Source organism: Prosthecobacter fusiformis (assembly GCF_004364345.1).
Lineage (GTDB): Bacteria > Verrucomicrobiota > Verrucomicrobiia > Verrucomicrobiales > Verrucomicrobiaceae > Prosthecobacter > Prosthecobacter fusiformis.
In genome coordinates, this window is the sequence record NZ_SOCA01000001.1 from 115343 (window position 1) to 173013 (window position 57671).

General features: G+C 54.2%; 34 protein-coding genes and 1 tRNA gene (2 of these 35 running past the window's edge). 16 read left to right on the plus strand and 19 right to left on the minus strand.

Annotated elements, in window-relative coordinates; translation table 11 throughout:
* Positions 1-3772, minus strand: partial view of an RHS repeat-associated core domain-containing protein gene (locus tag EI77_RS00400; protein WP_133792782.1) — the 5' portion only. It extends 2078 nt beyond the left edge of the window; the window shows 3772 of its 5850 coding nt (coding positions 1-3772); it begins with the start codon at positions 3770-3772; its stop codon lies off the left edge, out of view.
* A 44-nt stretch (positions 3773-3816) separates the two neighbouring features.
* On the minus strand, positions 3817-10875 hold the full coding sequence (locus EI77_RS00405; protein WP_133792783.1) for a LamG-like jellyroll fold domain-containing protein: 7059 nt from the start codon (positions 10873-10875) through the stop codon (positions 3817-3819).
* A 756-nt stretch (positions 10876-11631) separates the two neighbouring features.
* On the opposite strand from EI77_RS00405, the gene EI77_RS00410 reads away from it, so the two are divergent.
* The 3 genes from EI77_RS00410 to EI77_RS00420 all read left to right on the plus strand — a co-directional run bounded on the left by EI77_RS00410 (position 11632) and on the right by EI77_RS00420 (position 15106).
* Complete coding sequence (locus EI77_RS00410; protein ID WP_133792784.1) at positions 11632-13017, plus strand: WD40 repeat domain-containing protein; 1386 nt, start codon at positions 11632-11634, stop codon at positions 13015-13017.
* Positions 12911-14248: a hypothetical protein gene (locus tag EI77_RS00415; protein ID WP_208300228.1), complete on the plus strand. Its 1338-nt coding sequence runs from the start codon at positions 12911-12913 to the stop codon at positions 14246-14248. The genes EI77_RS00410 and EI77_RS00415 overlap by 107 nt, the downstream gene beginning before the upstream one ends.
* 228 nt (positions 14249-14476) lie before the next feature.
* Positions 14477-15106: a DUF3800 domain-containing protein gene (locus EI77_RS00420; protein ID WP_133792786.1), complete on the plus strand. Its 630-nt coding sequence runs from the start codon at positions 14477-14479 to the stop codon at positions 15104-15106.
* A gap of 105 nt (positions 15107-15211) precedes the next feature.
* Here the strand turns inward: EI77_RS00420 and EI77_RS00425 are convergent, their stop codons facing one another.
* The 5 genes from EI77_RS00425 to EI77_RS00445 form a co-directional block, all read right to left on the minus strand.
* Positions 15212-15709, minus strand: a complete 498-nt coding sequence (locus EI77_RS00425) for a hypothetical protein (protein ID WP_133792787.1) — start codon at positions 15707-15709, stop codon at positions 15212-15214.
* A gap of 112 nt (positions 15710-15821) precedes the next feature.
* Positions 15822-16721: an ArdC family protein gene (locus EI77_RS00430; RefSeq protein ID WP_133792788.1), complete on the minus strand. Its 900-nt coding sequence runs from the start codon at positions 16719-16721 to the stop codon at positions 15822-15824.
* Between the two features lie 82 nt (positions 16722-16803).
* Positions 16804-17319 carry a hypothetical protein gene (locus tag EI77_RS00435; RefSeq protein ID WP_133792789.1) on the minus strand — a complete coding sequence of 172 codons (516 nt, stop codon included), beginning with the start codon at positions 17317-17319 and terminating at the stop codon, positions 16804-16806.
* A 571-nt stretch (positions 17320-17890) separates the two neighbouring features.
* The gene (locus EI77_RS00440) at positions 17891-18823 is read right to left on the minus strand and encodes a tyrosine-type recombinase/integrase (RefSeq protein ID WP_133792790.1); all 933 of its coding nucleotides are present in this window, start codon (positions 18821-18823) and stop codon (positions 17891-17893) included.
* A gap of 427 nt (positions 18824-19250) precedes the next feature.
* Positions 19251-19538, minus strand: coding sequence for a hypothetical protein (locus tag EI77_RS00445; RefSeq protein WP_133792791.1), 288 nt, complete (start codon positions 19536-19538; stop codon positions 19251-19253).
* Between the two features lie 190 nt (positions 19539-19728).
* On the opposite strand from EI77_RS00445, the gene EI77_RS00450 reads away from it, so the two are divergent.
* The 6 genes from EI77_RS00450 to EI77_RS00475 all read left to right on the plus strand — a co-directional run bounded on the left by EI77_RS00450 (position 19729) and on the right by EI77_RS00475 (position 25815).
* A complete protein-coding gene (locus EI77_RS00450) occupies positions 19729-21003 on the plus strand; it encodes a type IV secretory system conjugative DNA transfer family protein (RefSeq protein ID WP_133792792.1) in 1275 nt (424 codons plus the stop codon).
* Positions 21004-21044: 41 nt separating this feature from the next.
* Complete coding sequence (locus EI77_RS00455; protein WP_133792793.1) at positions 21045-21971, plus strand: replication-relaxation family protein; 927 nt, start codon at positions 21045-21047, stop codon at positions 21969-21971.
* 140 nt (positions 21972-22111) lie between these two features.
* Positions 22112-23173: a CHC2 zinc finger domain-containing protein gene (locus EI77_RS00460; protein WP_133792794.1), complete on the plus strand. Its 1062-nt coding sequence runs from the start codon at positions 22112-22114 to the stop codon at positions 23171-23173.
* Positions 23170-23445, plus strand: coding sequence for a hypothetical protein (locus EI77_RS00465; RefSeq protein WP_133792795.1), 276 nt, complete (start codon positions 23170-23172; stop codon positions 23443-23445). The genes EI77_RS00460 and EI77_RS00465 overlap by 4 nt, the downstream gene beginning before the upstream one ends.
* 51 nt (positions 23446-23496) lie before the next feature.
* Entirely contained in the window at positions 23497-24090 is a 594-nt protein-coding gene (locus EI77_RS00470; RefSeq protein WP_133792796.1) for a JAB domain-containing protein, read from the plus strand.
* A 423-nt stretch (positions 24091-24513) separates the two neighbouring features.
* Positions 24514-25815, plus strand: a complete 1302-nt coding sequence (locus EI77_RS00475; RefSeq protein WP_133792797.1) for a methyltransferase domain-containing protein — start codon at positions 24514-24516, stop codon at positions 25813-25815.
* 80 nt (positions 25816-25895) lie between these two features.
* Here the strand turns inward: EI77_RS00475 and EI77_RS00480 are convergent, their stop codons facing one another.
* A complete protein-coding gene (locus EI77_RS00480; protein WP_133792798.1) occupies positions 25896-26138 on the minus strand; it encodes a hypothetical protein in 243 nt (80 codons plus the stop codon).
* Between the two features lie 71 nt (positions 26139-26209).
* Between EI77_RS00480 and EI77_RS24150 the strand changes: the two genes are divergently transcribed.
* Genes EI77_RS24150 through EI77_RS00495 form a run of 3 tightly spaced genes read left to right on the plus strand, consistent with a single transcriptional unit; the run spans position 26210 to position 30309 of the window.
* Entirely contained in the window at positions 26210-26473 is a 264-nt protein-coding gene (locus EI77_RS24150; protein ID WP_425606501.1) for a helix-turn-helix domain-containing protein, read from the plus strand.
* Positions 26474-26493: 20 nt separating this feature from the next.
* Positions 26494-27198, plus strand: coding sequence for a DUF502 domain-containing protein (locus tag EI77_RS00490; protein WP_133792800.1), 705 nt, complete (start codon positions 26494-26496; stop codon positions 27196-27198).
* Positions 27199-27201: 3 nt separating this feature from the next.
* The gene (locus EI77_RS00495; RefSeq protein ID WP_133792801.1) at positions 27202-30309 is read left to right on the plus strand and encodes a type IV secretory system conjugative DNA transfer family protein; all 3108 of its coding nucleotides are present in this window, start codon (positions 27202-27204) and stop codon (positions 30307-30309) included.
* Positions 30310-30316: 7 nt separating this feature from the next.
* Here the strand turns inward: EI77_RS00495 and EI77_RS00500 are convergent, their stop codons facing one another.
* Positions 30317-36910 carry a lipase family protein gene (locus EI77_RS00500; RefSeq protein WP_133792802.1) on the minus strand — a complete coding sequence of 2198 codons (6594 nt, stop codon included), beginning with the start codon at positions 36908-36910 and terminating at the stop codon, positions 30317-30319.
* A 1005-nt stretch (positions 36911-37915) separates the two neighbouring features.
* Between EI77_RS00500 and EI77_RS00505 the strand changes: the two genes are divergently transcribed.
* Complete coding sequence (locus EI77_RS00505) at positions 37916-39484, plus strand: recombinase family protein (RefSeq protein ID WP_133792803.1); 1569 nt, start codon at positions 37916-37918, stop codon at positions 39482-39484.
* Between the two features lie 124 nt (positions 39485-39608).
* The gene (locus tag EI77_RS00510) at positions 39609-41351 is read left to right on the plus strand and encodes a cation:proton antiporter (RefSeq protein WP_133792804.1); all 1743 of its coding nucleotides are present in this window, start codon (positions 39609-39611) and stop codon (positions 41349-41351) included.
* Between the two features lie 83 nt (positions 41352-41434).
* On the opposite strand, the gene EI77_RS00515 is transcribed toward EI77_RS00510, so the two are convergent.
* Positions 41435-41508 (minus strand) — tRNA-Gln (locus EI77_RS00515).
* 95 nt (positions 41509-41603) lie between these two features.
* On the opposite strand from EI77_RS00515, the gene EI77_RS00520 reads away from it, so the two are divergent.
* Positions 41604-42878: a CHASE2 domain-containing protein gene (locus EI77_RS00520; RefSeq protein WP_133792805.1), complete on the plus strand. Its 1275-nt coding sequence runs from the start codon at positions 41604-41606 to the stop codon at positions 42876-42878.
* 114 nt (positions 42879-42992) lie between these two features.
* Positions 42993-44363 (plus strand): MBL fold metallo-hydrolase, encoded by a 1371-nt coding sequence (locus EI77_RS00525; protein ID WP_133792806.1) that lies wholly within the window; start codon positions 42993-42995, stop codon positions 44361-44363.
* Positions 44364-44562: 199 nt separating this feature from the next.
* Here EI77_RS00525 and EI77_RS00530 read toward each other — a convergent pair whose 3' ends face one another.
* The 9 genes from EI77_RS00530 to EI77_RS00570 all read right to left on the minus strand — a co-directional run.
* Positions 44563-45660: an aminopeptidase gene (locus EI77_RS00530; RefSeq protein WP_133792807.1), complete on the minus strand. Its 1098-nt coding sequence runs from the start codon at positions 45658-45660 to the stop codon at positions 44563-44565.
* A gap of 123 nt (positions 45661-45783) precedes the next feature.
* Entirely contained in the window at positions 45784-46662 is an 879-nt protein-coding gene (locus tag EI77_RS00535; RefSeq protein ID WP_133792808.1) for a CvfB family protein, read from the minus strand.
* 536 nt (positions 46663-47198) lie between these two features.
* Positions 47199-47711 (minus strand): transposase, encoded by a 513-nt coding sequence (locus EI77_RS00540; protein WP_208300229.1) that lies wholly within the window; start codon positions 47709-47711, stop codon positions 47199-47201.
* 771 nt (positions 47712-48482) lie between these two features.
* Positions 48483-49487: a hypothetical protein gene (locus EI77_RS00545; RefSeq protein ID WP_133792809.1), complete on the minus strand. Its 1005-nt coding sequence runs from the start codon at positions 49485-49487 to the stop codon at positions 48483-48485.
* 43 nt (positions 49488-49530) lie between these two features.
* Positions 49531-49941, minus strand: coding sequence for a type II toxin-antitoxin system VapC family toxin (locus EI77_RS00550; protein ID WP_133792810.1), 411 nt, complete (start codon positions 49939-49941; stop codon positions 49531-49533).
* Complete coding sequence (locus tag EI77_RS00555) at positions 49938-50168, minus strand: hypothetical protein (RefSeq protein ID WP_133792811.1); 231 nt, start codon at positions 50166-50168, stop codon at positions 49938-49940. Before EI77_RS00555 ends, EI77_RS00550 begins: the two co-directional genes overlap by 4 nt.
* Positions 50169-50202: 34 nt before the next feature.
* A complete protein-coding gene (locus EI77_RS00560) occupies positions 50203-54159 on the minus strand; it encodes a PVC-type heme-binding CxxCH protein (protein ID WP_166646932.1) in 3957 nt (1318 codons plus the stop codon).
* A gap of 160 nt (positions 54160-54319) precedes the next feature.
* The gene (locus EI77_RS00565; RefSeq protein ID WP_133792813.1) at positions 54320-54823 is read right to left on the minus strand and encodes a hypothetical protein; all 504 of its coding nucleotides are present in this window, start codon (positions 54821-54823) and stop codon (positions 54320-54322) included.
* Positions 54824-54846: 23 nt separating this feature from the next.
* Positions 54847-57671, minus strand: the 3' portion of a protein-coding gene (locus EI77_RS00570) for a c-type cytochrome domain-containing protein (protein WP_166646933.1). 727 nt of this gene lie beyond the right edge of the window; only the last 2825 of its 3552 coding nucleotides appear in the window; its start codon lies beyond the right edge, outside the window; it ends in the stop codon at positions 54847-54849.

Sequence of the window (57671 nt, forward strand, 5' to 3'; positions counted from 1 at the left end):
CATTGGGATAGTTCACCTTGGACAGACGAGACAAACCTTTGGATGACTGGTCGTACTCAAAACCAAAAGTGCCGAGAACATCGGTCATCTCGGTCATTCGTCCCATAGCATCATACTCCATGGCAACACGATGGTTGTCATCCACCAATTCATCATCCACCACCGACCAGATTGAACGTTCCTGCACCCGTCCTAGTTCATCATAGGTGTAAATAATAGCTGCATTCAGATCGTGCTCATTCACACGGCTGATTGATCCCGCGCCCAGTAATGGTGCAGCCTGAGGGCCTGTCCGAAATGGAAAATATTCGTAGCTGATGCTTGCCTCAGTTGAAGATTTTTTTATCGTTTTTAATCGCGGATGAACGGGATCGTAATCAAGCCACACAGGAGGTGTTTTTACATCAAGGACGAACTTCGGCAACCCGTTTTCGCTCACCGGATTACCGCTTACATCACGTTCACGGATGTAATATTTGATCTGCGAAATGGAATCGTCGTCGTTGTAGATAAACGCTTTTCTTGTATCGTCTGCAGTGGTGACATACTGGAGTCGGTTTTCATTGAGCATGTAGGTATATTCTTCCACCCGGCCGTTGGCCCGGATCTTTTTCACCTGCCGCCCAAGTTCATCATATTCCCAACGGGTGATATTGCCGTTGCCATCTATCAATTTTGCAAGAGATCCGCAGGTGCACCAGTCTAGTTCAATAGTGCGCCCTTCAGAATCCGTCTCAGAAACAAGCCACCCCATCTCATTATATTTGCGATGAGTGAGGCGTCCCTTCCTGTCGCGGATAAGGACCGGGTCAAGACGATCCCAGACGACCTCTTCATATTCCGCATTTGCGAGAGAGACGCCTTGCGGCTGATGGGTGGTTCTGATAATGCGATTCAGATCATCATACTCGTAACTTGTCCTATACCCCTCAGAGTCGGTCATCGACTCTATTCTCTGGCCATTATCATAAGTGAATGTAATAACGTCCTCATTACCAGGGAGCGGGCCATCTATCGTTTGTAGAAGGCTATCATGAGCGTCTGAGTTCGTACTGCCGACGGGTTTCACATACGTATAGGTTGTTATATGTCCTAGAGGGTCTTTGACCGTTAGCACCTGTCCATACTCGTTATAAGTGAACTCATTGGCCTGTCCTGCTGCATCAAAAATTTTCTTGGGGAGATGGTTTTTTTCATAAATGATCTTTGCCAACAAATCTTCATTGGAACCATTCACCTGACGTATTTCTAAAAGGTCAACGCCATTCCCGTCGTAGTAGTGTTTTGTGACTCGGTTAACGGGATCAGTAAACGAGGTCAAATTGCCTAATATATTGTAAGCCGCTGAAAATGTCTGATCATTTGAGATTGATTCGGTCGGTAGGTTACTGCCCCCCGCGTAATGATGGGTAACCTCTTCCGCGCTTCCCTCTTCGCCTATTGTGACCGTTTGAGAAGAGGAACCTTCATAATCAAAGTAAACAATCCCCAAAAGTGGTTTTTTTACAGATCGCAAAACTGAACTCATCTCATTGCTGCCAGAGCTGAGCCGCCATTCATAGATTTCGCAGTTCGAATATTTGGTTGGGTCCCCCAGCAATGGCTCATTGGGGTATTTATTCATTAATGTCTGGTTCCAATGAAAGCTGGATTGAGCGTGTCCGAGCCAGCTTTCAACTACTGAAGAACTGCCGTTGGGATAGGTGACTTTCAATCCGCGCATCATGTCAATGAGCGTCAGTTCAACCGGATTTTTCGGGTCGTTAAAATCCACCATTTCAAAGGTCCCTGCTTTGTTATAACGGTGAAAGAGGGTCTTTCCGTAGGGAGTATTCATCACTTCGATAAATCCGTCTGCGGCATAGCTAAAGGTGGAAACCATGCCGACAACGTCCTTGATACTGTTGATTTTGCCAGGCTGACTGACAGTTCCGTCATAGGTAAACTCTACAATCCGGCCATAAGGATCAATGATCTGCTTGATTTTTCGGAAACCTGTCGCGCTGGTCTTGTTGGAGAGGTACCTAATGAAGGTTACACCTCCCGCAGCATCGACAATTTCATTGATACGGCCCGACCATTTTGGATTTGAGATATTGGGATCAGTATGCTGGCCAGGCACGGGAGGCTCTGAATAGGTGATCGTGCTCAAGTTTCCAGGATAGACCTCATAGTTGATCGTCACCTTATTGCCTTGGGGATCGACGATATTTTTCAGGTAAAACCTTCCGGTTGTTCCTGGCTGTCCAGGCTGACTGTAGATTTCTGCGCTGCCATCCGCCATTTCACGTCGATAGCTGTCGCGGCCAGCCTCATCAGTGGTCCATTTTAAAACAGCCTGGGAATAAACATTTGGAGCATAAGCGCTGGTGACATTGTTGAATAGGCTAAAGTGATAGCGTTCCGTCCCCCCATCGCGCAAACGAACACTGACAGAATAAGAAGGATCAACCTCAAGATAACCAACCCAATTAAAATCCCAATTCGCCCCAAGGTGGCTATGGGTGTTAATTTCTGGGGTCCCTGTCTCGTTGTGATTGTAATTGGCAAGGAAAGTGATGGCTGGGCCTACAGGAGGCTGGTAATAAAGTGGTATGTCCTGAATATTTGATGTAGCTTGCATCAGATAGTAATTGGCAACGGGCATCCCTGCTTGTTTGCATGCAGGATTACCTTTTGGGCAAGTTTTGGTGTCTTCCTCTCTTGTCGATGCACCGCCCTTACCCCACACATGTTGGGCCTCTTCATCAGACACTGTGCGCCAGCCGGGAGGCAGTGGCTCGTTTGGGACCAGAAAATAGCCGTCAGTTTCGGCATCCAGGGCAGCTGCGGTAATCCACATTTCCGTTCCGCCAAAGGTTGCATCCTGAACCAGAAACCGGTTGTCTCTTTGCTCAAGAAGGGCGGCAAAGTGATCAAGTTTCCAATGCATCACTGCTGGATAGATGAACTGCCCCGAAGGCTCCCGCTTGGCGATCTGGTAATCCAGGCCCACTGAGGCAGCCCAATCCCTGACCATGACCAGATTTGTTCCTTGGGGAGTTGAGCGGGCGGCTTCCAATTCTGCTGTGCGGCGATGGGGGGTTTTGTCGCGAAAGTTCAATATGCTGTTGAGTGCAAATGGTCCGCATTTGAAAGCCACTCCAGGGTCCACTTTCATTCGGAGCATGCCTTCTTTGGCCGCGTCAACGTTTGCAGCCACCGATCCCTCGACTGGACGCTCACCGAGCTCCGCCAGATAATGTTCCATCATTGAGACTCGGCCCAATCGCGCATTCAGCAGCAGGGCTTCTCCTATCGCCCGATCGGCGATGGCGCGCCGTGTAAGGTCCGTTTCGTTTTTGGAGAGATTCCAGGCCCCTTCCCAATACTGAAGCGCTTGCGAGAGATGTCCTGTGTCATAGCACATCAGACCCAGGTTGAGAAGTAGCGACGCATTCCACCGGGATGAGGGATGCTGCTGGAGGAATGTTTCCAGCATGGTGAAGTCCTCGTAGCTAGTCCGTGCCGCAAACAGCTTGAGTGTAGCTCCAAGATCAGCATTTTCATTTTCAACTTCTGTTGTGCCCATGGGAACAAGACGATCCGGGAACATCGTGGCCAGTTGCAGTTCTGAGTCCTGAGGTGCCGCGCTGAAAATAATTTGAATAGGGAAAGCAGGCTGAGGCTTGCCAATGGTGGGCGGACGCAGGTCCTTTGCCAACGTCTGTTCTGCCAGAATAAGTGGCAACACAGAAACCAGTATCACCGGAAACAGAGGGAGGATTTTCATCGAGATTGTGTGATCAGAGAGGTTTTCAATTTCCTGCGCTACGGTTAGTCGGTGACATCAATTGCATTGGTAGGTTTCTCCAGAGTGATGACCGGAGGAGTTTCATCATCCTCATCGAAGTGCGGAGCTGGAAACTTGACCTCATCGAGCTCAAATGTCGCAGTGGTGGTGTCGCTGTTGACTGGTGCCAGCCCCTCTTTGCGGCTGAATGCCCAAATTGTCGTTGTGAATCCCACATGAATCGGCTGCGAATAAAGAGTCCAGGTAGTAGTGGAAGGCATACCGCCCAGCAGAGGATCCGTGGTGTAATAGATGGCGTTGTCCGAAGTGCCGATAATGGCCACTTCACCGGGGGCGGCCAACTCCAAGGTGCCTCCCGCAACGCCAGGGACAATTCGTGGTTTCTCGACAGTCAGTGCGGGAGCGTTGTAGATACCATACTCTGCACTCAAGTAACGTTCCATTTGTTGACGCTCCGCCTCAGAAAGACCCGTATTGTAGATCAGCATTTCGGCAATCTCACCTTGCAGGTTGTCGTTATTGTCAACGGTTCTGAATGAACCGATGTAGATTGGTTTGGTGTCCTGAGCAATCGCGGCTGTTCCTGTTGCTGATTTTAAGCTGTCTCCTGTGGATATCCTGCGCGTGATGCGGTCATAGGTACCTGCTATCGTTTCAAAAACATTCTGCCTGATTGGAACGGCAATCGCGGCGGGTGTTCCGATTTTCAAGGAGGCTGTAGGGGCGGTCGCACTTCCCGCAAGATTTAGTTGATAGCCGCCCTTCTTGACGACCACACCGATGTTAGTTCCAAGCTTCCGCATTACGGCGACAACGCTCATAGTTTCAAAGTGAGCTCTCTCGTCTGGAAATCTTAAGGGGTGGGGAACCTGTAAAGTCAGCGGGGCTTTCAGGCCTGCCTGATTAAAACGTATGACCGGGAGGCCAACGGCCTCAAGTGGATCTGTCACATAAAGAGGCCTCACTGTCTCGTTCGGTGCTGCGGCATCATTGCCCATGCCAGACTGATCGATCCAATGCGTGACTTTAAAGTTTGAGTCCGTGGCCACCCCACGATCTCCTTTGTACCATGCAACCAAACCACGACGGACAATAGATTTGTCAGGCTGGATACGGTAGACCCAGGTTTGTATTGCACTGTCAACTAACCCAGCCTTGCTGGCGACCACCTTTAAGACCCGGTAGGCCCCGTTTATTGATACTTGCCCCGTCAGGTCATCTTGGTCCAGTTCTGGCGAGGTTTCAGACGGGTCGTCCACCTCGGTTTCACCGTCATCGCCAAGCTCATAACGGATGGTAACATCATCCATTAAGCAGGACACCTTAACTTTCAGCCCTGTGGAATAAGTTCCACCTTCATAATCAGCCACAGGCGCTGGCACCTGCTTATTGGATTGCGTGCCATATCTCCTATGTGCGTAAATGCTCAGCAGGTTTATATCTTCTTGACTAAGTTCCCCGTCATATACCCAGAGTTCTGCGATTTCACCATCAAAGTTATTCACAGCCTTGCGACCGCCAACATAAAAAGGTGTTGTGGTTGAAGGAATAATCTTACTGTTACTACTAAAGACTTTGGAGCTCACGTTATTGCCCTGATAGCTGACATTCATGCCATAGTCTCCATGCGTGCCTCCCACCAGGACGACAGGATGCCCCGTATCACTGGATGTGTATGCAAGAGTGGTCTCTCTCGTTCTGAAATTGAATTTTGGCACAGCACCGTTTATCAGTTGAAGGCTGTAGCCTTTGTCCGTTGCAGTTCCAGTGACTGGCAAGTGTTTCTCTGCAATAACGGTTGTAGCGTTCTCAGTTTCGACGGTTCGCAAGATGGCAAACACACTTATGTTTTCTCCGTCAAGGCCTGGATAGTTGCCCTCAAGGCAATGGTGGTCTTCTTTAGTGAACTTTATAACAGGATGTCCATTGAACCCCGCTACCTCTGGGGTTGTCTTGACAGGACTATTAACGGCAACAGGAGCCGGTTTGGTGAGATGATGTCCATAACCTGAGAGATCAATCCATCGGGCAACGGTGTTGGACTCAGGCGAAGTTGTAGCCGCAGAATCACCTCGCACCCAGAGCTTGAGCTTGCTTCTCGGGACATAGTCCGCGTCAGGATCAATGATCACCATCGCATGGGCTTCCGTGCTGGGTGAATATCCGGTTTTGGAGCAAATGGCGGAAATCGAGATCACTTTTCTAGTTTCGCCGGTGCCCACTGTTAAGACCACCCTGCCAACTGCTGTCTGCGGATCTCCGCCGTCTACACGATATTCTATTGTCGAATTATTTTCAGACGTGATTGTGACCGTGCGGGATTCGGTAAACACCCCCCCTATTGAATTCGCTGAAGGAGTTACCTGAATAGTTGGCGCGGATAGCGCCGGTTTTACCTGGAAGTGATATTTGTCCATCAGGTAGGTGTGCACCGCCTTGGTTGCTTCCTCGTCGAGGTGGTTCGAATAAATAATTATTTCCGCAATCTCACCATTCATGTAGCTTGTGGCTATCAGCTGCTTATTGCCGCTGGATGAAGTATTGTTGTTGTTCACTCTTATCGAAGTTGTGCTCAGCTTTTCGCTGATCTTGTATCCCCCGACTGCATTTCCTGAAAGAGTCATTTCGACTCCAAGCCGTTGCATATATTGAGGAAGTATGTTCGTGACGATGGCTGAACCAATAGTCGTAGTCGCCGAGAAGTGAACGCCGAATGATCCCCCAATAATCAAGTCATCTCCCACATTCCCACCAGACCAGGAGGCAGTCTTGGTTTCGTTGGTGGTGCCAAGAAGCCGAAGTCCGGATCCCACGTGTCCTGTGATCAATTCGGCCGTTCCTGTCTTGGTGCCTGCTATCAGTGGTGGTGTTTCAAAGGGGGTTAAAGGTCCAAATCCAACTTTTCCCGCCCAATCTTGGTAAGATAGATTCCACCCTCCATTTACGCCTCCGGCAGCAGAATCAATTTTCTGCATGATGACACGGTCATATGGATCTTCAGGAGAGTTAGACCTCGCTACGACAAAGATCGTCCCATTGTCCGCCAGATCTTGAACATTATCTATTTTCATCCTTCGGTTAGCACCGGGAAATTTAAGTGCCGGAACCTTTTTACGAACTCCTGGTGAGATTGTCTGATTGTACTCTATAGAGTTAACGTTGAATTCCGTTTGAATATCTGGCCCGGAGCCTGAGGTTACGGGCACCGCGTCGTGACCATTTCCTGAAATATCTTTCCAGCGGGTGACACGCTCTACAGTGCCGACCGTCGTTTTCTCTACATCCTTGTCGGCCGCCAGCCATAGAACCATATTGTGGCGGGGAACGCCAGTAATCTGCGGATCGACTAAAATGCGGAACTGTTTGGTAGCGGATGCATATCCAGGTTTGGTGGCCTTCACTTCCACGACGCAAGGACCCACGCCTTGTAGAATGAAACCATCAACATATGAGATCCAAGCCGTTTCGCTAGGCATCGTTTCCCCCCAGGCAATCCGGTACGTCAAAGTCACCGCAGCCCCCTCGATATGAGTTGCTGTGATCGAGGTTCCTGAAGGCCACATGCCCCTGTCCGGCGTGGCCTCAGGCATTGTGAGTTCTGGCAGCGGAACGTGGGAATCGCTGTTCAGCAGATAGCGACTGATCAGATAAGCCTCAATTCGCGAAAGCTCTAGATCTGAGATGGCCGCATCAAGGACGATCAGTTCTGCAATCTCGCCCTTTAGACCATCTGCGGGCATTGAGAGCGGAACAGATGGATTTTGAACAGCGGCTCTGCGCCGTGCCCCCAATGAAAACAGTCTCGGCACATTATTAGAATCTATAGCGTAACCGCTCTGGCTAGCAGTAGCCGTCCTGTTCACGCTCAACACATGCCTGGTCGGTGACGCTGGAAAAGCCCTCTGCACAAACAAGTTAAATTTAGCGGGCAATGCATAAGGCGAGCCCGAATGTGCCGCAGTGATGACCGAAGTGTTAAAACGGCCTTCTGCAACCATACCCCCGCCTTGCTGCCTTAAGCGAAGGGAAAAACCAGCAGAGTCATTTTCTGTTTCCTGCTCGAGGATTATTGCGTTGTCGGGAGATCCATTGTCTTTCACCACAGCAAGGATAGTCACATCATCATTTGGTATGTTCCCCAGGCGCAGGCCTTGATTGTTTGCTGCTGAAGCAACCATCTGCGACAATCCGTCATACCCAAATGAAATGGATGGTTGCCCCCCAAGGGCATTGAGAACCTTCTTTGGCTTTACGACACCTGTTGCAGGAGCCACTAGATGGTTTCCGTTCCCAGATTGGTCGTTCCAATTGGTGATCAACCGTTCTGGGGCGGTCGCGGGTGTTGCCGCAATATCGGCACGCAGCCAGAGTTTCATGTGCTCTTTAGGCACCTCATGTGTGGCAGGGTCTACAAAATAGACTAGTGTCCGGTCTGTCACCGGGCTGAAGCCAGGTTTTGATGCAGAGATTTTGACCTCGTATCGAAGCACATTGCCAGCCACAAGAACGCCTTCCTCTTCAGCTAAATTAATACCTCCGCCATACGGTTGGGCTTCTCCTCCATTGACCTTATAGGTGACGGATGCGCTGTCCTGGCTGGTGCAAAGGACTGTGGGCGCTACGGCATACAATCCGGCGGCGGGGCTTGTTTCAAGGTGCACCGCAGCAAAGAGACCCGTGGCCTCAATCTGATAACGTAAATGCAGGTAGGCATTCAAACTCCGTAGCTCTTGCGCTTCCAGTTCGCGGTCGTAAACTATGACTTCAGCAATATCTCCTCTGAACGGATTAACCAGCGTTGTTGCGCTGGCTGACTGGGCTCCGATGAACAAGTCCGTTCCGGAATCACCAACGCTGGCCGTGCGCCCCTTCCTTACTAGTTCGGTACCGTTGGACTGTAAAACATTGTCTTGGAGATTAAATAGGCCGGTCAGTACCTTCCACTGATCCGTGCCCAGCGGTTGCGTTAAGGGGGTCAGCGTGTCAGCTCCTGTCGTACCGGAATTGAGAACCAGCCGCGAGCGAAGCTGCAACAGCGGCGTGCTTCCTGGTGTAGCCCTGAATCCATACCAGTAGCCGTTGGTTGCTGATAGCCGTGACAGCAACGACGACATGCTGCCAGTTGACGAAGTCGGAGTGGATGAAGAGGGGCGGGCAACAACGCAAATGGTATGTTTATTCAGCGCAAGCGGACTCCCTGCGGGGGCGGAAACCTTCAGCCAGTCCGCATCGAATACCAATGCTGGCTTGTTGTTGAGTCCCGCTGCAGTTCCAGGAAGAAATGCCGGGCGACCAGTCCCAGCCGCTTGGGCAGTCAGCGAGGAAACTTGACTACGCCATGCCACAACTTCGTCCCCTTCTGTCTTCACTCCGGCATCTGATCTCAGCCAGAGCTTCAGCCCGTCCCTGGATACCTCTCTGCTTTGTTCTTCGATGATGAACGGAACAACCACGGCATTGCTGTCGGCGTATCCTGGCCGTGAGGCCCAGGCCGTCAGTGCTGTTGTTCCTTCGGCCAACAGAATCGGCCCTGTGTACAACTGTGCCTCCCCTCCATTGATCTGGTAATAGACAAAAGAGCCTGGTGATGTGATTGTGACTGCTTGGCCTGGCAGATAGATGCCTGTGGCGATATCAAACTGTGGATCAGGCAGTTTTGGCGCAGGCAGGCCTATGATCTGATATTTGCTTTTGAAATAGGCCTCAACCTGTAGCCTCTGTGCCTCGGTCACCGAGCCGTTGTAGATGATAATTTCGGCAATCTCCCCTGTAAAAGGGTATGCCTGGGTGGCTGTTGGATTCACCGCAGCTGGGGCGGTCAAGTATTGCCCGATGAATAAGGGAGAGCCTGTGCTTGCAGCAATATTTGCGGTCCTTTGGGTCAGAGGCAAAGGAGACATCTGCCCGTTTGCATAAAAGCTTACTCCTTTGAGGGGGTCGGCTTTCCTGAAGACTCCCTCCAGCAGATATGAAGTGTCTACCGCCAGTGCTGCTCCAAACGTCTCAAAGTTCGTGGGTATGTGCAACCTTGGGATTCCAGCGTTAAAGCCCATGGTATATCCTTTGCTGGAGCCACCCTTGGATAAAAAGCCCGCCATTCCAACCGGGGCACTTGGCCACTTTGACACCACAAAAATACTAACTGTCAGCGGATTTAGCGAAGCATGGTCGGCGACCTTCAAGAATTTGCGCTCGGCCAGGGTCCCCAGGCTGCCGTTGTCAAATTGCACGGCGGGCTTTGTCCCAATAACGTCATTAGCAATCAGTGGACGGTTGTCGGTCGGCAGAGAGCCGCCGCCTGTTCCGACAGCGTCGTTGGCGAAGCCGGAAAAATCCTCCCACTTTGACACCCGCCCCCCTTCGTCATAGGTGACGTTCCAGTCTGCTCGGAGCCACAAAATCGGAACGGCTGGCTGGGCGGGACCAGGAGACGAGATGCGCTGAGGAATATTTTCAACAACCAGCACATGGTCATATTCTGCTTCTACAAGCTCGGATGGGATGCCGCTCGTTACTGCAAGGCCTGCTTTAAGCAGGTTTGACATCGAGACAATCGCCGTTCCCACAGTCTCCCAATTAATACCGTTCAGAGAATAATAACCGGCGACAATATTGCCGCTTCGCACAAGTCTAAACCAGACCGCCTGTCCTTCCGGCACGAACGTTCCCAATGATAAAGCCACGTCCGCCCCGTCTTCGGATCGCCACTTGAAACGAAGTTCACCTTCGGAATCGACGCCTATAAACGCAAATGCCGCATCGGTAGCTGTTGATTGCCTGATCATCACTCCGGTTTCAGCTCCTAAAATTGCGTCCAATGACGCCAGCCGGGCATCTACTTCCAGATTGCCCGTTGTTTCTTGGCTGACGAATCGCAAACCGTCAGACAGCCCGCCAAGCCCACGCCCGCCCCCGGCGACGGTGTGAGAATGAGGGGTTACAGTGGAAGTTACACCAGCTTCATCTCCTGCCACGAACCCAATATCCACCGAGTTCCAGGCGAGTCCTGCTCCCTGCCCTAAAATGGTGAAGCCCAACAGCAAAAGGCACGTGTTAACCGCTCGAATACCAAGGGATTTCATATGTTAATCAGGAGTAGCTGACGAATGATGGATTGCCCATCTGTGTCTCGGCGTTCATACGAGACATAAAGGGTTAATCCACTTAAAATAACGTAGTCATCCATGCAAGTGATAATTTTTGCACTCGAATAAGTTCACACTGTAATGCTATACAACTATGACGCGAATTGATTAAAAACTCCAACTTCAGATTGCTGTATTTCTATATATTATGGTTTTAGTTACTAAATATTCGTGATACGTAGTGTTGGTGCATGTATTCGGTAAACCATCAGGCCTATCGAGACGAAGAGCTACGGTAGCAGATCAGTCATATGCGCAGGTTTCCGTACGAACAGTGGCAAATCCCGACGCGGGAGCGCAGATTAAATTCAGATTCGGATGGCTAGCTGGTCTCCACGGTGGAGCACTGCGCCCCCTGCGAAACTCTCCGTTGAAGGCTCCGAGTTCATCTGCGGAAACCCTGCTAAAATCCCGGATATGGCTGATCATGTTCTCAGCCTCGTCTTCCAATCGGGGCGGGGTTAGGCTTCGGCGGTGGAGCCCGTCCGTTGATCATCTGTTGCACGATACGACATCCAGCTATTCGGCTCCAGCACAACGGGCAATAAAACATGCCCTGGGAACATCCTTGACATTTCTTACGCCGCATGTGAATAAAAAGAGTTTACTCTCTTAGGAATGAAAATATGCGTTCATATTAATTCAATATAGCCATATGAAGACATTGGAGTTAAGTATAAAATCCTAGCCTAAATGCTTTTTCACACGACCAGTCAGGAGCAGCAGTATACTAATCCTCTGGTGCTCCTTATTCTCATCATGGCGGTGGCAGGCTGCTCAGGCTTTGCGTTGGTAACCATCGGCCGATCTCTGCTTGAGAAAGCCACCCTGTCAGTCGGTATTGGCTGTCAGCTTGGATTGAAAGCAGGCTGGCAAAGCGCACTCATGGCAGGGGCAATTCTATCAGTGCTCAGTACATGGAATGTGCTTGCCGCTCCAAACTCTTCTGAGGAGGCTTTTCTCAAGACAAGGATGTGGTTCACCTGGTATGTTTGTCTCGCCGCCTTGCTTCCAAGTGTTTTCTGCGGGTTCATCGGTGGGGCTATTGGCGCAAGGCTGGCCCGTTCGCGGATTCCTTCTGATCTCGATTCCCGTCCGGCGAGCGCCGCTCACGGGTACAAATGGCCTTTTCGCCTCTTGTCCTGGCTATCGTTTCTGCTACTTGCTTCGCCTCTTGTGTTTCTCGGGCGAGAACCCAAGATCGACCCTCCACCGGTGATTGTGGCAACACTCCCATCGACTCCGGTTCCTGCGCCATCGCCATTCAAATACGACGTTCCGGCGGAGCTGAGCCAATCAAGCTTTAATCAGTTTCGGGTCGGCTTCGTCAAAACAATCGGTAACGTAGCTGACAGCAGAGCAATGAGCCTGTCGCCCGATGGAAGGCTTTTTGCCTACTGTAGCCAGCGAGATGGCAACTCCAGCATTACGGCCTTCGACCTGCATGCATTTAAACCAGTGGCGAATTTCATCGTTCCAGGGCATCCAGCAGATTCTCTGGTCTGGTCACCGGACATGAAACGTCTCGCCTGTTTGTGCCGAGATGGATCCGCCTCCGCTTCGCTATGGATTCTGTCGTTGGAAGACGGACTCGCCGTGGAGCTTCCTCGCCCGCCGGAGGCTGATGTTCCGGCCGGGGAGTTCTTCTGGTGGTCGGCGGAGGAACTGGCCTTCTTTTCTCCTGATGAAACGCCTCTCATATTCCGCCTCGACACTCTCGCGTTCGCACCACTGGATGATTCAAAATTCATTGAGGGCAAAAGCGAACAGGAAAAGATGCGCTGGATCGAAGGTCCACGTTTTGAACTACCTAGCTCTTCACACTGGCAATTCCAGATTGCAGCAGGCGTGCTATCTAATCAGCCGCCGCCCAGAAAGAATCAGGGCGCGCCGTGGCAATGGAACCAGAGTTTTTTCTGTTCATTTGCAGATCCGCAATCCCCTCCTGACAGAGCTTCCAGTCAACAAAGGCATGAAGGTCTTCTGTGCCCCGGACGGGTCCAAGATCATCCGCGCCATGAATGGGCAGGCCGAAGTTGCCTACTTGAAAATGAGCGAGGCAGAAGAGGAGATCGTTGAAGTCGAAATACCCGTATCAGAAACGGCTCGGATTCCAGGAGTTGAAGACCTTCAACTTTGTGCGTTCGTTTATGCTCCGCTTATCAATCCGCTCAACGGCCAGACCATTGGACCTGACCATCGTCGCATCAAGGCCTTGCTGAGGCTCGTCGAATGGAAGTCAGGCAAAGCAAGCTTTGTCCTCTGTCAAGCAACGGAAACCGTCAATGAAACGGATGTTATCGCAACGCTCCACACTTGGTCCGAAGGATCTCTAGTTCCTTGGATGCATGACCTGGCTGAATCTTGGTGGACGCAGGCGGGAATACGCTCAAAAGCGGATGCTCTGCAATCTGCCATTACCTCTCTGGAGCCTGTGGAATTTCCGCAGGCATTGACTGCGGAGCCTAATGGTACTTCTCACCTCATTGTCACCGCCAAAACGCCCTTCGTGAGATCCGCTTCGGAGGCCAAAGTCAGGGCTTTCCTAATCGATCACCACAACAAGGCCTCTCAAGGTGATCTTGCAGGTCTGCTTGCTAACTATGCAGAGACTGTGGACTTTCTCGATAAAGGCAACCTTAGCCGGGATCGCATTGGCGCGGACGAATCCGCTCATCGGACAAGATGGCCCAAAGGCGAGGAGGTCGTCCAAGGGGGCATCCACATTTCGCGCGAGGGCTTCTCCCTTTGGCGTGCTTCCTATACCATGATGTTCCGCAATGAAAACAGTGCGGGAGGCTGGCAGAAAGGCCTAGCGGATCTCACGCTGGATGTCTCCGTATCGCCTGATGGAATGCGGATTGTTGCACAGAAGGCCGTTGTCCGAGATGTGCAGGAAGGCGGTCCGGCACCGGCCTCATCTCGTACTGAGCCCGCCCGCCCGAACCCTCCGCCTGTCAAAGTCCGGCTGCCGTCGCCAGTCTGGGCCAGTTCAACCACGGGCACTTTGGGCACTGAAACGCTGACAGTTCATGATGCCGTCCACTTCAAAAACGGACGTGCCACCCTCCACCGGACCTACCGTATAATCGTCAGTCCAAACACACCCAAAAGTGTGGCTTCCAAGTATCCAAACGGGCTTATCTGCATGATGACCGCTGAAATGGAAGGTTCCCTCACTCAGACCGGACCTCGGATGTGGAGATGTATTGTGGTGTCCAGGGATGGCTGCAAACATCCGATGCCAAGGTCGGAGAGTTTAACGCAGTCTGCGGACGCAATGCCGAAAGAACGGTGGGGACGGTATTGAAATTCCGATTCGATGGAGAGGATCTCATCGAAGGGCAGGGGGGCAGTCGGATGAAACTGGTTCGGAAGTAGACGCCCTCAAAGCTCGCTTCCTGTCCCGACGCTGGAAGCGTCGACATCTGCGTGCATGTGAGCACCGTAACTTCCCCGCTCTCACATCAGGCGTCAGTTACGGCTTATCGTCGGTGACTTTGCCGGTTTTTGGCGAGCATGTTAGGATGAAGCCAACATGCTTGTCTTCATGGATGAATCTGGCGATAACGGTCTCCATCTCCTCACAGGGTCGTCCAAAAACCTGATCATCACTCTGGTGCTTTTTGAGGATCACGCCGAGGCTCTCAGGGCCGATGAGCGCATCGCCAACCTTCGGAGGGAGCTCGGACTCAATGCCGGTTTCGAGTTTCATTTCAGCAAGCTCAAGCAGGAATGGAGGGAGCGCTTCCTCAGAGCAGTCGGTGTCTTTGATTTTCTCTATTTCAGCATCGTCATCGACAAGGCCGAGATCGTCCGACGCGGTTCCTTCAAGCCTAACGAACTCTACCGCTATGCCTGCCATCTTGCCATTGAGCTGGCCAAGCCGTACCTGAAAGAGGCCATTATTGTCGTCGACGGCAGCGGCAGCCATCAGTTCCGCCTGGATCTTGCCACCGAACTCCGCAAGCGCACCAACCGCCCTGGCGAAACCGGCGGTCATCTCCATAAGATCAAGTTCCAGGATTCTCATCGAAACAATTTGCTGCAGCTTGCGGACATGGTTTGCGGGGCAGTAGCCCGCTCTGTTTCTGACAAGCCGGAAGCCGCTTCTTACCGGAAGCTGATTTCCCATTGTGAAGTGACTGTCCTGCGCTGGCCCAAATAAAAAAAGCCACCGCCCCTATCCTTGCGGAAAGTCCTCCATACGGAGGCAGTTCGGGGCGGTGGCGATTCCATCATCAGTATACCTTAGGAGGTCGAAATGTGTCAACTACCCCTCCTGTGGAGAAGGTTCTTGGGGTGATTGCGCCCTGGACTCTTCCCTGAGGCACTCCTCTACAAACATCACAAATTCAGGTTCCTGAAACTCACTGCTCCATATCCAAACGTGGTTCGGGATCGGCAGTGAGAAGAAACTCTGTACGTCCTTCCGAAGACCTGTCATTTCAGGCAGCATTCCGGCTTTCATGGCGGTGTAGCTCACGGCTAGCTGGGTGATCAGCAGGTGCACGAAGCGCTGTTCCGCGGCGGAAACCGGATGGGTTTTGAGGTCGAGGTCTTTCTTCAGTAGGCGGGTGAGTTCCGGCTTTTCGGTGACCTGCATCCAGAGGCTGCGGTGGCTGTCTGCAAGCGCCATCAGATTGGAAATCTTCCTCTCCTTGGCATCGGCTCGGAAGGAAACGGCGGCAAGGCTCAAACTGACGATGAGGCCGAAGGTTTCCAAGGTGTCCTGCCCGTGAATGACCATCCACTGCATGAATGTTTTCATGCTTGGATTGTATCACAAAATTCAAACCGTTTTCACCTGGCCAGGAACTCACCTGTGCACAAATAAAACCCCTCGCGATGAATGCATCGGAGGGGTTGTTGAGCTGAAGGAACTATTCGATAGCCAGCACATGATTGGCGGCTTTTGCCGCGAGGCTTGCCGCTTCGACGATCCAGCGTTTGCGGTTCGGCTCACGGAGTGTGTCCAGCCAACATTGAAGATAAGCAGCGGATTGCTCGTGCTCATCCTGAACGATGCCAGCCTCCATGCCGAGGAACGCAGATCCCATTTCGGCAACAAGCTCCTCTTTGGAGTATTCGGTCATGACTGCTCCTGTCGCTCCCATGAGGCTATTCCTGTTCAGCCGTCTTTCATGTCCGGTCGAATGGATGATTTCATGGAACAAGACAAGGTGGTAGCTTTCCGCGTCAATGAACCTGGACCGAGCAGGCATTTCTATCGTGTCAGTGCTGACGCGGTAGCATGCCCTGACCGTCCTGCCTTCATGGATGTCCGGTTTGCCCGGCATTTCCTGCACGATCCTTTCCGCAGATTCAATCCGTCCTTCATTCGCCTGCGGTTCCGGCAGTTCCATCTCTGGAAACTCCACTCCATCGATTTGAAGGGCGTTGAAGACGGTGTAGCCACGCAAGTAATACACGGCCTTGGTTTCCTCCTCCTCCTTGCCTTTCGTCCGCCGCTCATGGCGTCCGTATTTGACAATGAGAGTGCCGCGCTCGCCTTTCCGCACTTGGCCGCCGAGATCATTGGCCTGACGCATGGTCAGCCAGTAAGGCGATGCGAATCGCTTCACCCCGAGCAGCATCACGTTGATTCCCTGATACTCCCGGTTGCTTGCGAAGTTGCGCGGCCTGCCGACCTTCCTGTCCCAGGGGCAGCGCCAGGGCACTGTCCCTTCTTCGAGTTTCTTCAGGATCGTGTCTGTCACGGCCTGATAGGCATCGAACCGCCTGGTTTCGCCTGATTCGGCTTTTGATGTCGCTGTTTTCATGCATGTAATGCTTTTGGTAGTCAGTTGAAGTCCACTTCACCGTGAACCGGACTTCTGGCTGACCGCCACCGGGAGGAGGCGGCTAAGGCCGTCTCCTCCCGAGCATTTCATGAATCTCCCTGCGGATGTCTTGGGGCACCGCCGGAGAGGCAGGCTCCGGCGTGGCCGCTTTGAAATTGAGATTGGAATTAGGATTGGAATTAGAATGCGATAGCCTATCCAACTGTATGACAAGGCCCTGTACACTGGATGGCAGACGCTTCACCAGTTCTTGGGGCGAGCGGTTCAGTTCCAGCAGGATGCCCTGGCGGACTTTTGGATTCAGAGTCTGATGTTTGACGAAGTTGACGATGGCGATCCAGTCCTCCTGGCGGAGGATTTTTCCATCGGCTTCGAGTTTGGCCAGACCTTGCTTGATCTCCGGCATGGCCAGACCTGTGTCGAACCCGATTCGTTTGACCGGGATTTCATAGACGCCCGCGATGGTCGTCAAAGGCGAGGTGAGAAGGTAGAGGAACAGCAGTTTTTCATGCGGACTCAGCAGGGCGATGTAGGAATCGTCCCAGAAGCGTGTGTTTACGATCCGTTGTTTGGCCATGATGGTTCATTCCCAGTGCTTGTGTAGGAGCTTCTGCACCCAGCCGGATGGCGTGCCTGTCCGGCCAGCAAAATGCAGCAGTGCTCTCGAGCCTGGGACTGCTAAAATTCGATGATGTGTTCCGCTACCTCCCCACCCCGCGACGTTTTGTCGCAGGAGCACTTCATGCACGGACAGCCAAGCCAGGCACACAACCATTTCAAAAGGAAGCCACGTATTGTTGGGAAATGTTGTGGCCTTTCCTGGCCGACCGGGATGTATTCGAGTTCCTGCTGTCGCATGGGGGGTAAGTTAGTTGAATGAGTAATTCGACCGTGAACCGATTTGCTTGAACTCTCGTTCGAGCTGCACCGGAGCCGTTTCTTTTCCGTTCACCTCCTCTCCATTCCGTCAATCTTGACAGGCGGAAAGTCGCATTGTGCGACATCACTGCCGTAGGCTGTATCCCCTCTGTTTGAGGGGCAGTCGCGAAATGCGGAAGGGAAAAGAAACTGTCTGGAATTATAGCTGGATGCCCTGCCCCTGTACAGGGTGAGTCTGTGGATAACTGGAGCCGCGCGAGCGCCGACCGTTATGCTGCAAGCGCCAGATGGCTGAATTGCAGCCTGGCGAATCGCTCGGCTTCGGGCCTCGACAGCTTCGTGTAGTGGGAAATGGAGTCCGGGGAGCTGTGCCCCACCAGCTGGGCAATGATCGCGTCCGGGGTTCCCAGTGCGGCCATGCGGTGGATGAAGGCGTGCCGGAACGAATGCGGCGTCAGCTTGCGGGTGATGCCGGCCCTGGCGCACGTGTCCCGGATCATCCGTTCGATGGTTCGTCGGTTGAGATGGGCTTTGCCAGGGGTGCGTCCTGCGAAGAGCCAGTCACTGTCGGGTCCATCATTGATCCTGCTCACCAGGTAGCGCTGAAGAACTTCATCGGTGTCCTGGTTCCAGAACACCCGGCGGCGTTGCACGGTCTTTTCTGTGTCAATGACTGCCGAGCTGTCTTCCTCTATCTGCTCGATCTCCAGGGATTCCAGTTCCCCCACCCGCATGCCGGTGTCGTGGAGCAGCCGGACGATTACCAGATCGCGCAGGTGTTTCTCAGCCTTCAGCACGTCAACCAGCCGTCGGTATTCCTCCTCGGTGATGGCTTCATGCGAGCGGGCCCTGGCGGTCGGGACGCGGGCAAGGTACAATGGCAGCCGAAGCCTGCCCTGCTCATGCCAGTAGCGGAGGTAGTTGTGGATGATGCTTAACGCAAATTCCACATTCTTCGGAGCAAAGCGCCCATTCAGGCTGGAGGCAAAGGCGGTCCAATCGCCAATGACCAGATCCTCGGGCGCTTTGTTTGTGAATGCCTGGAAGCGGGTCACCCAGAGGGCATATTTCTCTCCTGCTGACCGGGTATGAGTGGCTTTCCAGGCCAGGTATTCTTTGATAAGAGTCTGGTTGTCAGAGACAACCGGGGTGACGGCGGCGGGTTTGAAATCTCCGCGCCGTCGGGCGTAAGTGATGTACATTGATGTCTTGTTAGACCAGTAAAAGCCCCTGACAAAAGCGGTCTGCCACCTTCATCAAGGTATGGATCAGGAATCCTGATCCCGTATGTTTTCGCATCTTTAGTAGCGTTTTGTCAAGGTGCCCGTCCTATCGGACATTCGCAGTACACCGTACTTGCCCGCCTCCTGTCAACAGGCTGGCTGTGGATGGCGGAGAACGGCTTCCCCGACAATCGGGACGACATACCCGGTATGTCGGGGCAACGACACCGCCGATGGCGGTTTCCCTTTGATAACAAAGCGCGAAACGACTTCCCACGTGTCGGCCTCACGGCCCGACTTGCCACAGAAGCCAAAGGTTATCAGGCGAGTCCGGAGCGCTATCGCGTCAAGGACATCGCCCTTCTGCGGCAAGTCGGCCCGCGAGGCGGGCACGACACGTGGGGAACTAGTTTAACGAAGGTTTCTCGCCTGGCAAGACGACGGGTTTTAACGAAGGTTTCCCCTCCCCACCCTCCCACAGCCACAGGCTTGAATACGGCCGCTTCGCCAGGCCACCGCTCAAGCCTGTGCCTGCGGCCTGCCTCCGCCCCACTAACGGTTTTCCCTGACGGGGTGCGGCAGCAGCCGGGGCAAAGCCCGGCCCCTGCCTTGACGGATTCAAGCCGCCCAAGACGGCGGCATGATCCACGGGTTCTTTAACGGGTGAACGGCTGACGACGGGGTAACTGGGCACGGGGTCAACGACGGTTTCCGAAACTGGTATAATAAGGGTGGACTTGCTCTTTGCTCCGAAGCTCCGGCTTCGGTATCGGCGACAGCCTCTCTCCCAACCGGCTCTTCAACAAAAAGCATGCCGGCCTTCCGGCTCTTCCAGTCTTCACGATGGGACGGACGGGCTTCGGGCGAGGGCGGCCGCCTCCGATATGAATGATGAATCCATTTTCTTCGGCCACCGCCATACCTATGGCGGGTTCAAAGTTCCCTATTTCCTGCCTCTGGCGGAGCTGTCGCGTCACGCCTATGTCCTGGGCAAGAGCGGTACCGGGAAGTCCACCCTGCTTCAGCTTCTCATCGACGGGCTGATCCAGGCAGGTCACGGGGTGGGTGTTTTTGATCCGCATGGCGATCTCGCGTTATGGACATTGGATGCGGTTCCCCGTTCCCGGCTTGACGATGTGATTTATCTCAACTTCGGCGATGAGGAGTATGCCCCCTCTCTGAATTTTGTTTCTGATCAGGTGCCTTTTGAGGCGAGACCGCGTCTGGCTTCTGCTCTGGTGTCAGCGTTCCGGCATCTCTGGTTCGAAAGCTGGGGGCCAAGGCTTGAAAACATCTTGTATCATTCGCTGAGGGTGCTCATTGACTGCCAGAACACGAGTCTCATCGCCTTGCCCAGGCTTCTGACCGACGATGTTTACCGCGCCTGGGCTGTCCGCCAATGCCGCGACCCGTTCATCCGCGCATTCTGGGAGCGCGAATACGAAGTTTGGGACAAACGGTTTCGGACCGAAGCGATAGCACCCGTGCTCAACAAGCTGGGCCAGCTCGCGGCCTTTCCGCCCGTGCGGCATTCGCTTGGCCAGGTGAAGATGAAGGTGAATCTGCATGCGGTTCTGGATGAAGGTAAGATTCTGGTGGTCAACCTCGACAAAGGCAAACTGGGCGAGGACGCAGCGCGGCTTCTTGGGGCGCTTCTCACCGCCTCCCTTGCAGCGATGGCGATGGAGCGCAGTTCAATGCCCGCTTCTGCTCGGAAACCATTCACGCTTATCCTGGATGAAGCACATGGCTTCCTGTCGGACGCCATGGCGACGGTGCTTTCGGAGTCACGGAAATTTGGTCTTCAGCTCGTCATGGCCCATCAGTTTCTTGGACAGCTATCACCTTTTATGCGGGAGGCGGTATTGGGTAATGCGGGCAGCATTTTTGCCTTCCGGGTATCAGGCGAAGACTCGGAGGTGATGGGGGCAAATTATGGCCACTCGATGGCTCCGGGCCTGTTTGCCGAATTGCCTGCTTTCACGGTGCTTGTACGCCCTGCTGAGGATGTAATGCAGCCGATTCGAGTCTCGGTTGGGCCGCCAAAGCAGTTCGCGAAAAGACACCGCGATCCGGCCATGATTCGAAGCCGACAGCGTTTCTGCAGTCCCCGTCAGAATGTTGAGAGCAAACTGAGACGATGGTCAGATCAAAAATAACTGTGCCACCGCTGGGGCTGATTTTGTGTTAAAATGAATGGATGCACCAATCGCGGCCAAGGAAGCCACGATTCAAACGCGTCACCGATAGCGTCCGACTCATTCTCACAGAACGAGATCTTGCCATCCTCTCAGCCGTCGGTCGCCACCGGTTTATTCAGTCGCATCACCTGCTTAAGCTCATTCCCGGAAGCCGCCAGCATTTGATCCGGCGGCTTGGAAGATTGTTCCATGCAGGCCTTCTGGATCGGCCAGTCCAGCAGATGTACGTCCGGGACAAGATCGGGCAGAAAATTGCCTATTGCCTGACCTCGCAAGGATTGAAGGTTTTGAGTGAACGTGCGTCATATCAACTCTTGTCCTTGCCGCGCCAAAAAGGGATCACCGCAGCCTTGTCACTGTTCCATTCTTTGCGTGTAACCGACGTTCTGGTCGCAATGGAATTCGCAGCGACTGCACGGGCACTGGCCATTCGTTGGCCCCAGGAATGGCCGTCTGGGCAGTCTGAAATAGATCGAAGGCCCGTGCGCTTGAAATGGTCCGTAACACTCAAAACAGGCCGGGAAGTTCTGAAAACCTGGCAGCTCCCTGACGGAGCGTTTTCCCTTTCATCCGCCGATGGTGAACCGCGATATTATATCCTTGAGGTGGATCGGGGCACCATGCCTGTTCATCGCAAGGGGCTATCCCAATCCTCATTCTATCGCAAAATCCTTTCATACAAGGAAACACGCCGACAAGGGGTCCTGTGGAGCAGGTTTCATATTCCCGCCTTTCGTGTGCTGGTCGTGGCTGAATCCAGGCGGAGGCTCTTTTCTCTTCAACAGGCAACAGCATCAACCTTCAAAAACCGCGAATCCAAAATGTTCCTGTTCGCAGTTGCTTCGGAACTTTTGGAGCAGGGAGATGCTTTGAGCCATGGCTGGGAAACCTGCTCAGGAAAGAAGGTCTATCCCCTCATGGAATAACAAACGATGTGCCATCCACAGCCGCCCGATTTGGATCTCAAGTGGTCGTGATACAATAGAAGCCAAGGAAGCCACATCAGCATTTGCTGGGTGGCTTTTTCGTCTTCTAACCAAATCCACCATCAAAATTGTTCTTTATCATGAGCACTTCTACCGCTTCTCAGAACGCCTTCGTTGATTTCAAAGAGGTGAAATCGCGGATCGGCATCCTTCAGGTCCTCGAACGCTACGGTCTGCTGAGCAATCTGAAGCGCGCAGCAGACCGTCTTTCGGGCCCGTGTCCCCTGCACAAGGGCACCAATCCGACGCAGTTCCGGGTGTCCGTTTCCCGCAATTGCTTCAACTGCTTCGGCACCTGTGGTCGAGGCGGCAACGTCATCGACTTCGTTTCGCTCCGGGAAGGCATCTCTTTCCGGGACGCTGCGCTGCTTCTCCAAGACTGGTTCATGCCCGACAAGGCCGCGAACCGTTTCGCTGGAACAGCACCCAGGCAGACGACGGAGGCTTCCCCCCGCCCGTCTTCTCAGCCACTTCAACCGCCGCCAGCAGTCGCCGATGACCCGGATGAGGATACGGGTGAAAACCCGCCTCTTTCATTCGCTCTGAAGGCACTGAAGTCCGATCATCCGTATCTTTCCGCACGCGGTCTCACAGAGGCCACGATTGCAAGCTACGGGATTGGCTATTGCGCCAAGGGCTGTCTGCGTGGCCATGTGGCTATCCCCATCCGCAACCGCGATGGAGTTCTCACAGGTTACATTGGAAGATGGCCTGGAGATCCACCGCAGGGTCAGGGCAAATACAAACTGCCAAAGGGATTCCGCAAAAGCCGCGAGGTCTTCAACATTGATCGCGCTGTCCACGCGGATTCATCGGACCCCTTGCTGGTCGTCGAAGGCGTCTTTGACTGCCTTCATCTCGTCCAGCTCGGATTTTCGGCGACCGTTGCCATCCTCGGCTCTTCACTGTCTCCCCGTCAGGAAATTCTGATCCGGGAAGCAGCGAGGACTAAACGGCCCGTGTATTTGCTCTTCGATGCAGACGAGGCAGGAAGAAAAGGAGCTTCAGAGGCTGCAATGCTTTTATGCAGCTCTTCCATCGTCCGTATCATCGATATCGGCGCATACCAACCGCAGCCGGAACTGCTGGAACGTTCGCAGGTTGAGGCTCTTCTCACACAACATGGAGCCACTACCCCATGAACGCCGTTCCCCGATTTTCTCTAGGCCGGCTTTTTGCCACACCTGGAGCGATACAGGCTTTAACGTCGTCCGACATTCAAACAGCCCTATCCCGTCACCTTCAGGGTGATTGGGGCGAACTAACTTCGGAGGACATCGAAGCCAACAACGATGCGCTACAGGACGGGAGCCGGCTCCTTTCTGCATACAGCGGAGAAAACGGTATCCGTTTTTGGGTCATCACGGAATGGGATCGCTCTGTAACCACAGTGCTGCTCCCTTCCGAATACTGAAAGGACTCTGAATCGGCTGCAAGGCCAGGCTCTCGCGACTCGCTTCAACGCATGGAGCCGTCCCGCTTAAAGCGCGAGAGTGTAACTCACGAAGCAGCCTGCAATCGCAGGCGGACGGCAGAGAAGATGACATTGAAACAACTCGAATTGTTCCTGCCAAATCCTTCCAACCTCCCGGCACAGCGACGACGAAAGTCCGCGCCCCAGGAGTTAAAGGTCATCAGTCTGCGGGAGTGCCCCTCCCCAGAATCCCTGATGTTGATGGACTGCCCGGCGAAAGCTGTGGAATACTGGCACCACCACATCACCGCCTCTCCGAATTACAACGCGGATGTGGAATGTGTGGTGGTGCTCGTGCTCAGCACAAGGCTGCGGATCAAAGGACACTACCTGGTGTCCGTTGGCTCGCTCAATGAGGCCATGGCGCATCCGCGCGGAGTCTTTCGCATCGCCATCATGGCCGCAGCTCATGCCATCGTGCTCATGCACAACCACCCGAGCGGAGATTCTTCCCCAAGTCCTGCCGACACGTCACTTACCAGACGCGTCCGCGAGGCAGGAGAGCTTCTTCGCATCGAGCTTTGCGACCACATCATCGTTGGCCATCAGCGATACTTCTCTTTCAAAGAGAGCTGTATCATCTGAAGCCCAAGGATGTTTTACAACCCTGATCAGACCTAGTTCTGATCAGGGTTTTCTTTTACACTCGCTCCTTTTATCGGCCCAGAACACCATATGGCCTTCCTCTGCCATGAACGTTTGCATGAGCATTTAAATGTATTGACTGCACAATTTTGGTTTTTCCCGCGATTCGTGTGAAAAATTGCTGCCCTCGGGGGGGTATTCTGGTCGAATCCCATCATTACAAGCTCGATGGAAATGCAGCGGGGTGCGGAGTGGCGACTGGTTGGGTTCAAGATGACGGGCTTCAGGCGGTTTTACATATTTTTTGCCAGCCCAGTCACTGGAACAGCCTGAGTAAACCAATTTTTGCTAGGTGTTTGGCAGTCGCCATGATAAATTTCATTCTGAACCTCAGAATGAGTTATTATCTAATAGTAGATCCTTATGCTTAAACCTGAAAAACTTTATTCGTTCATGAAGATGGCCATCTCAGAGTCGCGGAAATCCAAGCCTGAAGATGGTAGCATTCACCCAAAAGTGGGAGCTGTAATCGTTGATGAAAATGGCACTGTTGTTGCCAAGGCTCACCGTGGTGAGCAAGGCCGTGGAGATCATGCTGAGTTTATTGCTATTTCGAAGGCTATCCAAGCAGGATTCAAGGATTTCTCTCGCGCTACAATTTTTGCAACTCTTGAACCCTGCACTCATAGGGGTCATGGAAAAACCCCTTGTGCTGAACGTATTGTCAACACAGGATTTGGTCGCATTTACATCGGCGCACTTGATCCTAATCCCGTTATAGTGGGACACGGTGAGACTTTTCTCCGCATGAGACAAGGCTTGATAGTCGAAAGATTTCCTTCTGAGTTAGAGAGACAAATACGAGAAGATAATAGAGAGTTTTGGAACTTATTTTCTAGCGCCCATCTCCCATCAACATCGTTGTACATTCAGGTCCGTGTTTCCGACGTGATTTTGAGCAAATTACGCTCCGCAGGTGTCGACATTGACCATATACCCACAGAAGATGATTACTCTTTGCGAGATTTAGCGTCTTACGTATACGGACGCGGGAAATTTCACTCCAAAACACGCAAGGAAATACTAGATTTCTTGGTTGAAGCTAGGTCATCGGCATTCGATCAGAAGTACAGCAGTTATACATATGATCAAGATGCACGAAAGATTGAAGAAAGATGGAAGAAGGAATTTCCAGGCATACTAAAGCGCTTTAAAGTCTATGATTTTCCAAAGCGCAGAATTTTAAATGTTGGTATTGGAAATGGCCTAGAAGGAGTTGGCCTTTTTGAACATTGCATTAACTTCACTGGAGTTGACATCGCGCCGGAATCTCTTACGAAAGCACAAACTAAATTCCCTAGGGCTACTTTTATCAAAGATTCAGCCGAGTCCTTGGACGAGATTTCTGACCAATCCCAAGACATATATGTTTCGCTGCGAACTTACCAATCGGCCTTTTTCGACATTCAAGAGTCAGTTCGACAAGCTTATCGCGTCCTTGCACCAGGAGGAATTTTTATAGCCTCCATCGCAAATGCATATGTTGAAGGTAACGTGTTTGTTCGAGGATTACTTCCTCATGGCTCGAAGAATGTAGATCAAGACTGCGCACCAAACTTAGCAAATGCGATAAGACATATTCTCACAAAACACCGATTTGATGACGTTGGTGTTCACTCTGGGAAAGCAGAGGAATACGTTTTTGGGAGGAAGCGTTATCATTAAATCGACTTAAAGTGGTGTCCTGAGGAAAAAGGTTCATATGCAGCATTAAAACAGGGAGCAATTATTTTTCGCAAGACTATTCACAGCGAAAGAATATCAATTTTTGCAGCAAGAAGAATCTGGCGGGGAAGTTTGACGATCCGCTCATCTAAACCGCAGCCAGCAGTGGCAGGAAGGCGTCCACGGGATTCCTCCGTGATGTCGATTCCAATGACCGCAATATCCCCGTCAGCCAGTTCCCACAGATCTGGGCAACCGTCCAGAGCGGGAGTTTGCTTCCCATTCTCGTGAGGGTCAGGACCGAGGCGACGAAGGAATTTCATGGTATGGGGAAATTATGCGCATGTTACATTTGTAACATGTCGGACGCAACGATTTTCTCCATTGATTGTGGGTGTCACGTCCTCAGGAAGCCAGTGCTGCGCTTTGCGAAGCTCTCAGAGAAATTCTCCGAGAGGCTAGGATCGAAGCGGATTTGTCACTGAACGAACTTGGCAAACGGTCTGGCGTTGATCGCAATGCCATTAGCTTTGTTGAGCAAGGACGACGCATCCCTTCGGTGGAGACATTGGCGAAGATAGCTTTCGGATTAGGACTCCCAGCAAGCCTCCTTTGGCAGAGAGCAGAAAGGCGGGATCTGGGCAACAAGGGCAAATAACAAGCGAAACCCTCAATTATATGAACCTACCGACATTTGGAATCTGGAGGCGCAAAAGGCCAGAGGTGATCAAATACTGGTATACCCCGATTGAGCGCGGCTCGTTTAGCACAGACGAGTTTTACAGCCGGATCGAAGGCTGGCTTCAGGAAAGGCAATTACCTGGTTTTGAGGTCACTCGTGAGGAATTCAGCGAAGGCGGAGCACTTTCACCTCACCGCCAATATCTCCGCATCCGCCGCGAGCGGCTGGTCTTTGATGTCTGCTCCGCCGCCTTTGGGGAGGCCTGGTTCTTTTCAGCTAGGCAGGCCCAGATCCCTGTCTCTCTCATGGTCTGGGAACTGTTGGTCATCCTTGCCGTCATCGCTGCCATCGTTCTCGGCTACATCCAGCTCTTCGGCGTCATCGCCGGAAGCGCTATCATTCTTTTCAGCCTGATCGGCGGGTTCATGCTTATGAGGAACGCCCTGACGCTGGGCCTCCATGACCTGGACGCGTTCTTTCTTCGCATTCCCATTTTCGGCACGCTTTATGAACTGGTTCGGAAGGAAACTTATCACCGCTATGACACACGTTTGATGTTTTTGGATCAGACGGAAGCTCTTGTGAAACGTGCCGTCGAGGAGATGACGGCGGCGGGTGGCATCAAGCAGGTTGAGTTCAAAGAAGCCTGGCCGGAGGCCCATCCGGCGCTCGCTTCCCTGCTCCGCCGGTTGGAACGATGAGCCATGACCACACTCGAACAGGAGCTTACCGGGCAGTTCTACCGCTTCGAGCTTCCCGGACGCGGCGGACAGGTGTGCCCGGAGCCGGTGTCCATCGAGCCTCCGTTCCGATCTTTCCCCGGATATCACCTCCCCCAGCCAAAGGTTAAGGACGACGGACGCAAGCACACGTTTTTCAGCGGCTTTATGGAGCGGCTCGGAAGGACAATATCCGATACTGAGGAACCAGCTGATCCAGAGGAGCATGAGTCCCCGCAATTTTTCCCGTGGGAACGGCAGGCTATCGTTGAATTTCAGATTTCGCTTCCTCGCGAGCGCAAAGGCTTGGCGGCGCGCATGGAGCAGCTCCTTAGTTCTATCTCTCTTTGCGGGGAGCCGGTGAGCTTCGAGATTCTGGGAATGGGTGGCGACGCGCTGCTCCAAATTGCTGCAAGCATTGACGACGCTCCTCTCGTCGAACGACAGCTTTCCCTGCTTTTCCCTGGAATGGTTGTGACCGCGACCGAGGACGCGCTGATGGAAGCCTGGCAACAGACAGGCAACTCGTTTGCGATCTGCGAATGCGGCCTTGAGCGGGAATTCATGCTACCTCTGGGCCTGATACGTTCGGGCCCGTATTTCCCTCTGCTTTCCGCTTTGGCATCGCTCGACGAGACGGAACTCGGCATCCTGCAGGTCATCTTCGAGCCCGTGCGTCATTCCTGGGGCGGCGAGGCGCTCCAGGCGGTATCCGATGGTGAGGGCGGCCCATTCTTCGTGAATCGCCCTGAGCTACTAACCGGAGCGAAAGCGAAGTTCTCAAGACCTCTCCATGCGGTAGTAGTCCGCTTCGCCTCTTCAGCCGATGACTCTGAGCGCGCCTGGAAAATCGTTGCGGAGATGCTATCAGGATTCGTTGCGGATGCGAGCGATGCCGACAACCGCCTGATCCCCCTCTCAAATGATGGCTACGAGGGGCGGGATCACGAGCGCGACCTGATCCTCCGCCAGTCAAGGCGGACCGGGATGCTTCTCAACCGGGACGAACTGTCTTGGCTGGTGCGCTTCCCCGAAGACCCTCTCACTGCTGCGCTCCTGAGGTCGGACAGCGGCATGACTCGGGCCGCACCTGAATCGGCCATCCAGACTTCTCCCCTTCAGCTTGGCTTCAACGAACATGGAGGCGTTTCAAATCCCGTCTTCCTTAGCGACGAGAACCGCTTTCGTCACACCCATGTCATTGGAGCCTCAGGCACTGGTAAATCGACCCTGCTTTTCAATCTGATCCGCCAGGACATCGAAGCTGGCGCTGGAGTGGGGGTGTTGGACCCGCATGGAGACCTGATCGAGAAAATCCTCGGGATCATTCCCGATCACCGGATCAAGGATGTGATATTGCTCGACCCTTCAGACGAAGAGTATGTCATCGGGTTCAACATCCTGTCAGCCCACAGCGATCTTGAAAAGACTTTACTTGCCTCGGACCTGGTTTCGATCTTCGCTCGGCTCTCGACCAGCTGGGGGGACCAGATGAACAGCGTCTTCCAGAATGCAATTCTCGCCTTCCTCGAAAGCCGCACCGGCGGCACCCTGGCGGACCTCCGGCGCTTTCTGCTCGATAAGGACTTCCGGTCAGCCTTCCTGAAAACGGTGGAAGACCCGGAGGCAGTCTTCTATTGGGAGAAGGCGTTCCCCCAGCTTGGCGGCAACAAGTCCATAGGCCCCATCTTGACCCGGCTGGAATCGTTTTTGTCGCCCAAATCCATCCGGTACATGGTCTCAGAGAAGTCTAACAATCTCGACTTTGCCCAGATAATGAACAGCGGCAAAATTCTCCTGGCATGTCTGCCCCAGGGACGGATGGGCCGCGAGAATTCGTATCTCCTCGGCAGCCTCCTGGTGGCAAAATTTCAGCAGACGGCCATGAGCCGCCAAGCTCTCGCTGAGAAGGACCGGAAGCCATTCTGGCTCTACATTGACGAGTTCCAAAACTTCGCCACCCCTTCGATGTCAGAGATCCTCTCAGGTGCCCGTAAGTACCGACTTGGACTCACACTTGCCCACCAAGACCTTGCGCAAATTCGACGATACCCGGAGCTTTCGAGCGCAGTTTTAACAAACACTTGCACGCGTATCGTCTTTCGTCCCGGCGATGAGGATGCCCAGTCGCTGGCGGCAGGCTTCGCGCATTTTGATTCCAAGGCGCTCATGAGCCTCTCCGTTGGCGATGCCGTCTGCCGGATCGGGCGCAGCGATGCGGACTTCAATCTCAGGGTGCCTGCCTCAGATCTCGGCGATAAAGAACATCTGGGAGAAAGACGCCTTGAGGTTATCGAAAGTTCGCGCAGCCAGTATGGACGGTCCAAGGTTGAGATTGCGGCCGAAAGGGTGGAAAACAGCACCGCACCGCACAAGCCTTCTCTTGCAGCGGAGAGACAGGAAAAGAAGTCGATTGACCCGGAGCCCAGAAAAACAGATGCAGGTGAAAGTGCAGAGGAAAAGCCAAAGGCCCCTTCCCTATCATCTGCGGTTCCAAGCTCACCTGCTTCACCCTCTTCATACAGCCCGACTACTATTCGGGAAGATGTGGAGGCTCTTGGACGCGGCGGGGCGCTTCATCAGGCAGTGCAACTGGAACTCAAGCAAATCGCCGAGACGCACGGGTTCAGGGCTGTCGTGGAGAAACAGATTTCCGGTTCCCTGGAGACAGTGGATCTCTACCTGGAACGAGGCAGCACGATCATCGCCTGCGAGATCTCGGTGACTAACACGCTCGAATATGAACTGAAGAATGTAACCAAGTGCTTGAAAGCCGGATTCCCATTGGTGGCGATGGTCGCGCTAGACGCAGGAAAGCTAGCAAAGCTTGAGGCCGCTATCCGCAACTCCTTATCCGATGTGCAGACCACACAGGTGCAATTCTTTCTGAAGAGCGACTTTGTTACCCTCCTTCAGTCGCTGGTGCTAAAAGATGTCCATTTCTCAGGTGGAAAAGAGAAACTGCGGAAGGGCTGGAAAGTCAATACCACCACTGTTGAAATCAGCGAAGAGGAAGCGAAGGCGCGCGCTGCAAGCATAGCCTCAGCAATGGCAGACTCACTCAAGAGCCGAAAGCGTTCCAATGGCTCATGACGGGACACTATGGCCTTCCCCCAAGTGCACGAACTTCGGCCAGCATCGGCCAGAGATGATGCTGGTTTTCAGGGTTCTGCGCCATCACGATCTGCGAAAGTGCTTCCCATGTCTTAGTGGCAATGGCAGGGCGCTTTCGAACCATTTGAATAACCGTATCAGCAAACCTTGCAGCGCACTCCGAAGGCGTGTCTCCGTATGCAAATTCCATACTGAAAGCAAGATCGACCGCATGCGCCTCAAAGTTGGGATCACCTTCCTTTTCGAGCCTGTCAAAAAATTCATTCAGCAACTTCATCCAATAAATCTCGTCCGCAGTGCGATACCAACTCCTCTGTTTGGTGATAAAGTAGGAGATTCCCCAAAGTTCTTCGGCTTTGTGTTCTTCAGACAGTCGAAGTTTTGAAACGTCGAACGCCTCCATCTGAATATGAAAAGCACTGCTTAATGCCTCAGGCGCAGGCTGGAGGTTCAATGCAAGGGAAAGAAACTTCCATGATTCCGCAGAGTTGGAAAGCTCCACATGTTCGCAATGCCGTTGTAGCTTACCGAGAACGGTTTTCTGATTGATCCAGATTTGTTGTTCAACAGTCACCCAGTCCTTCAACAACTCCACTGAAGCTGAAGCAAGAAATGTCCCCAGCCTGTTTGTCCAATCGGCACGCAAAACGGGCATTGAAGTTTCGGGCGTGGGTGCATCCTTGCTAGTAAACAAAAGAGTCCGGTATAGCTCCGTCAGTGAATCCGCCGTCGGGGCTGATAGCCTGTCCAATGAAATAAGTTGGGGTAGCGCGTGAAGCAGAAGCCATTTCGCACTGAAGTGTAGCGGATGAACCACGTCAGGAATTACCTCCCGATTTTCGAAGAGACTCGCCGGAACCAGCTCAAGACGATTAAAGGCGGCAATCACCTCGGGCGACTGTGGCGGGCGTGGAAGCCAGAATTGCAGAATCCCGGCATGCACCCAAGCGCATAGCCACATTTCTTCCGGGGCAAAGTCCTCATTGCGGGCCGCCAGACAACGCCATGACCATCGAAGCACAGCATTGAAATAACTCCAGCTCTCCTTCGCCACATCGCCGATAAGGGAATCAAGCAGTGCCTTGCCGCGCTCTTGCGCGGGGCTATCTGGACGAAGCAACAAACACGCGAGTTGCAGACGGAGGAAGGGATTGGAAACAGGAGCTTCGAAGGATCTGACAAATGCGTCTAACTCCGTTGCAGAAAGGGAAAAGATGCGCACAGCCCAGATCTCTGGCAGCCGCACTGGCAAGGAGCCTTGCCGTGCGAAAGCATCGGCCATTTCGTAGTCTTCCATTAGCTGGGGTGCCGCCTCAGTCATCAGCTCAAAAAGGGGTCTTTGAAGGCACATCCCTGGCTCCAGACCAGCATGCCGGAGCAGGGATGCACAGCCTAGTGGTCTAGCCTCTTTTTCAATATGACTTATCCGAATTGTAGCTTCTGGTGGACGATTTAAGAAACGACGAAACTGGAGGGTTGTGGACTCTTCCTGGAGCAGGTCGTATTGATCGATGCGATCAGAGGGTGATGCCAGTGCAGCAATAGACGGGAAGAGTGTCTGTGCCTTTTCCTGAGAAAGGTCGATGTCTGATCTCCTGGCTTGGAGGAATGAAATCCGTGTGGGCATTTCCGGCGATGCCAGGGCCGCATCGCCACTGCGGTAATGCAAAGGGCCATCCGCGCCACTGGAAAAAGAAACGTCTGGCAGACCTTGTGGATTGGGTGCCCACGAAACTTGATATTCCCTTTGCCCGCATTGCGACACAACGGTTACAGCGCCACCGCTCATCGCACGTTCAATCGCGTCCCAAACAGATCTGCGTTCGAAATGGAACCCTCCCAATAGCATGACTTGGTCGATACCAAACTGCTCCCTCTCTTCTTGGGACAATGATACGTGACCATGCCCTACATTCATTAGGCCCAGAATAATGGAGGTGGCAAACGGGATCATTCCCTGGCCAGCCCCCGCTTCAGGGTGCTCGGTATGGATCTGGTTCACCATGCTCTTAATTGCCTCACAGAAATGGTGATATTCTCTTGCTCGCAATCGAAGAGATTTAATCAGCCACTTGGCGAAACCGCTCGTTCGCTCGGTCAGCATATCTAGATCCGACCGCTGTTGCTCCCAAATTTGCAGGCAAAAGAAGCAGAACAGATCTGACAGAGTCCGGTCTCGATATCTTTCGGGTTCCGCTTGAGGATGAAGCTGTTTCATAGCAAGCGTGCCGACATCTGTGACGAGGGCATGCAACAGCCATTGAGCCTTGTTATCCCTGATATCTTTATCATCTTCATGAGTCCATAGGTCTGCAAAAACTGATGCAGCCGATATAAGAATCTGTGTCAGAAAACCTATCTCGGTAGAATCCACGTCCCCCGCTTTGCTAAATTGCATGGATTTGGCATCTAAAAAACAGGCCGCATAATAGCGACGAATGACCTCAAGCTCGGGCGTTTCCCGAAGTTCCTTTGTATGAAGATTGGTTGCACCCTTCAGACGAAAAAGCAGCTCTTCTTTGCAGAGCGGTATAAACCGGGCATTCCCTAGTCGCATGCGATGAAGGCAGCCAAAGAATTCTGAAGCCGAGAGACGATGAACCTTATGCAGCCAGTAAAGAACATCCAAAAGACCAACAATGGGAGCTTCACCCGCAAAGAGAAAACCGGTCATCCAGCGATCTTCGGATACAATCAAGGCTCCTGACGTGACAGCCAGAAGATCGAGGACGCTGTTAAACAAAAGTGATTCTCTTTCATGACGCACAGCATGCGATGAAACCGGCCCAGTCTGGTACCGCCTGCCCAGTTCTCCCTGCAAATGTTTTTGCAGGGAGTCTATGCCAGCTAATACTTCATTTTGGTATTTTGCCTGCCTTTGCGCTTCACGACATCTTTGCTCCTCTTCGTATGTGATCCAGACTTTGCAGCGTGTTATCAGTGAGTCCAGAGCCCCGACATTCATCAAGGAACGTGCGATTTCCGTATCCAAGATGATTGTTGAGAGATGTTCGAGGCGAACACTCGGGGAGGCAGGATGGAAAGAATTGTGGCTATGAATTTTTGGACGGAGTTCTTCCTCTTCGATCCAACCTGCGTCAATCATTCCCTGAACGAGTCCTGATGGACCACCGACATGCTGAAGTAATTTCTCGGGTACATCCAGAGGCTTGCCTGGCTCAAAATCCCAATCCAACGGCCAGAAGTCAATCAGTACGCCTCCTCCTTCCACAGCCGCAGAGAATGCACTCTTCCAATTTTGAGTCATCCCCGAGGCCCATGCCTCCAGACCGGGAATTTCAGATTGGGATTGCGAAGTGACACGTATCCTGCCCGCATCTATTAGAACCAGCAGTTGATCCACTTCCCTTTCCCGCGAGGGTTGACGATCAGCGAGCTGTTTCATTTCCTCAAGCAACAGCCCAGGAATCTTTGGAGAGATGCTCAATTGAGCTTCGGATTTTTCCAAAACATCAAGCATGCCAAGACGATGCGCGACCAAGAGGGAGGTAATATCAAGGTGCAACTTCCAAGGGCTTGAAGGGGGAGGCTCGGAAAAATGATAGCGCCGTCCGTGTCTCAGGCGCGCACTCCACAGCCGTGTTGGAGCAGCAAAGTAATCACCATTAGCTGGCGGGCAGGCATCATGAACAATCGCACTGAGGGGATGTCCTGTCACATCAGCATAGGCATGAACATGAACGCGGCCTAGGCGGTAATGCTCCTCCTGTTCGGCCCGAACGCTTTGCTTCTCCCGCATTAGCTCGGAAACTTCATCCATGGTAAACCTTTTCATGGGCCCAGCGGGACTTAGTGCCGACTGCATCACTTCTGGAGCCAGCTCATCAGCCAGGTTGAGCTTGTTCGCTAAAATAAAAGTATAAGCGGCTGTGTGAGGCAGATGAATCTGCGGTGTTGCAACCGCAGCCCTGAATAACTGTCGGGCGAGCTGGATGTGAACAGCAGTGAGATGATCCGCCATATGCAGCAGATTCTGCGCGGGACACTCCCCTGTTTGAAGTACCCGTTGGGCAGCCTCAATCATGTGCAGATGATCGCCTGCCTCCTTGGATTTATTGAACCAAAGAAGGATGTTTTGTTGATTCGGATGCTTTTGAATGATCTGTTTGATCAGGCTCAGAGCAGTTTGGAAATCTCCCTTCTGAAAACAGGCTTCGCTCTCGATCTGCAGAAAGACATCGGAATTTTCATCATTCACGAGACTGCGATACTCGTTGAGAATACGCAGAGATTGTTCCCACTTTCCGGCTTCATTCAAGGCGGTCAATACCATCTCTAGAGTCCGCTTGCCAGGAAACTCACGCAGCAGCCTATCCACATGTTCAACAACGAATTCGGGGGAGTCTAACCTCACATGCATCTCGCATGCCGAAAACAGATCTGTCACTTTTCCAGAGTGCGTCCAAAGATCGACATAAGCTTTTAAGCATTCCTCTTTGCAGTCTCCGCGAAGGGCTGGCAATCTGAGGCTGAAGGCGAGCAGTTGAATGCGTTCTTCTTCATCTTCCGCCTCACTCAGAATAGTCCTAACAGTTTCTGTTTGTTGCAGGGCTCCTGCCAGTTGAATTCGGGAGAACCGCCAGCCTTTGGATGATTGCCCAATGCTAAAAGCCTCTTTGAATCGGTCCATCAACTCAGCGGCTTCGGCTTCTTTGCCTTGATGCTGATAAAGCTGTCGTAAAATTTCAACTGACTCAATCTCACCATTAGCCAGAATGGCATGGCACGTATTCTCTATTTGGACCAGATCCACTGGCAACTCCGCCAGTAAAGCCCAGTGGATAGAAAGAGATGAGCCCGGTTGTAGCGTTTGAATTTGGTGAAATATCGCCAAGCATTTTTCCACAGGGGCAGATCCCAGACTGGGATTGATTCGCGCCAAATTGCACCAGCATGCGAGAGACCAAAGAAGGTATCGCAATTGCTGTTCGGACCCCACATCCATTCGCGTGGCAAAATCTTCAAACAATTCTGCAGCTTTTTCAAAATGACGCACCGCCTCAGCCGTCGTGTAAACGCATTCCACAGCCAAGGGTATAGGGTAGGCTGAGGCAAGCCAAGCCGAGGCGTGTGGAGATATGGCACTGGCGTATTCAATCAGCGCCTTGGCTTCGAGATTCCCCAAGCTATGAGGCTCGCTTTCCAGCGCTAACTGGTTGGACTGGTGTGCTTTATCTAAATTTTTGAGCTTTAGGTAAGCCCAGGTCAGGCAGCTATGAACCGTGGTGGAACAGGGGAACGGGGCTGCCGGGTCCAAAGCGATACGTATAGCCTCCTCGTATTGTTCATCATTGACAAGCAGCAAGAGTTTCCATCGCCATTCCTGCTCAGTGACTGGACTCGGGTAGCTTTCCAGCATGGCTTTTTCGTTGCCTTCCGTGATCGCGATTAACGCTTCACTTGTCACAAACCGCTCATTTGGGCATTCAGCTTTAGCCTGTGACAAAAGGGTTTTTGCCCCAGCCGTTTTCGCCTGCCTGTTGATGACCGCGTGAATCAGTGCTCGATAGGCCTTGGCACGCGTGGAATGCTGAAGAACACTCCATACACTGGCATTCGCCATCAACGTCCTGACATCTTTTTCAGCCGCAGCGAAATGGCCTTCTGAAAGTTTCTTCTGGATAACTTTCAACCGCTCCTCCTTTTCGTTCCCTAGGTCAATGAAGAGCGCGCTGGCCTCTGAGTGCCTCAGGGACTGCGGGGCTGAGACAGGCGAAGAATCCAGCCCCCCCTCGTGGGTCTGCGACGCTTCTTTTTTAATCGATGCAACAGCCATACCAAGCCACTCTAGTGACAAGCCAAAAATCAAATCTTTGCCCTTGGGTTTCACCAGTGAAAGATGATCAGCATCAATGTCATGGATCCTACCCACATTTGGATTGGCCGAGGCGCGAGGAACGATCAATACCCGCGGAATAGGCATAAATCGCCCCCAAAAAGTCTGTCGCATTAGAGGGTAGCTTTCCGCGAAAGTCATGACTTCCACTGGATTGGCCCCGAGCCAGTTGAGAAACTGCTCATGTGCCAAGTCCAAGGCCTCTTCATTGCCTGTCATCTGGCGGACATGCTTCTGAGCCACGCGCAAAAACGACGCCATAGAAGCAATTGCTGATCCCCTGTGGGGGGTGCCACAGAAAATGATGCCCTTGATATTTTTGACAAGCTGGCTGTGTTTTGTGTCGGATGGGAGGGAGCCTCGCACCGCCAAGTCTTTGATTATAAGCCCTCCCATGCTGTGGCAAATAAAAATTATGGGACGTTCCCCAAGCTTGCTCAAGCCAAACTGGCTGACCAAATTGCGTGAGCGTTTTTCGATCAACATTCCAGGCTTGCCAACCACTGTAATTCCGGCTGAGTAACCCACGGACCAGATGCCACAGTCAGGCAATTCGGGACCTAGTTGTTCTGGCCAGAAAAAGTAATCAGAACTGCCCTTTTCCCCATAGGTCCAGGTGCTGTGGGAGGCACCATGCAGTCCATGGACGAACACGACGTCTGCAACACGGTCTGGATTCTCTGTATTGGCGATTGCATGCACGCCCTCTTCATCCCATTTCATATAATGCGATCAATCAGCTCTCAAAGGCTCGCAATTGCAACAAGGTCTTTTTAGGTAATTTATGATACCCCTATAGTTCCTATCATATGCGCACATTGTATTCAGGCAATCTCGGCGATCACGAAATCCACGTCCCCAGAAATCCTCTTTCTTCCTGCCGCAAATTTCTGACTGTAAATTTCCCACGCATTCCATGCCGTTGCCTGCGACCGACTTCACCAATGAGTGCTGCCGTTTCCTCTGAGACCTTCCGGCATCCCGGTAGGCATTACTTCAAAACGCTGGCAAGACTCGGATCGTATCACAATTGATGAAAGAAAGCGGATGCGTAGCTGGAAAAACTCGTGGCGGAAAAGGTGGAGGTGCATTGCAAGTACCGTTCGGTTCGAGTGGACTGTCCACTGGAGGGGGCTGGCAGTTGCCCAGGTGCTTCCTGCACACTCGGACCTCACAATCCTGCCAAAATCCTCCCTCTGTCTGTGGCCTCCCCAAACTTCTACTTCCACAACGTCCCGCCAACACATTCGGCCTGCATAGCCAGCTTCGCGAGAAGCTGACCTAGATGCTGAGGCGAGGGCTGTCCGGGTTGTGAGACTTTGCTGTGGGGGCAAGGTGAGCACGCAAGCCCTTCCGGGCCACATTCGCCATTTACCACCTTGCCCTGCTTGGGCCCATAGCCTTCCCTCACAAATACAAAATAGCCCCACACCCACCGTAGGAAGGGTAGCCATTCTGGGAAAGGAATGATGCTGTTCGATAACAGACTACAGCCAGGACTGACGTGAACGAACACTGTCAGCGATGCGTGCCCAAGCTACAGTCATTTTCTCCCCAAACCCCTACAAACCCTCTGCTGAAGTTGGCAAATATATGAAAGACCGGGTCATGTTTGTTCACCCACATTCTAATAGGTATCGCCAAAAGCACCATGGTTCATCTCATTCCTCGCCAAAAAACTTAATAGACTGTTGATTCAGCCATAGCTCTCCATCATATTCAAGGCATATGAATGCTTTGCCCAAAAGCCATTTGCCAGCGAAGAGAGTAGGCGTCTGGATCCGAGTTTCCACTGAGGACCAGGCCCAGGGAGACAGCCCCGAGCATCACCGCATCCGCGCTGAGCATTACTGCCAGGCGATGGGCTGGCAGATCGTCGAGACGTATGACCTTGCGGGAGTAAGCGGCAAGGAGGTGCTGGGCCATCCTGAAGCGAAGCGGATGCTTGCCGACGTCAAGCGCGGGCACGTCAAGTCGGTGGTGTTTACCAAGCTCGCCCGCCTGACTCGCAACGCCAAGGAACTCATGGAGCTTTCCGAATACTTCCGGCAGAACGACGCCGACTTGGTATCGCTCCAGGAGAACATCGACACGAGCACCCCATCAGGCCGACTCTTCTACAATATCGTGTCGGTGATGGCACAATGGGAGCGCGAGGAAATCGCGGATAGGGTCCGCAGCTCCATTCCGATCCGGGCGAAGCTCGGCAAGCCCATCAACGGCAAGGCACCCTACGGCTACGAATGGAAGGACAAGCAGCTTGTCGTCCAACCGGATGAAGCCCCAATCCGAAAGCTCATCCACGAGCTTTTCCTGGAGCACAAGAGGCTCAAGACCGTGGCCAGGATACTGAACGAGCGCGGATACCGTTCCCGCAACGGCAAGGAATGGTCCGACATGACGATCCGCTTCCAGATCCTCGACCCTACTGCCAAGGGAGTCTATCGCCGCAACTACACGCGAAACAATGGCAAGGGAAAGCCCTGGACGATCAAGCCCGAGGCCGAGCATATCTTCAATGCTGCTCCCCCAATCATCTCGGAAGAGCTATGGGATGGCTGCCATGCCCTTCTTGAAGGCAGGCGCATCACACGGAAAGCCCCCATGAAGAAGCCGGCCCACCTCTTTGCAGGATTCGTCCACTGCGGATGCGAAGGGCCGATGTATGTGCCTAGCAATTCGCCGAAATACACCTGTAAGAGCTGCCGCAACAAGATCCCCTGCTCCGACCTTGAGGATATCTTTCTTGATGAGGTGACCGGTTTCCTCGTGAATCCCGACCACATCCGGACCTATCTCTCCAAGGCAAGTGAGGCGGTAACTGAGAAGGAGCGCCTGCTCGAGGCCCACAAGAAGGAGATCGCGAAGCTCCGCGCCGACGCGGATAAGCTGGTCGATCTCTATACCGCTGGTGGATTCACCATCGAGCAATTCAAAGAGCGGCATGAGCCCATCGACGAGCGCAAGCGGCAGCTGAATGGAGAGCTCCCCCGCCTCGAAGCCCAGATCGATCTGCTGAAGATGGAGAGCGTCACGAGTGACGACATGATGAGGGAAGCTTCGGACATCGGAACCCGTTGGAAAGACATGAACGGTGACGAGAAGCGGCGGATCGTCGAGCTGATGCTGACCAGCATCGAGATCGGGAAGGGCGAGATGAAAATCAACCTCGTCCAGCTCCCTTCTTACCAAGAGACTGCAAATTGGCAAGACATGGCAAAAAGTACATGGGCACCGAGCGCACCACCTTTGTCATTGACCCTGAGGGCAAGATTAAAGCCGTCTTTCCAAAGGTGAAACCCGAGGAGCATCTGCCTCAAATTTTGGCTGTGCTTGAATAGGCTTTAAAACCTCTTGAGGGACATGCCTGCTGGCATCAAGGCCATTGCTGTTTATCGTGCCTCAGTATCCCGTTAAACTCATGAACCACCTTGATTTAATTCTCACTCTGACCGGCGGTCTCGCGGTCGCCTTGGCACTAGGTTTATTGACCCGGAAGATTGGCCTCTCACCCATCGTCGGTTACTTGCTGGCCGGTATCGTTGTCAGCCCGAACACTCCAGGCTTTGTGGCGCATAAAGACCTGGCCAAGGAGATGGCAGAGATCGGGGTCATCTTGCTAATGTTCGGTGTCGGTCTTCACTTTCATTTCAAGGAACTGCTGGCCGTGAAGCGCATCGCCATTCCCGGCGCCATCGTTCAGAGCGCGGTGGCAACGGGCCTCGCCATCGTCATCACCATGGGCTTCGGCTGGACTTGGCAGGAGGGTGCCGTGTTCGGCATGGCCATCGCTGTAGCCAGTACCGTCGTGCTCACCCGAGTCCTGGTGGATAACAATCATCTGCACACCCCTGTCGGTCACATCGCCATCGGCTGGCTCGTGGTGGAGGATCTCTTCACCGTCTTTGTCCTCGTGCTGCTGCCTGCCGTCTTCGGTGCACCCGCTGAAGGCGCAGAAGCCGCCGCCAGTGGCGGGCTCATCTGGGCGATGCTCTGGACCACGGTCAAAATTTGCGCCCTGGTCGCCTTCACCTTCATTGTCGGTGGTTGGGCCATTCCACGTCTGCTGGCCTACATCGCCCGCACAGGCTCACGCGAGCTCTTCACTCTCGCCGTTCTGGTCATCGCACTCGGCATCGCCGTGGGTGCAGCCAAGCTCTTCGGCGTCTCCATGGAGCTCGGCGCCTTCCTCGCCGGCATGGTCGTCGCCCGTTCGGAATTCAGCACCCGCGCCGCCACGGACGCCCTGCCGATGAAAGACGCCTTCGCCGTTCTGTTCTTCGTCTCCGTGGGCATGCTGTTTGATTTCAAAGCCATGCTGGATGCCCCCGGCCTAGTCCTGGCCACCATTGGCATTGTCATCATTGGCAAGCCCCTCGCTGCCATCGCCATCACCCTGCTGCTGCGCTATCCGCTTCGCACCGCTCTTTATGTGGGTGCAGTCCTGGCCCAGATCGGTGAATTCTCCTTCATCGTCGGCACCTTGGGTCGAAATCTGGGCGTGTTGTCAGATTCCGCCTTCAATGCCCTCGTCGCCACAGCCATCGTCTCCATCACACTCACGCCCCTGCTGTATCGCGGCGTCGCTCCCCTGGAGAGCCGACTGCTCCGCATCCCTTGGCTGGCCAAAATCCTCGCCCGTAACACCGAGCGAAAAGGCGATCCCTCCGAATACACCCAGGAACAGCATCACGCCATCATCATCGGCTATGGCCCCGTTGGCCAAACCGTCGTGCGCTTGCTCAAAGACAACGACATCGTCCCCGTCGTCCTGGAGATGAATGTGGATACCGTGCAGAAACTGAAGGCCGAAGGCATCACCGCCATCTATGGCGATGCCACGCACCCCGAAACCCTAAAACAGGCAGGCATCGATAAAGCCCGCGCGCTCATCCTCAGCTCCTCAGGCCTGGAGGGAAAGGATCTCATCAACGAGGCCCGCCGCATCAATCCAAAGATCCAGATCATCGCCCGCACCTCCTACCTGCGTGAAGCCCACCAGCTCACCAGTGCCGGAGCCGACAGCGTCTTCTCCGGTGAAGGCGAAGTCGCCCTCTCCATGACCGAATACATGCTGGAAAAACTCGGCGCCACCCGCGAACAAATCGACCGCGAAAGCCTCCGCATCCGCGAAGAATTCTTCACCACTCCCCGGGTGAAATGATATTCATCACAACCGTCAAATCATCGCTCTTATTCACGAAGCCCACACACGAAAAAGCCCCGCAAACGCGAGGCTTCATGAAGTGGCTACCCCTCAAGGACTCGAACCTTGAACAACAGAGTCAGAATCTGTTATGTTACCATTACACCAAGGGGTAGTGAATATGGGACGCGCAGTCTGGCACGGATTAGAAGGAGCGCAAGCGCAGGATGAATCTATTGGCAGAATCATCTCTCCGGCTCAAGATACCCCATGCTGCAGCGCCTTCTTTTGACCCTCCTCCTCCTGGCCATCACCGCCGGGTTCTTGGATCATAGGCAGAAGGCAGGCAGCTTTCAAAAAGTGGATCAGGCGTTCCTCGATTTCATGGTGGCCAATGCCCGGGAGAACTTTGATAAATCATTGCCCGATCATGATGGCGTGGTCCTGGTGGAATTGCGGGCCGAAGATCACGCCGAATACGCCTCCTGGCCGCCCCCGCCTTTAGACTGGCAGACACTCGTCCGAGGACTGCAAGAATACGATCCCGAGGTGTTGGTGATCGCCACACCCCTGAATTGGGGCCGGCCAACGCCCGACTTTGCCCCCGCTTTAGCGGATGCTTTGCTACCCTTCACCAGTGTGATCCTGGGGGTGGAAGCCCAACTGGCGGACGGCGAAACTTCAGCCCCTGCCTTCCTGGGGGATTTGGACAGCCTGTTGCCGCGTTTTATCCAGGTGGATGGCGATGCCAGCCGCGTGCCTTCATTAGCCAGCCTCATCACCGCACCGGATGCCGCCGTGCGTGCCTCCAGCGAGATGGGCCTCCTTTGCCTCCGGCAGGAAAAGGGAACACGGCGGCTGCCCTATGCCGTGAAGGACCAAGATGCATTCATCCCCACCCTGCTCGCTCAAACCCTGGCCCGGCATAGCCACAGCCCTTATTCGTCAGGCCATCGCCTGCATCTGGGAGCCGGAGCTGGGGCTTACTTGCAGGAAGGCCGCTATGTGCCTTTGCGACCAAGTGGCGAATTCATCGTTACACCCCAGGCAACCGTCCCCACCGTGAACGCGCTGCATTTGATGGCCGGCAGCCTGGCCGATGCCGTCAGCGATACCGAAAAAGCCCTCCTGGCCAAAGCCGACATCCTCGTTCTGGGCATCACCCAGGCAGAGTCGCTAGAAGGTCCCCCTTCCCTTCCCCGTTTATACGCCCAGGCCTTTCATCACCTGCTAGGGCTGCCTCGCCTGCAAAAACTGGGCTCATTGGGCCAATGGATCATCCAAATTCTCGCGGTTTTAGCAGCTCTGTGGCTCATCATGAGAGTGCCACCAGAAAAGGTACTCAAATCCGGTCTATTCCTCTTCTTTCTCGCATTCATCGGCGCTTACCTGTTGTTCCAGGCATCCTTGATCTCATTTTCACCGGTGCCTCCTTCCGTCATTTTAGTCTTAGGCATGCTGTTAGGCAGATTTTGGCGAAAGAAAGAGACCACAATCAGCCTCTCACCCTCGTCACCTGCATCGCAGGACACCGTTGCCACGTAATCCATAATTACCCTCAAGGGGTCACGCAAAATGCCGGACACTTTCTCCGAGCTTGCAGTTTCCTGACATGGCCCTAGCTTGAGGTTTCCCTCTGCTACTTTTTTAAACGAACACATGCGTTTCCGTAACCTTACCCGCCGCCGCGAGATCGGGGCCAACTGCTACCTTCTCGAGTCTGGCAAAAATCGTGTCGTCCTAGATGCCGGGATGCACCCGAAAGAGGTGGGTTTCGATGCCCTACCTGACTTTGGAGCCCTCCCCCATGACACGGCGGATAGCATCCTCATCACGCATGCCCATCATGACCACATCGGTGCCCTGCCTGTGCTCATGCGCAAGCAGCCGAACACCCCCGTCTTCATGACCGAGCCTACGGGCGAAATCACCAGCGCCATGCTGCACAATTCGGTCAACGTCATGAGCTCCCAGCGCGAGGAGTTGAGCATCGCCGAGTACCCCCTTTTCACCCATCGCGAGCTGGATGAAAACCGGGCCCAGTACATCTATCGCGATCTGGTCAAACCCTTCGAACTGCCCAATGGCGATCTCACCGCCACCTTCCACGATGCCGGCCACATCATGGGCTCCGCAGGCATCATGATCCGTCAAAACGGCAGCAGCCTGTTTTATACCGGCGACGTCAATTTCGAAAGCCAGACCATCGCCCGTGCCGCTGATTTCCCCACCGAAGGCATCGATGTCCTCGTCGTCGAAACCACCCGCGGCACCTATGAGCGGCCACAGGACTATACGCGCAAAGGTGAAAAAGAACGCCTCGCCGCCCTCATCCGGGATACCTTCGATGCCAACGGCTCCGTGCTCATCCCCGTCTTCGCCCTGGGCAAAACCCAGGAGGTCATGCTCATGCTGCACGAGCTTCATGAAGAAGGTCTCATCCCGGAAATGCCACTGCGCATCGGCGGTCTCGGCACAAAGGTGACCGTACTCTACGATCATTATGCTGACCGCGTCCGCCGCAACTATCCCGGCTTCCGCCTGCTGGAAGACGTGCGTATGCTCGTTGCCCCGCGCCGCAAGCGCGGCCCCGGTCGCCCGCAGATTGATTACCAGCCGCGCACCATCTATGCCCTTTCCAGCGGCATGATGACCGAGGGCACCACCTCCAACGCCTTCGCTGCCAAGTTCATTGATAACCCGCGCAACGCCGTCGCCTTCGTGGGTTATACCGATCCCCTTTCCCCGGGCTACCGCCTACGCACCGCCAAAGCGGGCGAGAAAATCAAACTCTCCCCTGACCTGCCTGCCGTCGAGCTCCACGCCCGCATCGAAAGCTTCGACCTCAGCGCCCACGCCACCCGTGAGCAGATCGCCGAATACGTCGAGAAGGTGAAGCCGAAAAAGCTTCTCATGGTCCATGGTGAAGAACCCTCCCAAGCCTGGTTCAGCGCCCGCTTTGCCGAAACACTCAACAGCGACACCGAGATCATCCGCCCCGAGACCCACGCCGCCATCGACCTCTGGTAACGGCAGCTGCCTGCACCAGCAGGTGGCATTTGCGTAGCTGCCTAAGTCCCGCGACTGCGGGATGGGCGTGCTCTCTCACGCCCTCGCCCCCATCTCCACGTCGTAGCTGCCTGCACCAGCAGGTGCTTCTGGCCGAAAGCTCTCACGCTCTCGCCCCATCCCCCGCGCCCTAGCTGGCTCAGCATACGCCGTCGCCGCCTCAATTCAGCGGCTTCAATTCCGGTGCCAAAAACTGGCCGTTCTTGCGGATGAGCTCCCCATCAAAGTAAATTTCCCCGCCACCGTAATCCGGCCGCTGGATGTTCACCAGGTCCCAATGTACCTGGCTGCGGTTGGTATTGTCCGCCACACCTTCATAGGCCTGTCCCGGAGTGAAGTGAAAACTCCCGGCGATCTTCTCATCAAAAAGAATATCCCGCATCGGCTCCCGGATCTCCCGGTTAAAACCGATGGCAAATTCGCCGATGTAACGCGCGCCTTCGTCGCTGTCGAAGATCTTGTTAATCGCCGCCGTGTTGTTCGCCGTGGCATTCACAATCTTTCCCTTGGAAAACTCCAGGCGCACCGAATCAAACGCGATGCCCTGATAAATCGTCGGCGCGTTGTAGCTGATCACCCCTTCCACACTGTCCTTCACGGGCGCACTGAAGACCTCCCCATCCGGGATGTTATGACGGCCGCCACAGACGATGGACTTCAGCCCCTTCAGGCTGAAACTCAGATCCGTGCCCGGACCGGTGATGTGCACGTCCTTGGCCTTGTCCATCAGCTTCTTCAGCCCATTCATCGCCGGGATCAGCGCCGCATAGTCCAGCAGGCAGACGTTGAAATAAAAGTCCTCAAAGGCCCGCGTGCTCATGCCCGCCTGCTGCGCCATCGCACTCGTCGGCCAGCGCAGCACACACCAGCGGGTATTGTTCACGCGCTCATTTTGCAGGGGCCGCAGTTTCGCCATCACCATCTTCATCTTCTCCGCAGGCACATCACTGTTTTCAGTGATGTTATGGCTGCCACGCACCGCAATGTAGCAGTCCATTTTTTTCATCAACTCCAGTTCGCTTTCACCGATGATATCATACTGCGTTTCATCGGCATGCACCATGAGCTCCCGGGTCACAGCCGTATCATGCAGCTTCACGATAGGCCGGGCCTTGGCATCCACCACGGCACGGATCAGCGCCTGGGCCACATAATTGGGTACATCAAAACAATCAATCCAGACCAAGTCCCCTTTCTTCACCTGGGTGGAATAGCGGACAAGTTGGCGAGCGAGCTGGTCAACGCGTGGATCGTGCATGAAGGCGATATAAAGGGGAAAAAGCCTCCGGTAAAGACGGACTTTAAGGCCAGTTTCAGCCTTCAGAGAAGATCAGCCCGCTTGTTTGACCGTCAGGCCCCAGCCCACCACTTTATACCAGCCTCATTCCCCGGGTCGCCACTCCTGCCCTGTGTTTTCGCGAATGTCCACATAGGCGATTCCAGGATTCGTAAAACGGATGCGCCTCTGGCGAAACAAAGCCCCAAGCGCCTGTTTGAAAGCCTTTTTACTACAGTCAAAATTCTGCCGGATGACCTCCGGGGAACTGTCGTCATCAAACGAAAGGCTGCCCCCATTCTCCTGCATAGCGGTGAGGATCTGCTCCGTCAGCGGGGCCACACGCTTATAGCCCTTCGCGTCCAGAGTCAGGTCCAGCTTGCCGCCAGGGAGCACGGCGCTGATAAAGCCCTTCAGCTTCTGCCCGATCTCCAGCCTCGCGCCCACATTGCTATGATACAGCAGCCCCTGGTGCGTGCCTTCCACGATGGCATTGTAGCCCAGCGGTGTCTCCGCCAGGATCACCAGCGCCACCGGCTGCCCAGCTTTAAAACCCACCGGCTTCGGTTTGTTGAGGTGCTTGTTCAGCTTCGTCGTCGCGATGATGCGATCCGTCTTCTCATCCACCATCGCATGGGCGATCACCGTATCCCCCGGATAGACCGGCTCCGCCTGCTGGCGGAAAGGCAGCAGCAGATCCTTCGGCAGTCCCCAGTCCAAAAACGCACCCACATTGCGGTTCACGCTCACCACCTTCAGCGGCGCAGACTCCCCCACCATCACCAGCGGCTTCTCCGTGGTGGCGATGAGCCGGTCCTCCGAATCCCGATAAATAAAAACCTCCAGGACGTCATCAATCTGCGTCCCCCGTGGTACATAGCGATTCGGCAGCAGGATCTCCCCATGGTCTCCCCCACCCAGGTAAATGCCCTGCGGCGTGCTATAAAGAACGGGAAGCTGATTGAGTCTGCCAAGGTCTGCCATGTGTCCCGCCAGACTATACCATCCTGCCAACTTCGAAAGAGCTTGTTGCGTTCCCTGGTTTAACGTCGTGACTCAAACCCCAATGCGTGGGCGGTAAGCGGACTCACAACACCACAGAGCTTTCAACCGCCCACTCCTTGCCCAAGCCCACAACCCAAGGAGTTGGGGCGTCTCGCCCCGACAAAGCGCACCTCGCTTTTTTCGTCTGCGAAGATCCTCGCATTTCCGTTCATCGAGTCCGGGATGTGCCGCTACCCCGGCCCAGTCTATGCGGGCGGGACGCCCCCACTCCTTGCCCAAGCCCTCAAGCAAACCCAAGGAGTTGGGGCGTCTCGCCCCGACAAGGCATACCTCGCTTTTTCGTCTGCGAAGATCCTCGCATTTCCGTTCATCGAGTCCGGGCTGTGCAGCTGCCCCGGCCCCAATCTATGCGGGCGAGACGCCCCCACTCCTTGCCCCAAGGCCGCAGGCGAACCCAAGGAGTTGGGGCGTCTCGCCCCGACAAGGCCACCTCGCTTTTTCGTCTGCGAGGATCTTCACTTCCTTTCTCGCAACGATCTTCGTGCGATAACGGTTTCATGATGGCTCCACTCGTTCTCCGGCAGATGCGCTTTCTCGGGATTGCGCCGGATGTAACGCACACAATTCGCAAAATGCTCCTCATCCCGGATCAAGCGGTCAAAATAATCCTCCTGCCACAATGCTCCCTGACGGCGTAAAAGACTGTTGAGAGCATGGGTGCTGTAGCTCTTCCAGCTATGTAAAATCTGGGGCAAGGTCCATTCCTCACGGATAGAAACCAGCACATGCGCATGGTTAGGCATCAGCACCCAGGCATGAAGCAAATAACGACGGTCATCGAAATGCTGCAAAGTTCGCTCCACCACAGCTCGTGCCTCCCCGTCCCGCAACAGGCAGCAGCCATGGCCTGCATCCAGCCATCGCTCCATTTGCTGGCTAAACCTCTCGTGATACTCCCGCTCCACCTCAGGCTTCCACGGATAAGGATGATGCAGCAGCCATGCTTCACGTTCCCGAATCCACTTCATCCGCAGGGCTGCGGGGACAGAATCATGCAGTCGAAAGGTAATAAAATAAGTGGCTCCAGCCTGCTGCCAATGGGGCAGTTGATGTCCCGTTATGAGAATATCCGCAAAGGGATTGAAAAATCGAAGCCGCTCCTCCGCCATGCGATCACAGCTTAAAAAACACCAGGATGAAGTCAATACTCTTCGTCAGGTCTCATTCCGCTCAACCACGTACAGATGTGTAGCCGTTGCGGCCCAGTCTATGCGGGCGAGACGCCCCCACTCCTTGCCCAAGCCCGCAAGCGAACCCAAGGAGTTGGGGCGTCTCGCCCCGACAAGGCGTACCTCGCTTTTTCGTCTGCGAAGATCCTCGCATTTCCGTTCATCGAGTCCGGGATGTGCAGCCGTCCCGGCCCCAATCTATGCGGGCGAGACGCACCTCGCTTTTTCGTCTGCGAAGATCCTCGCATTTCCGTTCATCGAGTCCGGGATGTGCAGCTGCCCCGGCCCCAATCTATGCGGGCGGGACACCCACACTCTTTGCCCATGACCGCAAGCGACCCAAGGAGTTGGGGCGTCTCGCCCCGACAAGGCATACCTCGCTTTTTCGTCTGCGAACATCTTCGCATATCCGTTCATCGAGTCAGGGATGTGAAGCTACCCCGGCCCCAATCTATGCGGGCGGGACGCCCACACTCCTTGCCCAAGCCCGCAGGCGAACCCAAGGAGTTGGGGCGTCTCGCCCCGACTTCTGTGATCCCGCCACGACTGCTGAATAAGGCGCGCGTCCGTTCACTTCAGATCCATCACCTTCACACCCTGCTTATAGCCTTTAAAGCCATAGGCAGTGGGATTGTATTCACCCACCAGGGTCACATCCGCCTTTTCCGGCACTTCAATTCCGAGTCCCCAGTAAACACTGTTTACCACGAGGCGGCGCAGGCTTTCATTCGTCAGGTCCGTCGCGGCGCCCATCGTGGTCGTCAGCACCTTGTTTTCCGAACCTGCGTCGTTCTTCACACTTCGAGTCCAGGCGATGGCCATCATCGGATCATTCACCGGCTGCTCCTTCTTATCCGTGGCACGCGCCTTCACCGTCTCCAGGGGACCTGAATCAGGCGTCATACCTTTCAGCACCCGACCACGCATCAGGATCTTCGCATCCGCAGGTGGATAGGCTTCATAAACATCGCTGGTGCCAAACACGTCCGTCACTCCGCGCAGCAGCGGATCACTGGCATGGGCTGTTTCAATCACACCCTGTGTCGCCTCGAACTTGTGATGTCCCCAATGGCTCACCCACGTTTCACCCAGCACCTTTTCACCCCAGCCACCTTCATTGTTCCAGTTCCAGGAAACATGCTTGCTGTCTTTTGGGATGCCGGAAAACGCATGCGTGCTTGTGCGCAGCGCAATGATCGGCACACCGCGCTTAACCGCCGCATCAAACTTGTCCAACGTCGCTTCATCCCAGTGGCGAAAACGCAGCAGCAGCACCAGAGCATCGGCACTGTCCAGGGCGGCGGGATTCGTCAGACTCTCCCCCTTCGTGGGATCCACCGTGCCATCTTCGCCGACAGAAAAAAGCACCGTTGTCTTGAAGCCATGCCGCTCACTTAGCAACTTGGCCAGCATCGGCAGCGCCTCCTCACTGCGATATTCTTCATCCCCTGCCAACAGGACCACATGCTTGCCCTTCGCCTCCCCTTTCGGTTCATAGGCAAGAAAGTCTTCAGCAGCAAAACTAGCCCCCAGTGGAAGCACTGCGACCAGGATCAGAAAAGTACGGCGGATCATAAAAGATGGTTGGTAGAAATGGATAACAAAGATCGACAACAGATCACAACAAAAACGGATCAAGAACAGGAACGAGCGGAAAGTCACCAGTGTTTCGAGTGACCACCGTGAGCCCGTATGACAATGCAGTGGCGGCAATCAGGCTGTCCATGACACTGGGCACAAAGCCAGCCTCTTCAACGCCACGGCAATACCTCGCCCACTCCCAGGCCACTGCATCATCCACAGGCAAAATGAGGTCAGAATAATCTTCCTGTAGAAAGCTCAACCGGCGAAGCAGTTCGTTTTTACGTTTGCCTTCATCAATCGCTTCCACACCTCGCGCCAATTCAGCCAGTGTGATGACACTGATGGCACAATCTTCCTGATGAAGATCCATCCATGCGGTCACGCGCAAATCGGGAGATGGTTTCATACCTTCCGAAAGCACGTTGGTATCCAGCAAGTAAATCACAAGTCAATAGGTGGTCCCAACTGCTCACGACCTTGGTTAATCTCAAGCCCGCTGAGTCCCCGCAGATGCTCCACAAGGGACTTCTGGCGAGGACGGGTTGGCCGGAGGATGATGGCACCCGCAGGTGAGACAGCCACGGTGAACTCCATTCCCTGCGTCAAATGCCCTTGGGCAATCGCATCAGCAGGCAGGGTCAGCTTGTGATCGGCTTCCAGCGTGGCAGTCATAAATGAGTATAAATGAAGAAATGGAAAACTCAATTCACTTCGTCACCGTCAGCGTGCCCCACATGATGAGGGCGTGGCCTGGGAAGGTGCAGACGAATTCATAGTCACCCGGCTGGTTAGGCGCACGGACTTTGAGCTGTTCTTTCTGGCCGGGCTCTAGCAGCTTGGTGGCGGCGATGATCTCTTTCTCAAACTTCGCGGGCAGATAGGCGCGGCCCTGTTTGTCCACCTTGTCAGGCGTCATCGTCATCGCGGCATTGCCGATGTCCATGTGCTTGCCTGGAGGCACGATGACAAAGTTGTGAGGCATTACATCATCATTTTCAAAAATGACCTCAAAGGACTTTCCAGCTTTGACGGTAAGCTTGGTCGTATCATAGCGGAGTTGCTCATGCACGGTGTGAACGATGAACACATCCACACTGACGGCACTCAGGTCCTTCAAGATTGAAGCCGCAGCATCCCCCTGCAGGGCGGCCATTTCCTTGGCGGCGGTGATGATTTCCACGTACTCCTGCTTGGACCGGTCACCCGCCGGGACGCTCTTCGCATACGCCAGGACACTGTCGGTGACAGGCTTGGCCTTCGCCGCATCCCAATTGGTTTTGGGGAATTTCATCAATGCCTTTGCGGCTGCATTTCGCTCTTTGCCTGCAATCAAATGATCTGCCGCAATGGCAAAATTCGCCGATGCCTGATTGGGACTCATCAAGGGTAAAGCAGCGAGCACAGCCTTCAGCGTTGCAGCATCTGCCTGACCATCCTGGAGCAAGGCGGTCAGTAGCGGCTGGCACTTGGCTCGCAGTGAAGCCTTGGTGGATGGAATCAGCGCGATGGCTTCCAGTAAATAAACACGCGCTTTTCCAGTCGTGGACTTCCAGATTTCATCCGGGCCAGAATCCGTGATCATCAGCGCTGCATAAGCAGCACGGATCACAGGCGGCTGAGTGCCCTTTGTCGCCAGTTCCAGGATGCCTTCCCGGTGGCGCATCAGGTGCCCCTGAATTTCCAGTACCAGCATCTTGCCGATCTCTTCCGCCGTGGAATTCAGGCGCCCCCCAGCCGCATCAAGGCGCTGAAGCAGCTTCACGATCTCCAGTGTGCGATCATTTCCCGTCAGTTTCACCAATTCCGTCAGTGCATTCGCACGCACATCAGCAGCCACTTTTGGCCGTGTCAGCTTCTCAATCAGCACCGGCTCAATATCTGGCAGGCCTTTTAGATCAGCATCGCTCGTCTTGGTGATGTATTCCGCCAGCGCAGCTGGATCCTTCGGCAGCAGCTTCGTCTTCAGCACACTCTGCAGGCCTTTGCGGCATTCGCCGAAAACATGGTCGATGTAATAGTCCGTCGGATGCTTCAGCACATCATAGGCGATCTCCAGTGCCTTCTCTGCATCCGCAGTCGGCTGGTAAAAGCTCAAGGCGCGCACGCCATGCATGCGCACGCGCGGATCGGCATCATTCACGGAGGCACGCAGCAGATCCAGCGCACCGGGCACTTGGTCCTTCCAGTAACTGAGCACACGTGTGGCCGCTGCACGGGCACGTGCATCGGGCGAGGACAGCACCTCTTTTAAAAGCTCTGCATCCACCACGTCCACCCATTGATGAGTCCACAGCGCCTCCAGGCGATGATGCTCGTATTCAGGATCAGACTTGTCCAGAGCCGCCGCCCATTTCTTGGCGGCAGCAGCCACCTCTTTGGCATCATGCTTGGCCAGTTCCACCTTCGCGAGCTGGCGCGTCACATCTTCCCATTCCTTCAGCAGTTCCAGCAAGTTGGGGATGGATTCACCATCAATCTTTTTCGGCTTCAGCAGCGGACGACCTTCATAGGTCATCTTGTAAATGCGGCCATGGCCATGGTCCCTGTTCGGGTCACGCAAATGGTGCTGCATGTGGCCGATGATGGCATTGGACCAGTCACAAAAATAAAGTGCACCATCCAGGCCCACACTTACACAGGCCGGACGGAATGTCGGATAGACAGCTGGATCAGCCTTGACCAGATCCTCCACCGTTTCCCCCTTCATACCAGACCCGTCCTGGCTGAGCTTGACACGCCAGATGCCCTGGAATCCGATGACATTGCAGTTGAGAAAGTTGTTCTGAAACTCCTCCGGAAAATGGCGGCTGCTGATGATGCCGTTGCCAGGGCTGGGGCGTGCAGGCCGGTCCCAGAAAGGATTCATCTTAGCGCTGCCGCCGCCTTCGCGCGGAAGGTAACAGGAGGAAGCCTCAGCAAAGGTGTTCACGTTTCCTGTTGCATCGGTGAAGTAAGAGTTACCCCAGCGATCCCAAATCTTGCCATGCGGATTCACCGTCGCATTCGTGGTGAAACGCTCCAGTTCATTGCGATTGATGTCATAACGGTAGATGGCCCCGTTGGTATTGCGCACCACGCCATTGACCGTCTCCACCTGCGTGCGGTGGAATACGCCATCGCTCGGATAGATCGCTCCGCCATTGTCATAGCTCAGGTAGCAAGTCTCGTGATGACTGTCCGCTGCGCATAGGCCCATGAGGATACGTTCACGCTTATCACCTTTGCCATCACCATCCGTATCCGCGATGTAAACTAGGCTTGGGGACTGCATCACAATCACGCCGTCTTTATAGATCTGAAATCCCGTGGGGCAGTTCAGATCATCGGCAAAAGTAGTCATTTTATCAGCCTTGCCGTCGTTGTCGGTATCCTCAAAGATCAGCAGGCTATCCCCCTTCGGGCTGGTGGGTGTACGCTCGGGATAGTTCAGCCAGGCACTCACCCAAAGGCGTCCTTTGGTATCCCACTGCATGGCCACCGGATTCACCAGTTCAGGGAACATCTTCTCATCGGCAAAAAGCTGGATCTTCATGCCGCTGTGCACCTGGATGTCCTTCATCTTTTCCGTCGCATCTGGGATGGCGATCAGGCCTTCTTCCGTAAAGGTCATGCCAGTCATCGGCACCTTGTTAAATTCCTTGCCCTCTTTCGGGTCCGGCATGTTCGTCGGCACCTTTTCCACCGGTGGCAGGTTGTCATCCTTCACCACCAGATCCCCACCTTTGGCGATGGCCCAAACGCGCAGATCACGATTGGCTGTCTTCACATCCCTCTGCGTCATCTCCTGCTGCATCACTTGGAAATTGGAGATGTAAGGCTTCTCGGGAGTCCTTTCGTTCTGCTTGAAACCGCCGACTCCAGCCGCATAGGCCAGTCCGCTGCGTCCGCCATAAACGTTGTAACCATCCACGGTACGATACCGCTGATGCCACTCCCAATTCTTCTCCACAATGGCCTGGCGCAGCTTTTCATTCACCTGCGGTGCTTCCTCTCCAGTCAGCGTCTTGAAGGCAGCTTCAGCCACCACCTTGTCACCCTTTTCGTTAAGATACAGACCGTTAAGGCTCAGCGGTTCATCGGAAGCCGTCTGCACCGTTGGCGCAAACAGATCCACAAAGGTCACCCCATTCGCCGCCGCCACCTCACTCATGGCAGCCGTGTAGTTCTGCAAATTGGTATTCTTTTCATCCACCGGTGGCAGGCTCGGATTCGCCAGCTTTTCCAAAGCGATGGGCGAAAACAAAACGATGCGTGGCGGAGCCTTCCCACTGAAGTTTTTCGCCTGGGTCTCCTTCAAAAAGGTATCCAGGTTCTTCTTGAACTCGTCCAGCCCCTCGTAGCCCTTGAAAGACTCATTGTTACCATAGAAGGCAAAGATCACATCCGCCTTCACCTTCGCCAGCCACTCATCCCGCGTGCCAAAGTTATCCACCCGATGCCAGGTCTGCACCTCATCCCCCGAGAAAGCGAGGTTGCGAAAAGTCAGGTCCTTGTCCGCATTCGCCTGCGTGATCATCGTCTCCAGCCATCCAAAATGCTGAGATCGATCCGGCAGGACATTGCCCAGAATGGCGATGGAATCCCCCTTCTGGAACTGGACCTGCGCCACCAATGGCGCAGCGAAGCCAAGAACGGCGAATAAAATAGAGAAGCTGGTTTTCATACAAGGTTGGAACAAGGCGGGCGAGTGGATACGGCCCGGAGGCCGTTTCCTTTCCGCACTGTCACCCAACATCCCTCGCGAGAGGCCAGAACCGGACAGTCAAACTCCTGCTTTTCTCGCCGGAGATCACAAAAAAATCCATCACGTTAGCAATACATACTCAGGCCGTTTCAGATCCCGGCGCTTTCAAGTTTTTATACCATGTCCGAACTGGCGTGAGCATCAAATGCATGGTGGCCAGCACGAACGCTGGCGCGAAGACCAGCAGTCTCATCGGCGACATATCCTCCTCAAGCCTATTCCAGGAGGGAACAAAGATGGCTGAGATCACAGCGACTACATCGACGGAGACAATAGCCACCATCAAAAACATCTGAAAGCCGAGACACCGCACCAAAAACCAAACGAACAAAACCAGATTTAACCTCACCGCAATCACCGGATAACCCAGGACAAGCTCCGGCAAAAAACGACCGATTAACTCACGTTGGAGCAACAGGCCTAACAAATAAACGCCAAACCAGATCCACCCCAAGAGCCTTTGTGACTTCGTAAAGTAACGAGGCCTCATCCACCAGATCCAAAAAGCGGGAAAAATGACCATTCCGATCCAAAAGAAAATACGTCCCCGCGTAGTCTCCAGATCGTGTGGATAATCATTCATATGCTGAGCTTCGCCGATTGGCCTTACTTCGGCAACATGGTGAAATACTGCTCTTCCATCTGTTTCACCTTGGTGCGAAGGGGATCGAGCTGGGGTTCCATTTTGGCGAGTTCGGTGGTGATTTCGGCGAGGTTTTTATCGCGGACAGGGATGTCTTTTTCGGCGGCGGCGATGGCGGCTTCGGACTCGGTCTTTTTCTTTTTCGCGGCTTCGAGTGCGGTGATGGACTGGCCGACTTCGAGTTTCTTGGCTTCGACAATTTTGGTCTCGGCGTCGAGCTTCGCGTGAGCTTCGGCGAAGGCGGCTTCGAGCGGCGGTTGGGCGGCTTTCAGTTGGGCGATGACCGCATTGATCGGGGCGGCTTTGGCTCCAAATTCAGCTTCCAGGGCGGCAGGGATGGCTTGCTTGGCAGCCAGAGCAGCCTGCTGGGCGGCGATTTCTTTGCTGATGCTTTCATGCTGACCGCGATGAGGAGCGACGGCTTTTTCGGCAGCAGCCAGTTCGGCTTTGGCAGCAGGTATCTGCTTCTCTGCCTGGGCGGCGGCAGCAGTGGCATTGGTTAGGTCTGCTTTGGTCTTCGCGACGACATTGCGTGAATCGGTGAGCACCTTCTGTGCGGCCTCATTGGCTGCGCGACGGGCATCGAATTCGCCCTGGGCATCGGCCAGTTTCAGAGTGGCCTCGGTGGCTTGTTTTTCAGCGGCAGCCTGCTTGGCCTGAGCGGCGGAAAGTGCCTGCTCATGAGGCGCGGCATCTTCATTTTTGGCCTTGGCATCGGCCAGTGCTTTTTCAGCCTGGGCTACTTCGGCACGGGCAGACTGAATGGCACGGCCAGAGTTAGCCGTGGCGAGACGCACTTCGGCCAATGCCTTGTCGGCAGCCTGGAGATCCTCGGTGATTTTGGCCAAGGGAGCCTCGGCATCAGCAACGCCTTTTTCCTGGGCTGGCAGTGCAGCCGTGAGGTCGGCAGCGGACTTTTTAGCGGCCGCAAGATCCGCCTCAAACTTGGTGACATTGGCCAGCTTGCTCTTCACCTGCTCTTCTGGAGCTTTGAGTGCGGCAGCGACTTCAGCCAGTTTTTTAACCAGAGGATCAATGGCTTTTTGGATGTCCTCGGCAGACTTTTTGGAGGCGGCGATGCCATCGTCACGAACCTTGGCAAGAGCGGCGACTTCGGCCTCGCGGGCAGCGAGGGTTTTCTTATGCTCATCCAGCTTGGCCGCAGCCGCTGCATCCGCGGTGCGAGTGGGTGTGGTGGCAGCCTCGAGGCCTTCGAGTTCAGCCTTCAGCTTGGCCAGGGTGGCCTCATGCTGAGGGATCTGATTGGTGGCTTCGGCGATGGCTTTTGTGGATGACTCGATGCGTGCAAAGTTGGCAGCCTTAGCTTCTTCGTTCTCTTTCTTGGCGGCTGTGTAATCGTTAAAGTCGCCTTCCAGCTTGGCCAGCTTTTCCTTCTCGGTTAGGACACCGACATTGAACTGGGCAGCCTTCAAAACCGTGGGCAGTTTTTGCATCACGGCGATCTGGCTCTTGTGGTCGGCAAGCTGGGCTTCGAGGGGTGGCAAAGCAGCCTTTGCATCCGCGACCTGCTTCTCATTGTCTGCGATGTTTTTCGGCCAGGCTTCGAGGCCCTTCTTCAGACCCGGCAGTTGCTTTTCCTTGGCAGGCTTGGCAGCTTTCAAAGCGGCAACTTGGTCCTGAGCGGCTTTGATGGCCTTGTCGAAATCAGCGATGGGCTGAGGTGCGGCAGCGGTGGCCTGTTTCAGAGCCTCCAGCTTGCCAGTTTGCTCGCCAATGGCTTGGGTAAGTTCGGCCACTTTTGGCGCGTCTTCAGGCTTGGTGAGGGCGGCTTTGTCAGCATTCAGCTTGGCCAATGCAGCCTCAATGTTTTTGATTTCAGCCAGGGATTGCTCATGTGTTTTGAGGAGGGCGACCTGCGCATCCTTTTTGGCCTGCGCCTCGGGCACGGTCTTTTCAGCCGCGGCGATCTGGGCTGGAAGATTCTTGACCTCCTCCTCTAGCGCGGCAACAGCAGCCTGGGCATCGGCGGCTTTTTTCTTGGTTTCGGCAAGCCGGGCTTCGGCTGCTGGAACAGCTTCCTGCGCCGCCTTCAATTTAGCTTCCACTTCAGGCAACTGGCTGACGAGTGTGGCGGCCATTTTTTCAGACTCGACGATCCGTTGAGCAATGAGCGGCGGATTGCTGGAAAGCTGGCCTTTTTCAAGCATCTTGGCCTCTACAGACCAGACTTTAATCTCGCCCCGCCAGTTGGCAGAAACAGCCGTTTTGGAATCGTGAAGGGCGACTACTTTGGTGACGATATCACCCTGGCTGGCGGCTTCGCCAATCTTGGTGCCATTCATGTCCCAGGTGCGGATGAGTCCGTCATTGCCACTGGAGACAAGGCGGCCATCGGGAGTGAAGGACACAGACTGGACACCACCGCCATGGGCGGCCCAATTCTTGACCTGCTTGCCCTCGTTCATTTCCCAAAGACTGATGGTACCGTCCATGGAGCTGGAGGCGAGGATATTGGAATCCGCGCGCCAAGCGAGATCTGTGCAGGAGGCTTTGTGCTGACCCAGGACATAAAATTCACCGCCATTGGAGGCTTCCCAAACCATGACATTGCCATTGCGGTCTGAGGTGGCGAGCAAGACACCATCGGGACTGAAGGCAGTGCCCATGATCCATTCAGTATGCTTGCTGATCATGTAGAGCTCTTCACCAGTGGCGGTGTCGTACACCTTTACCTTTTTGGAGGGGCTACCAATGACGACCATCTTTTGATCGGGGCTGATGTCAGCACTCATGACCTGGTCAAACTCCTTGCCGATTTCGACAATGC

Bases quoted from the DNA above. Each gene is read 5' to 3' on its own strand.
- EI77_RS00405 (WP_133792783.1), bottom strand. From the start codon at position 10,875: ATGAAATCCCTTGGTATTCGAGCGGTTAACACGTGCCTTTTGCTGTTG.
- EI77_RS00410 (WP_133792784.1), top strand. From the start codon at position 11,632: ATGCTTTTTCACACGACCAGTCAGGAGCAGCAGTATACTAATCCTCTG.
- EI77_RS00415 (WP_208300228.1), top strand. From the start codon at position 12,911: ATGAAGGTCTTCTGTGCCCCGGACGGGTCCAAGATCATCCGCGCCATG.
- EI77_RS00420 (WP_133792786.1), top strand. From the start codon at position 14,477: ATGCTTGTCTTCATGGATGAATCTGGCGATAACGGTCTCCATCTCCTC.
- EI77_RS00425 (WP_133792787.1), bottom strand. From the start codon at position 15,709: ATGAAAACATTCATGCAGTGGATGGTCATTCACGGGCAGGACACCTTG.
- EI77_RS00430 (WP_133792788.1), bottom strand. From the start codon at position 16,721: ATGAAAACAGCGACATCAAAAGCCGAATCAGGCGAAACCAGGCGGTTC.
- EI77_RS00435 (WP_133792789.1), bottom strand. From the start codon at position 17,319: ATGGCCAAACAACGGATCGTAAACACACGCTTCTGGGACGATTCCTAC.
- EI77_RS00440 (WP_133792790.1), bottom strand. From the start codon at position 18,823: ATGTACATCACTTACGCCCGACGGCGCGGAGATTTCAAACCCGCCGCC.
- EI77_RS00450 (WP_133792792.1), top strand. From the start codon at position 19,729: ATGAATGATGAATCCATTTTCTTCGGCCACCGCCATACCTATGGCGGG.
- EI77_RS00455 (WP_133792793.1), top strand. From the start codon at position 21,045: ATGCACCAATCGCGGCCAAGGAAGCCACGATTCAAACGCGTCACCGAT.
- EI77_RS00460 (WP_133792794.1), top strand. From the start codon at position 22,112: ATGAGCACTTCTACCGCTTCTCAGAACGCCTTCGTTGATTTCAAAGAG.
- EI77_RS00465 (WP_133792795.1), top strand. From the start codon at position 23,170: ATGAACGCCGTTCCCCGATTTTCTCTAGGCCGGCTTTTTGCCACACCT.
- EI77_RS00470 (WP_133792796.1), top strand. From the start codon at position 23,497: ATGGAGCCGTCCCGCTTAAAGCGCGAGAGTGTAACTCACGAAGCAGCC.
- EI77_RS00475 (WP_133792797.1), top strand. From the start codon at position 24,514: ATGCTTAAACCTGAAAAACTTTATTCGTTCATGAAGATGGCCATCTCA.
- EI77_RS00480 (WP_133792798.1), bottom strand. From the start codon at position 26,138: ATGAAATTCCTTCGTCGCCTCGGTCCTGACCCTCACGAGAATGGGAAG.
- EI77_RS00490 (WP_133792800.1), top strand. From the start codon at position 26,494: ATGAACCTACCGACATTTGGAATCTGGAGGCGCAAAAGGCCAGAGGTG.
- EI77_RS00495 (WP_133792801.1), top strand. From the start codon at position 27,202: ATGACCACACTCGAACAGGAGCTTACCGGGCAGTTCTACCGCTTCGAG.
- EI77_RS00500 (WP_133792802.1), bottom strand. From the start codon at position 36,910: ATGAAATGGGATGAAGAGGGCGTGCATGCAATCGCCAATACAGAGAAT.
- EI77_RS00505 (WP_133792803.1), top strand. From the start codon at position 37,916: ATGAATGCTTTGCCCAAAAGCCATTTGCCAGCGAAGAGAGTAGGCGTC.
- EI77_RS00510 (WP_133792804.1), top strand. From the start codon at position 39,609: ATGAACCACCTTGATTTAATTCTCACTCTGACCGGCGGTCTCGCGGTC.
- EI77_RS00520 (WP_133792805.1), top strand. From the start codon at position 41,604: ATGCTGCAGCGCCTTCTTTTGACCCTCCTCCTCCTGGCCATCACCGCC.
- EI77_RS00525 (WP_133792806.1), top strand. From the start codon at position 42,993: ATGCGTTTCCGTAACCTTACCCGCCGCCGCGAGATCGGGGCCAACTGC.
- EI77_RS00530 (WP_133792807.1), bottom strand. From the start codon at position 45,660: ATGCACGATCCACGCGTTGACCAGCTCGCTCGCCAACTTGTCCGCTAT.
- EI77_RS00535 (WP_133792808.1), bottom strand. From the start codon at position 46,662: ATGGCAGACCTTGGCAGACTCAATCAGCTTCCCGTTCTTTATAGCACG.
- EI77_RS00540 (WP_208300229.1), bottom strand. From the start codon at position 47,711: ATGAAGTGGATTCGGGAACGTGAAGCATGGCTGCTGCATCATCCTTAT.
- EI77_RS00545 (WP_133792809.1), bottom strand. From the start codon at position 49,487: ATGATCCGCCGTACTTTTCTGATCCTGGTCGCAGTGCTTCCACTGGGG.
- EI77_RS00555 (WP_133792811.1), bottom strand. From the start codon at position 50,168: ATGACTGCCACGCTGGAAGCCGATCACAAGCTGACCCTGCCTGCTGAT.
- EI77_RS00560 (WP_166646932.1), bottom strand. From the start codon at position 54,159: ATGAAAACCAGCTTCTCTATTTTATTCGCCGTTCTTGGCTTCGCTGCG.
- EI77_RS00565 (WP_133792813.1), bottom strand. From the start codon at position 54,823: ATGAATGATTATCCACACGATCTGGAGACTACGCGGGGACGTATTTTC.